Genomic DNA, 56,827 nt, shown 5'->3' with positions numbered 1-56,827 from the left:
GCGACGGCGCCGACGAGCGGCTGGGCGTAGTAGCTGTTGGCCACAACCAGGCCGGAGGCCAGGGCCATCGCGACGACGAGCCGGCGGGGCATGCGCGTGGTCGGGGTGTCGGCGGTCGGGGCGCCGGTGGACGGGGACTGCATGGCACCGATCCTGCGAGCCGCGGCATTGATGTGTCCAACGGGATGAATCGATGAATCCGAGCGATAGAGTCGATGAATGGAACTACGGCAGTTGCGGCACTTCGTGGCCGTCGCCGAGCACGGGCACTTCACCCGGGCCGCCGAGTCGGTGCACCTGTCGCAGTCGGCGCTCAGTGCGTCCGTGCGCGCGCTCGAGCACGAACTCGGAGCGTCGCTGTTCGAGCGCACCACCCGGTCGGTGCTCCCGACCGCGGCGGGCAGGACCCTCTATCCCTACGCGCAGCGGCTGCTACGTGAGGCCGCGGAGGCCCGCGCAGCCGTGGCGAGACTGGAAAGCGGTGCGACCGGCACCCTCGCGGTGGGTACCGTGCAGACATTCCGGGCCGCGGACCTGCCGTCGCTGCTCGCGCAATTGCACCGCGCCCACCCGGGTATCGAAGTGGCCCTGCGAGAGGCGACCACCACCGAACTGTTCGACGCCCTCGTCACGGCAGAACTGGACCTGGCGTTCGTGGCCCTCGACGCGCGTCCGCTGCCGCCCGGGCTCGTCGCGTTGCGCACCTACACCGAGGAACTGGTCGCCGTGGTCGCACCCGGCCACCGGCTGGCCGCCGTCGCGGAGACCGATCCGGCCGGGCTGCAGCCGTACCCGTTCATCGAATTCGAGGCCGGCACCGGACTGCAGACCACCGTGGATGCGCTGTTCGTCCGCGCGGGCGTGCACCGCGACGTGACGTTCCGCGTCGGGGACATGGATCGCCTGCTCGATCTCGTCCGCCACGGTCTCGGCGTCGCGGTCATCCCCGAACCGATCGCGCGACGCAGCGGCCTGCACCGCATCGGGCTGCGGCCCGGGCCGCCGCACCGCACACTGGCGCTGGTGTGCCGCGACCCGGCCCCGTCCTCCACCGCCGCGCGTCTGTTCCTCGACCTGCTCTGACCCGGCGATCCGACCGTCAGCGAGCGTCCCGCTCGGTCCCGCTCAGTGCCCCGGCGTCCGGTACGCGGCGTTGCGATGCACCGCGTCGTCCATCTCCTGAGGGGTGAGCAGCCGGATCGGCACGGAACGCGCGATACCCGACGCACGGGTGCGGAACTCGAGCGTGGCCGCGGCGAGATCGTCGGGCACGTCCCCGATGACGTAGAGGTCGTGCCCGCCGAGCGCGAAGTGCACGGACTCGACGCTGCCACCGACACTCTCGACCATCTCGGTGATGGCGGAACTACGGACGGAACCACCCTCGGAGAGCAGACCCTGCGCGCCCTCGGGGGTGTAGGTGACCTGCCACAGGTACTTCGGCATGTTCTCGACTCCTCGGCTGTCGGGCCATTCCACGGCCGGGCTCGGTGCCCCCTCCATGGTCGACCCGCTCGCGCCCTCGTGGGGCGGTTTCGCCCCGAACCGGCGTAGGTTCGTGACCGAACCGCCCGACCTTTCCGACGAGAGGACTACTGCCGTGCCCAGACCTCCGCTGCCGCAGGCCGTCGCCGAGATGCTCGCTCAGCCGAACTACGCCACCATCAGTACGGTGCGGGCCGACGGACATCCGGTGTCGGTGCCCACCTGGTACCTGTTCGAGAACGGCCGGATCCTGGTGAACATGGACGCCGAGCGCAAGCGGCTCGAGCACCTGCGCCGAGATCCCCGGGTCAGCCTGAGCGCGATGGACCCGGCGGACTGGGTGACGCACGTGAGCCTCCAGGGGCGGGTCGTCGAGTTCGTCGACGACCCCGAGCTGACCGACATCGACCGCGTCGCGCGGCACTACACCGGCACGCCCTACGGGGTGCGCAACCGGCCGCGGGTCAGTGCCTGGATCGAGATCGACCGCTGGCATGCGTGGGGCCGGCTGAAGGATGCGGCCTGACACAGTCCCGCCGCCGGCCCCGGGGCCGGGCTCACACGAGCCCGGCCTCCTTCGCCACCTTCCGGACCTGGAAGGCCACGACGATCAGCAGCACGCCGAAGAGGATGGCGTAGATACCCAACAGCCAGATGAGGCTGATGATCCCGCTGCCGGGGAAGATCAGCAGCACGACACCCAACAGAACCGCGAGGATGCCGGCGAAGAGCGACCACCCCCATCCCGAGTTCGGGACCTTCCGGAAGCTCAGCGCACCGATGATGCCGGTGACGCCGAACAGGATCGCGTAGAACGCGATGATGTACAGCACCACGAGTGCGGTGGCCGCGGGCCAGACGAGGGCGACGATGCCGGCGGCGATGGAGACCAGGCCCATCGCGAGCCACCAGCCCCAGCCGTCGAGGCGGGCCCGGTCGCGAATCGAGTGGTAGACGAGTACGACGCCGTCGACGATGGCGTAGATGCCGAATACCACCACGAGGGCCCAGACGGTGATCCCCGGCCACACCAGGGCGACGACACCGAACAACACGGCGAGGATGCCCCGGATCAGCACCAACCACCACATCTGTTTGAACAGGGGACTGAACTGATCGTTTGCGGTGAACGCTCTCTCGGACACGGCCACTCCTAGGATGCGGTCTCGTAGTTCGGGCACAGCGTAGGCCCGTACGGTTTCCCCCGCCTGCCGAATGACGATCCGATTCCCAGTCGTGACGAGCGTTACCGTGGAGCGATGGCTCAGGTGCGGATCGGGATCTCCGGCTGGCGGTACGCCGAATGGCGCGGTGACTTCTACCCGGCGGGGCTGGTGCAGCGCCGCGAACTCGAGTACGCCGCGGAGCGGTTCGGATCGATCGAGATCAACGGCACCTTCTATGCGCTGCAGCGGCCGTCGAGCTTCCTGCGGTGGCGGGACGAGACACCGGACGGGTTCGTCTTCGCCGTCAAGGGCGGCCGGTACGTCACCCACATGAAGCGCCTCGTCGACGTCGACGACGCCCTCGCCAACTTCTTCGCGTCCGGTGTGCTCGCGCTCGGCCCGAAGCTGGGGCCCGTGCTGTGGCAACTGCCGCCCTCCTTGGCATTCGAGCCGGAGCGGCTCGCCGCGTTCGTCGACCGGTTGCCTGCCTCGACGACCGAGGCCGCGGCGCTCGCCGTGCGCCACACCGAGAAGGTTCCCGACGATCGGGCGTGGACGGAAACCGAGGCGGATCGGCCCCTCCGGTACGCGCTCGAGGTGCGGCACCCGAGTTTCACGGACCCGGACGCGGCGGCACTGCTGGCCCGGCTCGGCGTCGCCCTCGTCGTCGCCGACACGGCCGGGCGGTTTCCGTTCCTGACCGAGGCCACCACCGATTTCGTCTACGTGCGACTGCACGGAGACACCGAGCTGTACGCGAGCGGGTACGCCCCCGACACCTTGGACGAGTGGGCGGCGCGGGTCCGTGGCTGGCGCTCCGAGGGGCGCGACGTGTACGTGTACTTCGACAACGACATCAAGGGCTACGCGCCCTGGGATGCGCTCGAACTGCAGCGCCGCGTCGGCTGACCGTGTCGGTGCGGCATGGCACGCTCGTCGTGACGCGCCGGCGCTCGCCGGGAGCATCGGCGACCCGAGGAGGACACCGTGTGGCCCACGCACTGGCCGCAGCTCGCGCGGGAAATCGCGGAGCACACCAGCGTGGCGCTCGCCGCCGCCCGGACGCGGTCGGTCCCGGCCTGGGAGGACGCGACGACCGAGCTGGTAGCGCTGCCGTACGAGCAGGTCGCCGGCGTGCACGCGACGATGATGCGCGAGCTGCTCGAGGAGCTGCACCCGGACGGCCTGGCCGGCGAGGACGTGCAGGCGGTGTTCGAGCGCAGCGCGCGCACGGGGGCGGCGTGGCTGCCGTCGCTGCACCCGGACACGGTGGTGGCCGTGCTCACCGGCACCCTCGGGGTGTCGGATCCCGACGCACCGAAGGCTCGTCCCGACGAGTACCTGCGGGCCGGCCTGGTCGTGCTGGCCGACCTGCTGGCGGCCCGCCGGGCGGACCCGGGCACGTACCTGCGTCGCGCGCTCGGGGAGATCGAGCGTGCCGAGACGGTCGAGATGCCCTGACGGCCCGCCTCAGTGCCGGGTGTGGTCCTCGACTGCGCGGGTGAGTCGTCGCAGCAGCGCGGTGAGGGTGTCGAGTTCGTCGTCGGTGAAGCCGTCGAGCATGCGGCGCTCACGTTCGACGCGTCGGGGGAACTCGGCGTCGACCACGGCGCGGCCCGCTTCGGTGAGGGAGAGCAGGACGACGCGGCCGTCGCGCTCGAAACGCCGGCGCTCGACCAGCCCGAGCCCCACGAGGCGGTCGGCGTGCTTGGTGGTGGAGGCGCCGCTCAACCCGGTGACCGACGTGACCTCGCTGGCACGCAGAGGCGTGTTGCTGCGCGCCAGCGCGCACAGCACTTCGAACTCGGGACGTGTGACACCGCTCGGCACGAGTTCCCGGTCGAGCTGGGAGAGGGCGAGGGAACTGATCCGGGTGATACGGCCGATGACGTCGATCGGGCGGGTGTCGAAGCCGGGGTGCGTCTCGGCCCAGCCGAGCCGAACGTGGTCCACGAAGTCCTCGGGCTGGGCGGTGTCCGACATGGGTCCATCCTAGCGAGGAGTCTCACACTCAATTCACATTTAATTTATCTCTGAAATATCTACACTGGAGAGGTGCGCCCCTCCCTCCCGATCCCAGACCACAACCGTCTCAGGCACTCGACGACCGCGCTCGCGCATTCGCTGTCGCCTGCCGCGTGGCGCGAGGCGCTCGACTTCCGCAGTGCCGACGCCACCGTGGCGCCTGCGCTGCGCGTGGGATCGGCGGTGCTCGTCGCGCTCGCCGGAGGCGGCCTCCTGCACCTGCCACACCTGGCCGGATTCGCCGCCCTCGGCGCGCTCGCCTCGGCCTTCGGACGCTACGAGCCCTATCCGCGACTGGCCGGAAAGATGGCGATGGTCGGACTCGGTGTGGTCGGCTACGTCGCACTCGGCGCCGGTGTCGGCGCGGCCACGGTGCCGATGGGGATGCAGATTGCGGCGCTCTCGGTAGCGGCCGGGTTCGCCTTCTGGGTTCTGGGGGCCTTCCGGCTGTCCGGGCCGGGACCGGTCATCCTGGTCTTCGCGGCCGCCGGCGCAGCCGGATTCGCGCGCACCGCCACGGACGTACGGGACGCGGTCGTTGCCGCGTCTGTGGGAGTGGTTGTGGGATGGGTGATCTCGATGGTCCCCGCCCTGTATCACCCGCACGGGCCCGCGCGAATCGCCGTCGCCCGCGCCCTGGCGGCGGTCTCGGCAATCGAGCGCGACGGCCACTGCGCGGTGCCGGGCGCCCGCGCCGCGATCGCCCGGGCTCACGACGTCGTCGCGCTCGGCTCCCGTCGGGCGGACGCGCACACCCACGAACTCCTCGCGCTGCTCGCCGCCGCCGGCACGGTCGTCGACGAGGCCGAGTCCGACGCCGTGCCCGATCGGGTGGCCGAATTCGCCCGATTCGAGGTCGAACTTCGGAAAGTCCGGCGCGACATCGCCATTCCCCGTGTCGACGGGACCGGAACACCCGTCCTCGCACGGCCCGTCGGATTCGTGCGTGAGGGCGTCCCACGGTTGCGGGACCGCGCGATCCTCGTCGGCGCCGCCCGGGTGCTCCTCGCCTCGCTCCTGGCGGGCTGGTTCGCCGCCGCGGCGGGTCTGCACCACCCGCTGTGGGCGACGATGGGGGCGATGGCCGCGTTGCAGGGCGTCAACTACCGGCAGACGGTGCAGCGGGCGATCCAGCGTCTGCTCGGCAACGTCGCGGGCGCCGTGCTGGCGGCGGCGTTGATCGCGCTGTCCCTGGATTACTGGCCGTACGCGCTGGCGATCGTGGTGCTGCAGGTCGTCGCCGAGCTGTACGTGATGAAGAACTATGCCGCGACGTCCGTTGCGGTGACCGCGATGGCACTGCTGCTCACCGGGCTCGGCGAGAACCTGGGCCCGGAGATCGCGATGAGCCGGATCGCCGACACGCTCGTCGGGGTCGTGGTCGGTGTGCTCGTCGCGGCGGTGACCATCGACCGCGCCGACCGGCACCACCTGCGACCCGCGCGGTAACGCACCTTGCGCGGCGGTCCGGGACCGGCGCCCGAGCTGCGACGTATCGACGGTCACGATCGCACTCGGTCTAGCATCGGCGCATGCGCGTGCGCCGGATCGTCGACCTGAGCCGAACCGTCTCCGGCGACACCCAGGTCTATCCCGGAGACCCCGTCCCGGTGCTGAGCCCGCACGCGACACTCGAGCGCGACGGCTACAACCTGCTGCGGATCGAGATGGGGTCGCAGACCGGAACCCACGTCGACGCGCCGCTGCACATGCGCGCCGGGGCCGCACCGATCGACGAGGTTCCCCTCGGCCGCTTCGTCGGCCGGGGAGTCGTCCTGGACGTGCGGGGCCTGCCGCCGCGTACCGCCGTGACGCCGCGGCACCTCGCCGGCGGGCCGGAACCGGGGCCCGGCGACATCGTCCTCGTGCATACCGGCTGGGCCGAGCACTACGGCACCGACACGTATTTCGAGCATCCCTACCTGTCGGAGGATGCGTGCCGGTGGGTGCTCGAACGCGGCGTGCACACCATCGCTCTCGATGCCCCGAGCATCGACTCCGCTCTGGGAGAAGACTTTTCCGCGCATCGGCTCGTCGCCGAGGCCGGCGGCATCGTGTGCGAGAACCTGTGCAACCTCGAACTCGTCGACTTTCCCGATCCGCTGATCAGTCTTCTCCCGCTGCGGCTGCAGGGCGCGGACGGTGCGCCGGTGCGGGCCGTGGCGCTCGAACTCGAACCGTGATCAGGGCACCTGCGCCGCGACGATCCGTGCGGTGCCGTATGCCGCGGTGCCGAGCGTGACGACCGCGAACGCCACGATCCACACGGCCGTCGGTACGCGGGTGAGCCATCGCAGCTGATCTGCGTCGGAACCCTGCCCGCGGCCGCGCCGATGGGTGCGTGCCAGTTCGAGCACCGGCCGGGTGGCACCGAACAGCAGTACCCAGGTCGTCAGGTACGCGACGGTGTAGCGCACCAGTTCGTCGCCGTAGTACGCGGCGATGCCGATCACCGCGCCGACCGCGAGAACCGAGACGAATCCGAAGAAGTTGCGGATCAACAGGATCAGCAGGGCGAGGGCCGCGAGCACCGACCACAGCACCGCCGCGGGCCGTCCGGTGGTGAGGAGGGTCGCGGCGACGAACCCGAGCGCGGCCGGGCCGGTGTACCCCGCGAACGCGGTCGCGATCATGCCCGGCCCGCGCGGATTGCCGGAGGACACGGTCACACCCGAGGTGTCGCTGTGCAGGCGGATGCCTGCCAGCCGCCGGCCGACGAGCCGGGCGACGAGCGCATGCGAGCCTTCGTGGGCCTGGGTGATCACGTGCCGGGTCACCAGCCACAGCGGGCGCACCGACACCAGCGCCAGCGCGACGGCCGCGGTGAGGACGACGAGCACGGCCGGCGCGGGTTCGCTCACCGAGCTGACGGCATGCCAGCCGGCGCGGACGGCGGAGGTGAAGGACTCGAGCGGTGTGGACGGGTCGGCCTCGGGGTCCACGGACGGCACCTTTCTGTCGGAGTCCGCCATCGTACGGTCCGGCAATTCGCTCCACGGGGGCCGGGAATGTGCCACTCTCTAGGTTAATCATTCATATCAATAGGGAGGCCGCGTGTCGGTCGGGATTCTGGAAAGGCGCCGGGTGGCCCGGCCGTCGTGGATCGCACTGTCGGTGTTCCTCGTGTTCGCCGCGAGCAACGCCCCGGCTCCGCTGTACGTGGTGTGGCAGCGAGAGATGGGGTTTCCGCCCAGCACGGTCAGCCTCATCTTCGTGAGCTACATCGTCGGATCGGTGGTGGCGCTGGTGTTCGGCGGCCGGGCGTCGGACCGGTTCGGGCGACGGGCCGTGCTGCTGCCGGCGCTCGGTCTCGCGATCGTGGCCTGCCTCGTGTTCGCGACGGCCCGCACGCCGCTCTGGCTCGAGACGGGCCGGTTCTTCATCGGCCTCGCCTCCGGGGCGTTCGGCGCGGCGGGATCGGCGGCGATCGCCGACGCGTTCGGCCCCGGCCGCGGAGGCCGCGCCGCGCTGTACGCCAGTGCGGCACCCGTCGCCGGGTCGGCCGTGGGACCGCTGCTCTCCGGGGTGCTGGCCGACGTGGCACCGGCACCCACCCGCCTGGTCTTCCTCGTATTGATCGTTCCGCTGGCGGCAGCAGTGATACCGCTGACCGCCGTCGGCGGTCGCCCGGCCGGGGTGGGCGGGCGCTGGGTGCAGCTGCCGAGTATCCCGCGGGAGATGGCGGGCACCGTCGTGCTGGCCATGGCCGTGGCCGGCAGCCCCTTCGCGCTGGCAGGGCTGTTCATCTCCCTCGGTCCGGCGCTGATCGCCGACCTGCTCGGCAACGACAGTCGCACCCTGGCCGGGGCGGTGTCGTTCGTCGTCTTCGGTGCCGGTGCCTCGGCCCAGTTCCTCGTCCGGCGGATGAGCATCTACCGGGTCGCGGTGGTGGGACTCTCGGTGTCCGCGCTGGCTGCGGTGCTGATCGCCGTCGCGGTCGGCGCCGCCTCGGTGCCCGTGATCGTCGTGGCGGCGATCGCGGCGGGTCTGGGCCAGAGCCTGGCGCAGCTCGCCGGACTCACCCTCGCGCGCGGGTACGCCCCGGCGGGACGGACCGCCGAGGTGGTGTCGATGGTGTGGCTCGCCGGATACGCCACCGTCGGGTCGGGAATCCTTGGTCTGGGGTTCCTGGCGGACGGAATCGGCTTGCGTCCCGCGACTTACGCCTTCTGTGGGTTCTTCCTGGCGTGCGTGTGCGGAGCGGGGGTCGCGGTGATGCGTCGCCGGCCGGTCGTCGAGGCACTCGAGGCCGACACCCATTGACACCGATCAATCAATGAATATGATTATGACTTAAATCACGCAGTCATCGAATCGGAGGAGTGCGCCGTGACCTACACCGTCACCGAGCCCTGTGTCGACGTCCTCGACAAGGCCTGCATCGAAGAGTGCCCGGTGGACTGCATCTACGAGGGCGGCCGGATGATGTACATCAACCCGGAGGAATGCGTCGACTGCGGCGCGTGCGAACCGGTCTGCCCCGTCGAGGCCATCTTCTTCGAGGACGACGTCCCCGAGGACCGCGCCGACTACACGCAGATCAATGCCGACTTCTTCGTCGAGATCGGCTCTCCGGGCGGCGCTTCCAAGATCGGAAAGACCGATTACGATCCCCCGCTGGTGAAGAGTCTGCCCGTACGGGCATGATCGCGGTCCGGGCGGATCGTCCCGGCCGGGGTTCGGTGCTCCTCGGTGCCGCAGTGGCGGCGGCCTTCACCTTCGCCGTCGTCGGATCCAACATTCCGGGTCCGATCCTCCCGTTGTACGAGGACCATCTGGGCCTGTCCCCGTTCGTGCTGGCCGCCCTGTTCGTGACGTACTTCGTCGCCCTGGTGTCGATGTTCCTGCTCGTGAGCCGGACCTCGCTCGGGCGGTTCGCGTGGGCCGTGCTGCCCGGAGCGCTCGTCGTCGGGCTGCTCGGCGACGTCGCCCTGTGGTCCGGAGCGGACACCGCCTGGCTGCTCTTCGTCGGCCGCGCGCTGACCGGAACGTGCGTCGGGCTCGCCACGGGATCCGCCGCGACGCTGGCCGTCGCGGCGCGTGGTGACGCGGGCCGCACCCTCGCGGCGACCGGCGCGATCGCCGGCTCGTTCCTCGGTCTGATCGCCGCGGCCACCGTCGCCCAGCTGCTTCCGGAACCCACCGTGCTCATCTACCGGCTGCATGCCGTCTCGCTCGTGCTCTCGGGACTGCTGCTCGCCGCCGCCCTGTGGCGCAGCAGGCGCCGGCTCTCCGCGCTCCGGCACGACGAACCCACCCGGCCCCCCGGGCCTCTCCCACCCCGGGCGGACCCCGGGTCGTCCCGGAACGCGCTACCCGCCTACGGATTGGGCGCGGCCGGCTGGACCGTCGGCGGTATCGCCGTCGGCGTGCTGCCGTCGGCGTTGCGGGACGGGATCGGCTCCGAGCTACTGGTGATCGGTGTCCTCGCCGCCATCATCCTGCTCGTCACTGCCTGGCTGGGGCCCTACGTCGCCCGTGCCGTGGGCCGCGCCCCGGGGCCCGGCCTGTGCCTGCTCCTGCTCGCCGGCGGCGGTGTGCTCGTCGCTGCCGGGCTCCTCACGCACACGTTGTGGCCGGTGCTGGCCGGCAGCTTCCTGTGGGGCATCGGACAGGGATTCGCCTATGCGCAGGGCCTGATCCTGCTCACCGCCGGGATGACGCCGGTGGAGCAGGGCAGGAGCACGTCGCTGTATGCATGCTCGTCGTACGGCTTCGCGGCGGTGATGATCCTGGTGGCCGGCGCCCTGTCGTCCGCGTGGGGCTACTCCTACGGATCCGCCGGTGCGGTAACGATCTTCGTCCTGTTCTGCGTGACCGTCGCGGCAGCAGGGCGGGGGCGGTGGGCACCGGCCGTCGCCGTGCCTCCCGTGGCCGTCCCCACCCGCCGATAATTCCTGCGCATGTTCGGATCGAACTCTGGACTTTTCCCGCACGTGGCTCTACTGTGACGGGCATCACGACTAATGATGCATATCATTCGACCGGAAGGTGCACACATGTCTCGAGTCGACCGGAAAGTCCGGCGCCGCCTGCTCGGCGCTGCGAGCGCGTTCGGCGTCCTCTTCGCGGCCGCCTGCAGTTCCGGGGGGAACAGCACCGTCGCCGACGGTGATCTACCGGCCGAGATCAAGGTCGTCTCCGTGACCGACCAGACCGGCACCACGGCCTACGTCGGGAACAGTCAGCTCAAGGGCATCGAACTCGCCATCGAGGAGATCAACGACCAGAACTACCTGGGGGATTCGAAGATCGTTCTGCAGAAGCGCGATTCGGCGAGCGACACGCAGACCGCCGTCAGCCAGGCCACGGAGGCGCTGACCGACAAGAGCGTCAGCGCCCTGCTCGGCCCGGTCCTCAGCGCCCACGCCGTCGCGATCGCCCCGCTCGTGGAACGCGCCGGGCTGCCGACGATCTTCACCCAGTCCGGCAGCGAGGGTGTCGTCATCGGCGACTACACCTACCGCGCGACGGCGCCGATGGAGACCTACTTCGTCAAGGCACTCGAGCGCCTGCAGCAGCAGGGCGCCGAGACCGTCAGCGTGCTCTACAACGCGGGCAACGTCACGCTCGCCGGACTCGGCGAGAAGACCATCCCCGAGGGCCAGGACAAGTACGGCTACCGGATCCTGTCGAGCACCTCCGTCCAGGCCACGACCCAGGACTTCGGTACCACCGCAACGAAGATCGCCGGTGAGAACCCCGACGCCGTGATCGTCCTGCTCGTCGGTGCCGGCAACTCCACCGCCATGTCGCAGCTGCGCCAGGCGGGCTACACCGGCCCCGTCGTCGGCAACCCGGCCGCCGGCGCGGGCAACCTCGCCCCGGCGGGTGCCGCGGGAGCGGGAATGTACTGGGCCACCGACTTCAGCTTCCACCAGAAGAACGAGACGTCCCAGCAGTTCGTCGAGGCGTACCGCGCCAAGTACAACGGGGAGAACCCGCTGAACTACGCGGCCGAGGGCTACGACGCGACCTGGATGCTCGCCCACGCGGCCAAGAACTCGGGCGGTGCGTCCCGCGACGACCTGCAGCGCGGTCTCGAGCAGGTCGTGGCCGAGGGCTTCGACGGCGCGCTCGGGCCGGTGCGCTTCGAAGGCAACGACATGCGCGTCGACGGCGTGCTCGTCGAATGGAACGGCACGGAAGAAGTGCTGCTCGACGGCCAGGAATCGACGGAATAGTGCGGACCTCACCGCACCCGTGCACCAAGGAGTTCGACGAATGACCGGAACATCGCACAGTCACCGGGGCAACCCGGCCGGAGGAAGGCAGGGGTCATGTCACAGCTGGTGATCGACGCACTCGTGCTCGGCTCCATCTACCTGCTCTTCTGCCTGGGAATGAGCATCTCCTGGGGAACGATCGACATCCTCAACTTCGCCCACGGCGGGATCTTCATGTTCTCCGCGTTCGTGGCCTCCCAGATCGTCTCCAACGTCGGGCTCGGGCTCGTCACCGTCTGCCTGATCTCCGTCGTGGTGGGCGCGGCGCTCTCGGCGGCCATCGACGTCTTCGCGTTCCAGCCCATCCTGCGCCGGGCCAAGAACCAGCGGACGGCCGAACTGCAGATCCTCATCGGCGGTATCGGTATCGGCACCATCCCGGTGGCGATCGTGCAGTTCCGCACGCTGAGCGAGCCGTTCGGTTTCGTCGGCAGCTCCTACGAGACGTCGGTCTACACGATCGGGGGGTTGCGACTGACGAGCACGGGGCTGATCGTGCTCGGTTGCGCCCTGATCCTCACGCTGGCGATCTCCTTCTGGCTCAAGAACACCAGCCACGGTCTCGCCCTGCGGGCCATCGGCGTGGACTCGGAGACCGCCGAACTGATGGGCGTCAAGCGGCGCCAGCTGTCGCTGCTGACCATGGCGGTGTCGGGCGGTCTCGCCGGTCTCGCCGGTGCCCTGCTCACCTACAACCTCGGCGCCATCACGGCCGAGAGCGGTGAAACCCTGCTCATCAAGGCATTCGCCATCATCATCCTCGGTGGTGTGGGCAGTACCGGCGGCGCCGCACTCGGTGCCATGGTGCTCGCGTTCTCCGAGGTCCTGGTGCTCCGCTACACCGGGGGCGGTTGGGTCGACGCCGTCGGCTTCGGCCTCATCCTCGCTGTTCTGCTGCTGCGGCCGCAGGGCATCTTCGGAAGGAAGGAGGTGCGACGGGTATGAGCGACTTCTACTTCTCCAACATCGTCCTCATCCAGAGCACGTTCACGGTCCTGCTGCTCGCCCTGAGCATCCAGATCCAGTTCCGGATGGGAGTGTTCTCCTTCGCCGGCGCCGCGTTCTACGGCATGGGTTCCTACGGCACCGCGATCTTCGTGCTGCACTACGGATTCGACGCGATCTCCGCGACCGCCGCCATCGTCGCGATCTGTGCGGTCACCGGATACCTGCTCTCGCTGATCCTGCAACGTCTCACCGGCCTGTACCTGGCGATGGCCACCGTCGCGTTCGTCATGATCGTCACCGTCGTCGCCCACAACGGCGGTGAACTCACCGGTGGCTCGGTCGGCCTGTTCGGTGTGCTCACCACCCCGGAGATCTCCGTCCCGCACCTGGCCGTCGTCTGCGCGGTCGTCGTCGCAGCGATGATCTTCAGCGAGCGCGGCAGCATGGGCCGGCGCATCGAGGCGGTCCGCGAAGACCCGGAACTCGCCTCGGCCATGGGTGTCAACGTCGCCCGCTACCGCCGGATGTCCTTCGTGATCAGTGGTGTGCTCGGCGCGCTCGGTGGCGCCCTGAACATCCTGATGATGACGGCCATCGCCCCGGAGAACATCGGCTTCCCGTTGATCGTGCTCGCCCTGACGATCATCATCGTCGGTGGCTCCCGGTCCTGGCTCGGCGTGCTCATCGGTGCCCTCATCTTCACCTGGCTGCCGGTGATGCTGGAGCAGGTGGGCACCTACCAGAGCATTGTCTACGGCATCATCGTCGCCATCGCCGCGATCTTCATGCCCGGCGGCATCACCGGCGTCGTCACCGACCTGTACCGTCGCCGCACTGCCCGCCGCGACAGCGCGGCGCTCGAGGACGAGGCGGAAGCGGAACGTCGCGCCGACGCCGCCGACGACGAGGCCGCCGCCGAACTCGGTGCCGAACTCGCGGGCACCGGCGCCCACTCCGCCCCGACAGGAGAATCGCGATGACCACCGAAGCCGTTCCCCACGAAGGTGTTCCCGGCCGGCGGATTCCGGATCAGGTGCTGCGTGTCGAGGACCTCGCGGTCCACTTCGGTGGCATCAAGGCGGTCGACGGCATCACCCTCGGTCTCGAGCGCGGTCTGATCTCCGGAATCCTCGGACCCAACGGCTCGGGTAAGAGCACACTGCTCGGCGCCGTCACCCGGCTCACGCCCCTGACCCGCGGATCGATGTACTTCGAGGACCGGGACTTCTCCGGTGTCCGGCCCGAGCAGGTGGCCCGGCTCGGCATCGGACGCACCTTCCAGACCGTCCGCCTCCTCGACGATCTCACCGTGCACGAGAACGTCCAGCTCGGGCACGACCTGATCGCAGGACCGCGACGGTGGTGGCGGCGGGTCGACAGCACCGAGCGCGACGCCGCCGAGGCGGCCGTGCACACCGCGCTCGACCGCACCGGGCTCGACGGCAAGGAGAAGCTGCGCCCGGGTCAGCTCTCGTACGGTCTGCAGCGCCGGGTCGAGATCGCCCGCGCGATCGTGATGTCGCCGAAGCTGCTGCTGCTCGACGAACCCACCGCCGGCATGAATCGCTTCGAACGTGAGGAGATCGGCCGGCTGATGTCCGACCTGCGTGCGGAAGGACTCACCCAGCTGATCGTCGAACACGACGTGCAGATGATGGTGGACGTCTGCGATCACCTGTTCGCCATGAACTCCGGACAGCTCATCGCCTCCGGTGCCCCCGCCGACGTGGTGCGCGATCCGGCGGTGCGCGAGGCCTATCTCGGAAAGCAGGACAACGATGATCGAGATTCGTGATCTGCACGTCGATTACGGCAAGGTCAGTGCGGTACGCGGGGTGTCCGTCACCGCGCGGCCGGGCCGGGTGACGCTCGTCCTCGGTGCCAACGGCGCCGGCAAGACCACCACCCTGCGCACCGTCGCAGGCCTGACCACGCCCACCTCCGGCGACGTCCTCGTCGACGGTGAGTCGATCAAGGGCTGGGCCGCCCACCGGATCCTCAAGCGCGGCATCTCGCTGGTGCCCGAGGGCCGCAAGGTGTTCGGCTCGCTCACCGTGCACGAGAACCTCAAGATCGGTGGCCTGGTGGCGTCGAAGAAGGCCCGCGAGGAATCGATGCGGACCGTGTTCGAGATGTTCCCCATCCTGGAGGAGCGGCAGTCCGGGCCCGCCGGTCTGCTCAGCGGCGGCGAGCAGCAGATGCTCGCCTTCGGCCGCAGCCTCATGTCGCAGCCCGAGTACATCCTCATGGACGAGCCGTCCATGGGGCTGGCCCCCGCCGTGGTCGACCGGGTCATGGCCAGCGTGCGCACCATCGCCGACCGGGGCATCGGCGTTCTCATGGTCGAGCAGAACGCCGAGGCCGGCATGCGGATCGCGGACGACGTCGTCGTTGTCAATCGCGGTGAATCGGTGTACTCCGGGCCGGTCGACGAGGCACGCAACCACTCGTCGGTGGTGCTGGCCTTCCTCGGTGAAGCCGCGCTGACCGGAACCGACAACTGAACCGAGAACGGAAGAGAATGAAGAACAAACGTATTGCCGTCGCTGCGTTCGCCGGTGTCGCCGGCCTCGCCCTGACCACCGCGTGCGGGTCGGGCGGCGGCGGGACCGTCGGGTCCGGCGAGATGCCCGCCGAGATCAAGATCGTCTCGGTGACCGACAAGACCGGTCTGACCGCCTTCGGTGGCCTGCCCCAGTTCCGGGGCATCGAACTCGCCGTCGAACAGGTCAACAGCAGTGGATTCCTCGGCGACTCCACCCTCGTGCTCGAGAGCCGGGACGCCGCCAGCGACACGCAGACCGCCGTGAGCCAGGCGACCGAGGCGACGGCGGACCGGTCGGTCAGCGCGCTGCTCGGTGGCATCTCCAGCGCTCAGGCCATCGCGATCTCCCCGATCGTGGACCGGGCGAAGCTGCCGACCGTCTACACCCAATCCGCCAGCGACGGTGTGCTCGGCGGCGATTACACCTTCCGCGCGACGCCGCCGCAGACCACACACATCGGCACTTCCCTGGCCCACCTCGAGGACCTCGGCGTCGAGCGGGTCAGCGTGCTGTTCAACGCCGCCAACCCGGCTCTGGCGGAGATGGCGGAGAAGAACCTGCCCGAGGGGCAGTCCGAGCACGGCTACGAGATCGTCTCGACCACGTCCGTGCAGAACACCACCCAGGACTTCGCGTCCTCGGCGACGAAGATCGCCGGGGAACGGCCCGACGCGGTGGCGATGTTGCTCACCGGCGCCCAGAACGCCACGGCCATGCGGCAGTTGCGTCAGGCCGGCTACACGGGACCGGTGCTGGGCCAGACCGGGGCCGGCGCGAAGAACCTCGTCCCGGCGGGCGCCGACGGAGCCGGCATGTTCTGGACCGCCAACTTCACCCTCGACCAGCCGGCACCGTCGTCCCAGGAGTTCGTCGCGGCGTACCGGGCGAAGTACAACGAGGACCCGCTGAACTACGCGGCCGAGGGGTACGACGCTGCCTGGCTGCTGGCACGGGCGATCAAGGCGTCCGGCGGCGCGTCCCGCGAGGACATCCAGCGCGGCCTCGAGCAGGTCACCGCGGAAGGGTTCGACGGCGCGCAGGGCGAGATCACGTTCGAGGGCCACGACATGCGTACCCCGGGTGTGCTCGTCGAATGGGACGGCAGCCGTGAGGTGGTCGTGTCGAAGCCGTCGGCCTGACTCTTGCTGTGGCCGAATGTCACATCGCGTCGATCAGATCGACGCGATGTGACATTCGGTCCAACTGCGGAGGGCACGAACACGAACGGGGCCCGGGGAGAAATCCCCGGGCCCCGCGTCGTTCGGTCAGCGTCCCTGCCAGACCGGTTCGCGCTTCTCCTTGAACGCCAGCGCGCCTTCCTTCGCGTCGGCGGAGGAACGCACCGGCTCGTAGATCTCGCGCATGCGCTCGAACTCCTCGTCGTTGGACCAGTCCCGGGCCTGCGCGATGATCTGCTTGGTGGCGCGCACCGCGAGCGGGCCGTTCTTCGCGATCGCCTTCGCCAGCGCGACGGCCTCGGTCAGCGCCTGCCCCTCCGGGACGAGCCGGTTGAGCAGCTTCGCCTCGTACGCGGTGTGCGCCGTGAAGTACTCGCCGGTGAGGCTCCATTCGACGGCGAGCTGATGGGGAACCTTGCGCGGCAACCGCAGCAGACCGCCACCCCCGGCGAGCAGGCCGCGCTTGACCTCCGGCAGGCCGAAGACGGCGGTCTCCGACGCGACGACGAGGTCGCACGCGAGTACGATCTCGAAACCGCCTGCGACGGCGTGCCCTTCGACCGCCGCGATGATCGGCTTGTCGGAGGACTTCTCGGTGATGCCCGCGAAGCCGCGACCCTCGACGGAGGGGCGTTCGCCGGCGAGGAAGGCCTTCAGGTCCATGCCGGTGCAGAAGGTCTTCCCGGCACCGGTGACGACGCCGGCGACGAGGTCGTCGCGGGCGTCGAGTTCCTCGAGGGCGGCAGCGATCGCGACGGCGGTCTCGGTGTCGATCGCATTGCGCACCTCGGGCCGGTTTATCGTGATGATCTGCACGCCGTCGGACTGTTCGACGTGTACGGGGGTGTCCATGTCTGTCTCCTATCGGGGCTGCATGCGGATCGCGCCGTCGATGCGGATCGTCTCGCCGTTGATCATCGCGTTGTCCACGATCGACAGGGCGAGCTTCGCGTACTCGTCGGGCTGCCCGAGACGGGCGGGGTGCGGGGTCTGGGCGGCGAGACCGTCACGGATCTCCTGCGAGAACCGGGACAGGATCGGCGTGTCGAAGGTGCCGGGGGCGATGCTGTTGACCCGCACCAGCTTCCGGGCGAGGTCACGGGCGGCGACGAGGGTCATGCCGACGACTCCGGCCTTGGCGGAGGCGTAGGGGATCTGGCCGATCTGGCCCTCCCACGCCGCGACCGACGCGGTGAGGACGACGACGCCGCGTTCGCCGTCGACGGGTTCGTTGTTCACCATCCGGGCGGCCGACAGGCGCAGCACGTTGAACGAGCCGATCAGGTTGATCCGGATCAGGTTCTCGTACATGTCGAGCGACCCGGGGGTGCCGTCCTTCTCGACGACGCGGACGGTGCCGCCGCGGCCGGCGCAGTGCACGACGGCGCGCAGGGGAGCACGCTCCTCGGCCGCGTCGAGCGCGCGGTTCACCGCGTCGGGATCGGTGACGTCGGCCGGGGCGAACACGGCGAGTTCACCGAGTTCCTTGGCGACGACCTCCCCGTCCGAGGTGGGCAGGTCGAGGATCACCGTCGGCACGCCGAGGCCGACGAAGCGCTTGACGGTGGCCAGGCCGAGGCCGGAGGCCCCGCCGGTGACGACCGCCGATCCGTTGGTCATGTCCATGACTTCTCCTGTCTTCGAGAGGAATTCAGAGCCGTTCCACGATCGTTGCGTTGGCCATGCCGCCGGCCTCGCACATGGTCTGCAGGCCGTAGCGGCCGCCGGTGCGTTCGAGGTGGCCGATCAGCGTGGTCGCCAGCCGGGCCCCGGACGCGCCCAGCGGATGTCCGAGGGCGACGGCGCCGCCCACCGGGTTCAGGACGTCGTCGGACGCGCCGATCTCGCGCTGCCAGGCGAGGGGGACGGACGCGAACGCCTCGTTGACCTCGAAGGCGGCGATGTCTGCGACCGACAGTCCGGCCCGGGCGAGGACCTTCTCGGTGGCGGGAATGGGGCCGGTGAGCATGAGGGTGGGATCGTCACCCACGACCGCGGAGGCCACGATCGCGGCCCGCGGGCGCAGACCGAGGGCGGCGGCTTTCGCCTCGGACATGATCAGCAGGGCGGACGCGCCGTCGGAGATCTGCGAGGAGTTGCCCGCGGTGACCTTCCAATCCAGGTCGGGGAAGCGCTCACGCCAGGTGTCGGTGCCGAAGGCCGCGGGCAGTCCGGCGAGCCGCTCGGCGGTGGTACCCTCGCGGATGGTCTCGTCGGCGGTGACCACTCCGGTGGGCGTCGTGACAGGGACGATCTCACCGTCGAACCATCCGGCGGCGCGCGCATGTGCGGCGCGCTCGTGCGAGCGGGCCGAGTACTCGTCCAGTTCGGCGCGGCTCAGGGCCCACTTCTGCGCGACGAGTTCCGCGGCGATGCCCTGCGGGACGAGATCGGGGAAGCGTTCGCGGACGGCGGGCCCGTGCGGGTCCTTGCCCATGGCCGCCGATCCCATCGGGACCCGGCTCATCGATTCGACGCCGCCGGCGACGACGATGTCGTACGCGCCGGCGACGATGCCCTGGACCGCGAAGTCGATCGCCTGCTGGCCGGAGCCGCACTTGCGTTCGACGGTCACCGACGGCACGTGGGTGGGGAATCCGGCCGCGAGCAGGGCCTGCCGGCCCGGTGTGGCGGACTGTTCGCCGGACTGGTTGACGCAGCCGATGACGACGTCGTCGATCAGGCCGGGGTCGAGGTCGTTGCGGGCGACCAGCCCGGCCAGGACCTGGCCGAGCAGATCGCTGGGGTGCACGCCGGCCAGCGCGCCCTGCGCTCTGCCCCGGCCGACGGGGGACCGGACGGCATCGACGATGACGGCGCGGGTCATGGGCTCTCCTCCACTCGCGGGACTAATTCATGATGATGGTTACTATAGACCACGGCCAGGCGCTCGATATGGCGTGCATCACACCGCGGCTCACCGGTAGGTGGACCAGGTGGGCAGGCTTTCGGGGAAGTCGGCGCGCTGGGGGTGGGTGCCGGGCCACTGGATGCGTTCGGTCGTGCACAATCCTGCATTCATCTTCTCGAACGGCACGGCGTACATGAACCGCAGGCTCCGTCGCCGGAACAGCCATCGGTCACGGTCGCGGACGTACTCGTCGGAGTACCGGTAGGCGGCCATCACGAGAGTGCCGTCGAGGGCGAGTTCAGCTCTGCCCGTGAGCAATCCGCGAGCAGTGTCGCCCTCGACGCAGATCTGGTCGCTGAGCGGGGAGTGCAGGGTCAGGCTGTACCTGTCCATGGCGGCGACGTAGAACTCGCGGATCTCCTCGTGCCCGTGGGCGACGGAGCCGGCCCGTTCGAACTCGCCGTCCTCGGTGAACAGCGACAACAGCGTCTCGATGTCGTGATCGTCCACCGCGATGGCGTAGGCGGCGACGAGGTCCTGGATGCGGGCCCGGTCCTCGAGGCGGGTGAGGCGGTGAGCCAGCGCCTCGAGAGTGCCGGGACGCGGATCGACGGTCGTCATGTGACCTCCCTGAATAATGATAACGATTGTGATGTATTACACATCATGACGTACCGGCAGGGAAGGGGGCGACGCCCCGCGACGTGAGAGAACTGTGCGACAACCCGTTGCCTCTTAATCATTATCATGGTTAGTATGTGAGTCATCGAACTGAGTGACCTTGACCACATCTGGCGGGCGCTTTAGGTTAATGATGAACACAGAAAGGTGGGGACATGGCGAAAGCGCACGTCGACGACGAGCTCCGGGACATCCGTGCGGCCGCGGCGACCGTAGCCCGGGAGCGCTACGCACCGAAGGCTGCGCAGTGGGATCTCGAACGCACCGCCTTCCCGCACGACGAGCGCCGCTTCCTCGGTGAGCTGGGGTACCTCGGCATCTCGTTGCCGGAGGAATACGGAGGATCCGGCGCTCCGCTGTCCCACGCCCTGGCGGTGATCGAGGAGTTCGCCAAGGTCTGCCGGCCGGCGGCCTTCCAGATCTTCGAATCCAACACCGGACCGGCTCAGGCCATCGCCCGACTGGGCACGGAACACCAGAAGAAGACGTTCCTGCCGCAGATCGTCGCGGGGGAGAAGACCATGGCGGTCGCCATCTCCGAGCCCGACGCCGGCTCCGCCGCCACCGACATGACGACCAAGGCCGTGCGCACCGACGAGGGTGTCGTGGTCAACGGCATGAAGCGGTGGATCTCCAACGGCAGCGAGGCCGACGTCTACCTCACCTACTGCCGCATGGGCGACGCCCCCGGCGCCAAGGGCATCGGAGCGGTCCTCGTCGAGGCCGACCGGCCCGGCATCAGTTTCGGCGCGCGCGAGAAGCTCATGGGCTTCCGGGGGATCCCCTCGGCCGACATCTTCTACGACGACGTGGTCGTCCCGGAGGAGAACATCGTCGCGGAGGCCGGTGGGTTCCGGAAGCTGTTCGGCGCGTTCACCATCGAGCGCCTGGGCAACACGACCATGAGCCTGGCCATCGGGCAGGAGGCGCTCGACCGGACCATCACCTACGTGCAGGAGCGCTACCAGTTCGGCAAGCCGCTCGTGGAGTTCCAGTCCGTCCAGATGACGCTGGCCGACATGGTCCTGCAGGTCGAGGCCGCTCGCCTGCTCCGCGACCGCGCGGTCGCCAACATCACCGACGGCCTGCCCGATCCGCTCGAGGTCTCCCTCGCCAAGTGCACCGCCAACGAAATGGCCAAGCGCGTCACCGACATGGCCATCCAGCTGCACGGCGGCAACGGGTACACCGAGGAGTTCGGAATCGAGCGGCTGCACCGCGATTCGCACGGATGGGCACTGGCCGGCGGCACACCGACCATGCAGCGCACCCGGATCGTCTCCGAACTGCTGGGCCGCACGTTCGATCAGCGCGCCTGACATTGCACATCAACGAAGAACTTATCGAGAACGAGGTGAACGAAATGCTGGGTCGTTACGAGGGACGTATCGCCGCGATCATCGGTGGCGGTTCGGGCATGGGCCGCGCGATCAGCCATCGCATCGCCCAGGAGGGCGGTCACGTGTACGTCGCCGACCTGTCCGAGGACGGGGCGGTCACCGTCGCCGAGGAGATCCGGGCCGAGGGCGGTCAGGCCACTCCGATGCGGGTGGACGCGACGAACAACGCCGATCTCCGCTCGCTGTTCGGCAAGATCGACGCCGACCACGGAGTCCTGCACGCACTGCACGCCCAGGTCGGCATGCCCGGCCCGGGCGGCCTCGACGTCGACGACGCGCAGTGGGAGAAGAACATCGCGGTCAACGTCAAGAGCGCGTACTACTCCACGACGCTCGGGTTCGAGCTGCTGAAGAAGGCCGAGGGCAAGGGGTCGGTGACGCTCACGTCGTCGACGTCGGCACTCATCGGTTCGCCCTTCAGCCCGATCTACTCGATGACGAAGGGTTCGCTCGTCCCGTTCGGCCGCTCCCTCGCCCTGCTCGGCGCGAAGGACGGCATCCGGGTCAACGTCATCTGCCCCGGGCAGGTCGTCACCCCGATGCTCTCGCAGTTCTTCGGCCGCGAGCCCGGCGCCGACGTCTCGGCTCTGACCAAGGACTTCGTCGCCACCATCCCGCTGGGCCGGGGCGCGCAGCCGGAGGAGATCGCCTCGGTGATCGCCTTCCTCAACAGTGACGATGCCAGCTACATCACCGGCGTGACCATTCCGGTCGACGGCGGACTCACCGCTCAGTAACGACCACTTCGACCGGGAGGACAGGACCATGGTTCAGGTCGGCTTGCTGCTCAGCGACGTTCCGAAGTCGGTGAGCCCCGCACAGCAGTTCAAGGATGTACTGCGCATCGTCGATGCGGCGCAGGAGAACGGCTTCACCTACATCGCGATCGGTCAGCACTTCCTCTACGGGGAACTGCGGTGGCTGCAGCCCGTCCCGCTGCTCGCCCGCCTCGCCGCGCACGTCGAGCCGAACGTCAAGCTCGTCACCCAGATCATGATCGCGCCGCTGTACCACCCGGTGATGCTGGCCGAGGAGATCGCCACGCTCGACGTGGTCACCGAGGGCCGGCTCATCTTCGGTGCCGGGCTCGGCTACCGGCCCGAGGAATTCGACTACCTCGGCATCCCGTTCAAGCAGCGCGCCGGGCGGTTCGACGAGTCGCTGCAGATCATGAAGAAGCTGTGGACGGAAGAAGAGGTCACCTTCCACGGCAAGTACTTCCAGCTCGAGGGCGTCAAACCACACCTGTTCCCCGTGCAGGATCCGCACCCGCCGATCTGGATCGGTGCGCACGCGATGGGCGGTGTCCGCCGCGCCGGCAAGTACGGTGACGCCTACGCGACGCCCCCGGAGACCCCGAAAGAGGAAGTGCTCGAACGCTTCCGGGTCGTCCGTGATCTCTTCGCCGAACGCGGCAAGGAATTCGGCCCCCAGCCGCTGCGGCGCAACGTGCTGGTCGCCGACACCCGCGAGCAGGCGATGCAGGAATACGCGCGGGTGGCGCAAGGCCGCTACCTCACCTACGCGAACAAGGGCCTCGACGTCATGAAGGGCACCGACCTCGAGAACGAGTTCGCCAAGGCGGTGTCGAGCCACGCCGTCGTCGGTGATCCCGAGCAGGTCGTCGCGCAGCTGACCGACCTGGTGACCACCATGCCCGTCGATCCGCTGCTGATGCGTCCGCAGTGGCCGACGATGGACGCGGACGAGACCATCGCGGCCATCGCCCGGCTCGGCAAGGAAATCGTTCCGTCGATCACAGCGATCCCCGCGAACCGGGAGTTGTCCTGATGCAGACCTACACCGATCTGAAACCGACCTTCACCGATCCGGAGGAGTGGACGCTCGACCACGTGCTGCGCACGTACGCTGCGTCCCAGCCGGATTCGGAGTTCCTCGTCACGCCGGAAGAGAACCGGCGCTTCACCTACGCCGAGATGCTCTCCTCCGCCGAGCGGATCGCGAGCACCTGGTACCGGGCCGGTGCGCAGCAGGGCGACCGCGTCGTCATCATGGCGCAGAATTCGTCCCAGCTCGTGCGCTCCTGGTTCGCCACGGCCGTCGGCGCGCTCGTCGAGGTGCCGATCAACACCAACTACGAGGGTGAGTTCCTCCGTCACCAGGTGGTGACCGTCGAGCCACGGTGGGCGGTCGTCGACGACACCTACGCCGAACGCTTCGTGACGATCGCCGAGCACGCGCGCGGCATCGAGAAGTTCTGGGTGATCGACTCGGGCACCGGAAGCCGGGACCGCGCCGTCGAACTGCTGCGCGCCCACGGATGGGACGCCGAAGCGTGGGAGACGCTGGAATCGGGTGCGGTGCAGGAGCTGCCGCAGGCCCGGCCCCAGGATCTCGGGGCGATCTTCTTCACCTCCGGAACCACCGGCCCGTCCAAGGGCGTGGCCATGCCGAACTCGCAGTTGTACTTCTTCGCGCAGGAGGTGGTGTGCTTCACCCGGCTGACCCGGGAGGACACCTACCTCACCACCACCCCGCTGTTCCACGGCAACGCCCAGTTCATGGCGGTCTATCCCGCACTGGTCGCCGGCGCGCGGGCCGTGGTGCGGCCGAAGTTCAGCGCGAGCCGCTGGATCGACCACGTGCGCGACGACGACGTCACCGTCACCAACTTCGTCGGCGTCATGATGGACTTCGCGTGGAAGCAGCCGCCGCGCGAGAACGACCTGGACAACCGCCTGCGCTGCGTCTACGCGGCGCCCACGGCGTCCTCGATCGTCGACGACTTCAAGAAGCGCTACGGCATCGAGGCGTTCGTCGACGCGTTCGGGCTCACGGAGACCTGCGCACCGATCGTCGCGCCCTACGGGGTGCCCCGGCCGGCCGGCGCGGCGGGACTCGCCGCCTCGGAGTGGTTCGACATCCGCCTGGTCGACCCGGAGACGGACCGCGAGGTCGAGGTCGGCCAGGTCGGTGAGCTGGTCGTGCGTCCGGTGCAGCCGTGGACGTGCAGCATGGGGTACTACAACATGCCCGAGAAGACGCTCGAGGCGTGGCGCAACCTGTGGTTCCACACCGGCGACGCCCTCAAGAAGGACGAGGACGGCTGGTTCTACTTCGTCGACCGCTACAAGGACGCGTTGCGCCGTCGCGGCGAGAACATCAGCTCCTACGAGATCGAGCAGGCGGTCCTCGGCCACCCGGCCGTCGTCGAGTGCGCGGTGATCGGTGTCCCCGCCGACGTCGAAGGCGGTGAGGACGAGGTCCTCGCGACGGTGGTGGGCACCGGTGACGTCGGCCCGGAGGAGATCCTGGCCTGGTGCGACGGCCGGATTCCGGCCTTCGCGATCCCGCGCTACCTTCGATTCGTCGGCGAACTGCCGAAGACGCCGTCGGAGAAGGTCCGCAAGGCGGTCCTGCGCGAGGAGGGCATCACCCCCGACACCTACGACCGCACCGCGGTCTCCGACAGCGACCGCACCGCGGTTCCTGCGGTCTGACGGCCGGGAAAGGCAACCGAGATGGACTACAGCAAGAACGAGACGCACGAGGAGATCCGGCGGGGGATCCGCGATCTGTGCAAGCGGTTCCCCGACGAGTACTGGGCCGAGCACGACGAGTCCCACGAGTTCCCGTGGGAGTTCTACAACGCCATGGCCGAGGGCGGCTGGATGGGCCTGACCGTCCCGGAGGAATACGGCGGCGGCGGCCTCGGCGTCACCGAGGCCGCGATCGTCGAGCGGGAGATCGCCGCGTCCGGCGCCGGCATGGGCGGGTGCAGCGCGGTGCACATCGGCATCTTCGGGTTCGAGCCGATCATCCACCACGGTTCCGAGGAGATGAAGCGCAAGTACCTGCCGCGCGTCGTCACCGGTGAGCTGCACACCTCGTTCGCCGTCACCGAGCCGGACGCCGGCACGGACACCACCAACATCCGCACCTTCGCCAAGAAGGTCGACGGCGGGTGGCTGGTGTCCGGCAAGAAGGTGTGGATCACCAAGGCGCAGGAGGCCGAGCGCATGCTCCTGCTGTGCCGCACCAGCCCCCGCGACGAGAACGCCAAGCGCACCGCCGGCATGACGCTGATGTTCGCGGAGATGGACCGCAGCAAGGTGCAGATCCGGCCGATCCCCAAGATGGGCCGCAACGCCGTCGACACCAACGAACTGTTCATCGACGAGCTGTTCGTCGCCGACGAGGACGTCGTCGGCGAGGTCGGGCACGGCTTCCGCACGATCCTCGGCGGCCTCAACGCCGAGCGGGTCATCTCCGCGAACGCTGCGCTCGGAATCGGTGAGGCGGCGTTGCGCCGCGGCGTCGACTACGCCAAGCAGCGCGAGGTCTTCGGCCGTCCCATCGGTCAGAACCAGGGCATCGCGTTCCAGCTCGCCGAGGCGCGCATCCGGCTCGACGCCGCCGAAGCGGTCCTGGACAAGGCGACGTGGATGGTCGACCAGGGACTGCCGTGCGGCCGCGAGGCGAACGCGGCGAAGTTCCTGTGCGCCGAGGCCGGCTTCTACGCCGCGGACGTGGCCCTGCAGACCCACGGTGGCTTCGGGTACGGCAAGGAGTTCCACGTCGAGCGGTACTTCCGGGAGGCCCGCCTCATGCGGATCGCGCCGATCAGCCAGGAGATGGTCCTCAACTACACGGCCGAGCACGTGCTGGGCCTGCCGCGAAGCTACTAGGAGGGCGACGTGCAGCCGTATCGTTCGATCCTGTTCGTCCCGGGGCACCGCCCGAAGTGGGTGGACAAGGCGATCGCCGCCGGCGCCGACTGCGTGGTGCTCGACCTCGAGGACTCGGTGCCCGCCGCGGAGAAGGCGGCGGCCCGCGCGACCGTCGCCGAATCCATAGCCCGCGTGCGTGAAACGAACCGGGAAGTCGGGTTGTTCGTGCGGGTCAACCCGCTCGCCACCCGGCTGACCGGCGCCGATCTCGAGGCGGTCGTGGTGCCCGGACTGACCGGAATCTTCGCCCCCAAGATCGAGCAGGCCACCGACGTCCTGCGCTACGACGCCCTGCTCGACCACTTCGAGCTGCGAAACGGCGTCGACGGGCTCGAGTACATCGTCCCGGTCGAGACGGTGCGCGCCATCCACAACTGCCTCGAGGTCGCCACCGCGTCGCCGCGCGTCGGGGCGATGATCGGACCGTCCGCCGAGCACGCCGACATCGCCCGCGAGGTCGGCTACGAGTGGACCCCGGAGGGGCAGGAGACGCTTTACCTGCGCAGCCGGGTGCTGCTGGCCTGCCGGGAGGCCGGCATCCACGCCCTGACCGGCCTGTGGGAGGATCTCGAGAACCTGGACGGGCTGCGCGAGTTCGCGGTGCGCGGCCGCCGGCTCGGGTTCCGCGGGATGATCGCCATCCACCCCTCCCACGTGGCCACCGTCAACGACGTGTTCAGCCCGTCGGAGCAGGATCTGGAGTTCTACCGCGGACTCGCCGAGGCCTACGAGAAGGCAGAGGCGGAGGGCGTCGGCGCGCTGCGGTACCGCGGCCTGCACATCGACAAGGCCCACTACGACAAGGCAATTCAATGGCTCGACCGAGCCGAGGCGATCCTACGGAGAGGTGAACGGTGATGCGCGGTCTGTACTTCGAGGAGTTCGAGGTCGGGAAGCACTACAAGCACTCGATGACCCGCACCGTCACCGAGATGGACAACGTGATGTTCACCTCGCTGACGATGAACATCCAGCCGCTGCACCTCGACGAGGAGTTCTGCAAGACGACGATCCACAAGCAGCGGGTGGTGAACAGCCTGTTCACCGTCGCGCTCATCGGCGCGTTCCACGTTCCCGAGCTGACCATGGGGACCACCCTCGGGAACCTCGGCTACGACAAGGTCAAGTTCCCGAATCCGGTCTTCCACGGCGACACCCTGCGCGCCGAGACCACCATCCTGAAGAAGCGTGAATCCGAGAGCCGCACCGACAGCGGCATCGTGTGGTTCGAACACCGCGGCTTCAACCAGCGCGACGAACTCGTCTGCCTGCTCGAGCGCGTCGGCCTGATGGCCAAGCGCCCCACCACCGAGGAAGGTGCCTGAGATGACTGCAGCGCCCGAAACCGAATTCCCCTTGAAGGACTGGGTTCCCGAGACCCGGACCCTGCTGATCGGCGACCGGGAGGTCGAGCCCGCCGGTGAGACGTGGGACGTCTACAACCCGGCCACCGAGGAGGTCATCGCCACCGTCGGCGGCGCCTCCACCGACCAGGTCGACGACGCCGTCGCCGCCGCCCGCGCCGCCTTCCCGGCGTGGTCGGCCCTGAGCGGCGAGGAGCGCTCCCGCCACATCCACCGCTTCGCCGACGTGCTCGAGAAGGCCGCCGACCGGCTGCTGCCCTCGATCGTCAACGAGGTCGGCACGCCGGTCTCGCTCGCCGAGTACCTGCAGGTCAAGATGGCCGTCGACGAGCACCTGCGGTGGGCGGCCGAGGCGGCGAAGACCGACCGCACCGTCCATCTCGGCGAGTACGACAAGCCGGTGCCGACGATGAGCGACGTCGTGTACGAGCCGGTGGGTGTCGTCGCCGCGATCACCGGCTACAACTACCCGCTGAACCTGGCCATCTTCAAGTTCGGCGCAGCGCTCGCCGCCGGCTGCACCGTGGTGCTGCTGCCGTCCCCGCGCACCCCGCTGACCACCCTGTTCCTGGGCGATCTCATCCGCGAGGCCGGCCTGCCGCCGGGCGTGATGAACGTCGTCATCGGCGGCGCCGACGTCGGACAGCGGCTGTCCTCGCATCCCGGCGTGGACCGGGTGTCCTTCACCGGTTCCGACGGGGTGGGCGCCAAGATCATGGAGCAGGCCGCGGCGAACCTGGCCGGGGTGACCCTCGAGCTCGGCGGCAAGTCGCCGAACATCGTGCTGCCCGGTGTCGACGTGCAGAAGATCGCCGTCGAGATGCACCTGCGCTGGTCCCGCAACGGCGGGCAGGGCTGCGCCGCCCTCGCCCGGCTGCTGGTGCACGACTCGGTCTACGACGAGTTCCTCGAGGCCGGTGCGTCGGCATTCGACCAGATGGTCGTCGGCGACCCCTGGGACCGTGCGACGAACATCGGCCCGATGATCCGGCCCGACCACCAGAACCGCGTGCAGGGCTTCATCGACGGCGCGGCGGCCGAGGGCGGCAAGAAGCTGCTCGAGGTGACCAAGCCGCTGCCGGAGAAGGGCTGGTTCGTCAATCCGGTTCTGCTCGGCAACCTTCCGCACAACGCGCGTGCGGTGCAGGAGGAGATCTTCGGCCCCGTCGCGGTGATCCTGCCGTTCAAGGACACCGAGGAGGCCATCCGCCTCGCCAACGACACCCCCTTCGGTCTCGCCGCGAACGTCTGGTGCGACGACCCGGTCGAGGCGCGCCGCGTGGCCGAGAAGATCCGGGCCGGAACGGTGTGGATCAACGGCGGTGGCGCCATGCGCCCGGACGCCCCGTTCGGCGGCTACGGACGCTCGGGCGTCGGCCGTGAACTCGGCGAGTGGGGGATGCGCGAGTACCTCGAGGTCAAGCACATCCAGTGGCGGATCTGATTCGCCGGCAGGGCATTCGGCAGTATCGCATTCGGCCGGGCCGAATCGGACGACAAGGCTAGGAGAGACGACGATGAACGCATCCGCTGCGGGCCCGCTCGCGGGCGTCAAGGTGCTCGAACTCGGCACCATGTATGCCGCCCCCACCGCGGGGCGCATGCTCCGCGACTTCGGTGCCGAGGTGGTCAAGGTCGAGGATCCGACGACCGGCGACTTCGCACGCCAGTGGGTTCCGCAGAAGGAGGGGCTGTCGCTGGGCTTCTCCCGGCTCAACGCCGGCAAGAAGTCCCTCGGCATCGACCTGCGTTCGCCGGAAGGCCGCGACCTGGTGCGCCGGCTCGCGGCCGAGGTCGACGTCGTCGTCGAGTCGTTCCGTCCCGGCCGGCTCGAGGAGTGGGGCCTGGGCTACGACGTGCTGAGCGCGGACAATCCGGGGCTGGTGCTGGCCCGGGTGTCCGGGTTCGGGCAGACCGGGCCCAACCGGAGCCTGCCGGGCTTCGGCACCGTCGCCGAGACGGCCAGCGGGTTCGCCCACGTCAACGGCTGGCCGGACTCGCCGCCGACCTCCCCGCCGTTCGGGTTCGCCGATTCCATCGCCGGCCTGTCCGCCGCGATGGGCGTGGCGATGTCGCTGTACAAGCGGGAACGCACCGGGCAGGGCGACGTCGTGGACGTCGCGCTGTACGAGCCGCTGATGTTCATCATCGGCGACATGTTCCTGCGCTACACCGCGCTCGGGGAGATCCAGCAGCGCATCGGCAACGCCACCGGTGCGGCGTCGCCACGCGGCATCTACGAGGCCCAGGACGGGCGCTTCCTGTCCATCGCGGCGTCCAACCAGGGCATCGCCAAGCGCCTGTTCGCCGCGATGGGACGGCCCGAGATCATCGAGGATCCCCGCTACGCCACCAACGCCGCACGTCTCGAGCACAACGACGAGGTGCAGGCGATGGTGAAGGAATGGGTCGGCTCGATGCCGCGGGCGAGCGTGCTCGAGACCCTGGAGAAGTTCGAGGTCGTCAGCGCGCCGGTGAACGATGCCGCGGACGTCGTCGCCGACCCGCACTTCCAGGAACGCACCCTCGTCGAGATCACGGGCAACGAGATCATGAAGGGCGTGCTGATGCCGGGACCGGTGCTGCACCTCGGCAGCTACGACGGCCCCGACTACGACGGGGTGCCCACCATCGGTGAGCACACCGCCGAGGTGCTCTCGGACCGGCTCGGGCTCACCGGGGACCAGCTCGCGGCGCTCGCCGAGGCGGGGGTGATCGGCCGGCCCTGAGAGCCGCCGTCCCGGTTCGACATCGATGCGGTGAACCGGAATCCGCTCACGACACGACGTGCGCGGATTCCGGTCACACGCGCGCTCCGGATTCGCCGACGCACGCAACGAGACGAGGTAGCAATGCATCTGAGTATCGGTTCGGGGTCGGCCTACGCCAACGACCGCCTCGAGACGGCGGCTGCCATGGCCGACAGCGGCCGGGTGCAGTACATGGGTTTCGACTGCCTGGCCGAACGCACGATGGCCCTGGCCCAGATCCGCCGCCTGCGCGATCCGTCGACCGGGCAGGACGAGCGCATCTCCGCCCTGGTGCCGATCCTGCGCCGCTTCCTCGAATCGGGAGGCCGCGTCGTCGGCAACTTCGGTGCCGCCAATCCCGACGCCGCCGCAGCCGAATTCGCGGCGAACCTCCGCGCCCTGGGGCTCGGAGGGACCCGGATCGGCATCATCCGCGGCGACGACGTGCGGGCGGCCGTCACGGAAGCCGACGTCGCGCTCCCCGAACTCGACACCACCACCCGGGCCGTCGCCGACCGGATCGTCTCCGCCAACGCCTACATCGGGGCCGACCCCGTCGTCGACTGCCTGCAGCAGGACGCCCAGATCGTGCTCGGCGGCCGGATCGCCGACCCCTCCCTGTTCGTGGGGCCGATCTGCCACGAGCTCGGATGGGCGCTCGACGACTGGGACCGCGTCGGCACCGCGACCCTCGCCGGGCACCTGCTCGAGTGCGGCGTCCACAGCACCGGCGGCAACTTCGAGGACCCGCCCTACCGGGTCGTCCCCGATCCCCACAACCTGAGCTTCCCCCTCGCCGAGATCGACGACGACGAGCTGATCGTCACCAAGCTCGACGGCACCGGCGGGGCCGTCGACCTGCGCACCACGCGCACCCAGCTCTACTACGAGATCCACGATCCCACGCGCTATCTCACGCCCGACGTGACCGCCGATTTCAGCGACGTCCGGATCGAACAGGCCGGACCCGACCGGGTGCGCCTGTCCGGCGCCCGCGGCTCCGCCCGCCCCGACACCCTCAAGGTGCTCGTCGGCGTCGACCTCGGCTACAAGGCCGTCGCCGAGATCTCCTACGGCGGCCCGGGCTGCGTCGACCGCGCCCGTCGCGCCGAGGAGATCGTGCGCCGGCGCCTCGAACCGATCCGGGCGCAGATCGACGAGCTGCGGATCGAACTGCACGGCGTGAACACCCTCTTCGGTGATCGCATCGCCGGCGGCGAGCCGGCCGAGGTCCGGCTGCGGCTCGCGGCACGTGCGCTCGATCCCGACGTCGCCAAGGCCGCCGCGTACGAGGTCGAATACCTGTACTTCGGTCCCGCGGGCGGAGGCGGGGTGGTGACCTCGGTCGTCCCGGCCATCGTCGTGACCCCCGCGCTGCTGCCCCGCAGCGATGTCCCCCTGTCCGTGGAGGTGACCACCGCATGAAACTTCGTGACGTCGCGTACAGCCGCTCCGGCGACAAGGGCGACACCAGCAACATCTGTGTGTTCCCGCACGACGACGCCGACTACGAGTGGCTCCGGTCGGTGCTCACCGAGGACGTCGTCGCGAAAGCCTTCGGTGATCTCGTCCAGGGTGAGGTGATCCGCTACGAGATTCCGGTGAACTGCTGCCTGAACTTCGTCCTCACCCGCGCGCTCGCGGGTGGTGTCTCCAGGTCCCTTCGGGTGGATCCGCACGGAAAGTCCTACCAGTCCCTGATTCTCGACATCGATGTACCCGGACGCGAGGAGAAGCGATGATCGACGATCTGTTCGCCCGCGCGTCCCAGGGTCCGTCCGTGCATGTCGGTGGCGGATGGGAGAGCGGGCGGGGTGCGGCGTTCGAATCGATCGATCCCGCCACCGAGGAGGCGCTGGCCCGGTGGCGGGGCGCCGACCGGGCACAGGCCGACAGCGCGATCACGGCCGCCCGGCGCAGCTTCGATGCCGGGGAATGGCGGGCCGCCTCCCCCGAGCAGCGCGCCGGTGTCCTGCGGCGGCTGGCGGATCTGATCGACGAGCACGCCGATCAGCTCACCGAGCTGGTCGTGCGGGAGGTCGGATCGCCCGTCGGTCTGGCCCGCACCCTGCAGGTGGCGCAGCCGGCGATCAACTTCCGGTGGTTCGCCGACGCGGCGCTGCGCGGTCCCCGCGGCGGTTACCAGGAGCGGCTGCCCGGCATCCGCGGTGCCGTCTCGTCCGAGAGCCTGCTGCTGCGCGAACCGATCGGGGTGGTGTCGGCGATCGTCCCGTACAACTACCCGCTGAACATGATCTCGTGGAAGGTGGCACCCGCGCTCGCCGCCGGCTGCAGCGTCGTGCTGCTGCCCTCGCCGCGGGGCACACTGTCCGCGCTGGCCTTCGTGCATCTCGCCGCCGAGGCCGGGCTGCCGCCGGGTGTGCTGAATCTGGTGCCGGGCGGAGCGGACGTGGGTGAAGTGCTCACCACGCACCCCGGCGTCGACATGGTGAGCTTCACCGGATCCTCCGCCGTCGGCGCGACCGTGATGGCGCAGGCCGCGGCCACCCACAAGAAGGTCGTCCTCGAGCTCGGTGGCAAGTCCCCCAACATCCTGCTCCCGTCGGCGGACCTGGCCACCGTCGTGGGGCCGTCGATCCTGCGGTTCTGCCGCAACGCGGGCCAGGGCTGCGGTGCCACCACGCGCATTCTCGTGCCACACGATCGGATCGACGAATTCCTGGATCAGGCCGCCGGATTCATCGAGGAACGGGTGCCGACCGGCGACCCGTCCGACGAGCGCACCGAGGTGGGTCCGCTGATCTCCGCCGAGCACCTCGCCCGCGTGCTGGGCTGCCTCGACCGCACCGTCGCCGCCGGGGGCCGCATCGCGGTCAGTGGCGAGCGGCCGGTGGGCAAGGGCTGGTTCCTGCCACCCACCCTGGTGACGGGCGTGGACAATTCGGCCGAGATCTCCCGGGAGGAACTGTTCGCCCCCGTCGCGGTGGTCCTGCCGTATCGGGATGTCGACGAGGCGGTGGCCATCGCCAACGACTCGCCGTACGGGCTCAACGCGAGCGTCTTCGGTGACCACGCGGAGGCGGTGGCCGTGGCTCGACGCCTCGACACCGGCACCGTCGCGATCAACGGCGGTGGCCCGATGCGGGCCGACGTGCCGTGGGGCGGATCGAAACGCAGTGGCACCGGCGTCGAGATGGGCGAGGACGGATTCCTCGAGTTCTTCCGCGTCAAGCACCTGAACTGGCAGGTGCCGGCATGACACCCGAAACACCGACGACCCCGCGGGCTCCCGCATACCCGATCCTCGACGGCCTGCCGACCGGCAGCGCAACGGGCGCGTACACCGGCGACCGCACGGTGCCGTGGTTGCTCGACCGGTGGCGCACCGACCGGCCGGACAAGACCTTCCTCGTCTGGGAGCCGCATACCGGCGCCGGGGCACAGCGCTGGACCTACGCGGAATTCGGCGCCGCGGTCGATCGGCTCGCGGCCGGACTGCAGGCGCGCGGCATCGCACCCGGCGACCGCGTGGTGTTGCTGATGGACAACTGCCCCGACTTCCTCGTCGGATGGGCAGCGATCGTGTCGGCCGGGGCGGTGGCGGTGTGCCTCAACACCCGCAGCAGCGTCGACGAACTCGCCTACTACGACCGGCACTGTGCCCCCCGCGCCGCGCTGGCCGGAACCGGTCTGGCGGAGACCGCTCGGGACGCCATGCCCGGGCTCGAGTGGATCGCCGCGTCCCGCGGCACCGACAGTCTCGCCGTCCCGTCCGCGGTGTGCCCGGCGCCGACCGGGACGACCTGTGCTCTGGGCGAGCTCTGCGGAGCCGGGGCGGCGCCGGCACCGGTGTCCATCGATCCGCTCGCACCCGCGAGCATCCAGTACACCTCCGGGACGACGGCGCGACCGAAGGCCGTGGTCTGGACGCACGCCAACTGCCTGTGGGCCGCACAGGTCAATTCCGCCCACGCCGGTCTGCGCGGGACCGACGTCGGGCTGATCACCCTGCCGCTGTTCCACACCAACGCCCTGGGGTACTCCTTCCTGGGACTGCTGTGGGCCGGCGCCACCGCGGTGCTGACGCCGAAGTTCTCCGCGTCCCGTTTCTGGGACGTCTCGCTCCGGCACGGGTGCACGTGGGTGTCGGTGGTGTCGTTCATGCTCCGCGCCCTGGCCGGCACACCGGTTCCGCCCGACCACACCTACCGGCACTGGTCGGGCAGCGCGGCCCAGCGGTCGGTGACCGGCGGAATCCGCACGACGGGCTGGTTCGGCATGACGGAAACCGTCTCGCACCCCGTCGTCAGCGAACTGGCCCATCCCGACCCCGACGGGACGATGGGACGTGCGGCGCCCGAATACGCCGTCGCCGTCGTCGGCGCCGACGGTCGTCCCGTGGAACCGGGCATGGTGGGGGAGCTGTGGGTGCGGGGTACACCGGGGGTGTCCCTGTTCGCGGGCTATCTCCACGACGACGACGCCACCCGCGCGGCCTTCACCGCCGACGGGTGGTTCCGCACCGGCGACCGGGTGCGCCAGGACCGGTCCGGACAGTACTGGTTCGTCGAGCGGTCCAAGGACATGCTCAAGGTCGGTGGGGAGAACGTCGCTGCCGCCGAGGTCGAACGCGTGGTCGCCACCGTGCCGGGGGTCCGGGAGGTCGCCGTCGTGGCGAAACCGGACCGCATGCTCGGCGACGTCCCGGTCGCGTTCGTGATCGCGGACGGTGCCGCGCCCGGCGACCTGCCCGCCGAGATCGACCGGGTGTGTGCCGAACTGCTGTCCGACTTCAAACGGCCCCGTCAGATCCATCTGGTGCCGGAGTTCCCGCGCGCCACCTTGAACAAGGTCGCCAAGGCGAAGCTGCGGAACTGGCTTCTCGAGCCGCCTGCGGAAGCGAGGAAGACATGGACCTGGGTGTGATCCTCGGCGACGTGCACACCACGCTGTCGCCGCGCGAACATCTCGACGGACTCCTGCGACAGGTCGAGGCGGCGCAACGCAACGGTGTGCGCTACATCGTGATGGGCCACCACTACATCTACGGCAACCTGCGCTGGCTGCAGCCGATCCCCACGCTCGCCCGGATCGCGGCCGAACTGGACCCCGGCGTGAAGATCGGCACGATGGTGGTGCAGGTGCCGCTGTTCCATCCGGTCGCACTCGCCGAGGAACTCGCCACCCTCGACATCCTCACCCGCGGCAATCTCATCGTCGGCGCCGGCGCGGGGTACCGCCGTGAGGAGTTCACCGCCTTCGGTGTCGACTTCGACCAGCGGTTCGCCATGATGGACGAGGCGCTGCAGATCGTGCGGATGATGTGGACGCAGGACGAGGTCGACTTCCACGGCAAGTTCTGGCGGCTCGACGGCGTGAAGACCCACATCCGCCCCTGGCAGGACCCGCATCCGCCGATCTGGATCGGCGCGTTGAGGGATTCGGGTGTCCGGCGGTCCGCACGGCTCGGGGACGCGTGGCCGGTGACACCGGAGACGCAGACCGAGGACATGCATCGCATGTTCGGCGTGTACGCGGCGGCCCGGCGCAGACACGGGCGGCCCCCGGTCGCGCGGCATCCGCTGCGCCGCGAGATCGTTCCCGGCGCCACCACCGAAGAAGCGTTCCGGCGCTTCGAATTCATGGCACGGGACCGTCTCCTGGCCTACGCCCAGCGAGAACTGGCCACGCGCGATGCCGGCGCTCTCACCGACAGGTTCCGGCAGGTCGCCGCGAAGGAGGCGATCATCGGCACCGCCGACGACTGTCTCGACCAGTTGCGCACGCTCGCGGCGCAGGTGCCCGTCGATCCGGTGATCGTCCGGGCCCAGTGGCCGGACATGACGGCCGACGACGTCGTCGCGTACCTCGACGATCTCGGCCGGGACATCGTTCCGGGTATGCGCGAGATCGTGCCGGTCGATGCCCGTGCCGTGATGGAACACTCGGCGGTCCCGCACCCCGGCCCGACAGGAGAAGCACGATGACGGACGACGATCGCGGCCTCGAACCACGTTGTCCGGTACTCGACTTCGACCACAACTCGGCGTCGCACGCCGAGGACACGGTCGCCTCCTACCGGCGGTTGCGGGAAGCGGGACCGGTGATCCGGTCCACCCGGCACGGGGGCTTCTGGGTACTCACCGACTACGAGGGCGTCTTCGAGGCCGCCCGCGAGGATCAGGTCTTCTCGTCCGCGCGGTGCCCCTACGGGGGCGAGGGCCTGGCCACCGTCATCCCCAAGACGCCGGTGAACCACCACATCCCGGTCGAACTCGACCCTCCGGAACATCGGAAGTACCGCAAGCTGATCAACCCTCTCACCGCCCCGGCGGCGGTCGAGCACCTGCGGCCGGTGATCGAGAAGTACACGACGCGGTTCCTCGACGAGGTGATCGAGGACGGCGAGTGCGACTTCGCAACCGTCATCGGTGTGCCTGCGGTGGTGACGATCGACTGGCTCGGTCTGCCTCCCGAGGACTGGGAACGGTACGCGCACGCGCATCACGCCGCGCTGTCGGACCGACCGGGAACACCGGAGTTCGAGCACGCGATCGCCGTCGAGTTTCCTTGGATGGAAGCACAATTGCGTGCCGCGATCGCCGAGCGGCGCACCTCTCCGCGGGAGGACGTGCTCAGTCGTCTCGTGGGCTCGGAGGTGGACGGCCGGCCGGTCACGGACGACGAGGTGTTCGCCATCGCCGAGCTGCTCGTCTCCGGCGGCGTGGGCACCACCGCTTCCCTCGTCAGCCAGACGCTCATGTACCTCGACCGCCACCACGACCTGCGCCGCACTCTGGCCGCGCATCCGGAGAAGCTACCGCGCGCGATCGAGGAGTTCCTTCGGGTCTTCTCGCCCACGCAGGCGCTGGCCCGCACCGTCACCCGGGACGTGGAGTTCCGCGGGCACGACTTCCGCACGGGCGACCGCGTGCTCCTCGGCTGGGCGTCGGCGAACCGCGACCCGAAGGCGTTCGAGGACCCGGACACCGTGGACATCGAGCGGTGGCCGAACCGGCACACGGCGTTCGGGATGGGTGTGCACCGATGCGCGGGGGCGCACATCGCCCGCGCCCTGTCGCTCGAGCTGCTCGGCCAGATCCTGGTCCGCATGCCGGATTACGAGATCCTGCACGACGAGGTGGTGCCGTTCCCGCATCAGGCGGTCAATCCGGGATGGAAGCGCATCCCCGCGCGTTTCACCCCGGGCCGGCGCCGCGAGGCCCGCGCTGCGGACGATCTGCGAAATCGCAACTGAGGGAACGCCGCTCGCCCGTCGGCCGGAGTGGCCGCTCCGGCCGGCAAACTTTCCGGGTTCTGCCGTTGACGCCCCGGGGTGCGGTGTGAGCATAATCATATTCACAGATTTCCAGATTTCTTCCGCTGCTGTCTTCGCGCAGTCCCGGCGCAGTGCGCCACCGGTGATCGCCGCCGGTAGGTCACGAGCAGGCCGTCCGGGATGCGAACCGAACACCGAGGGAAAGGCTTACACCGTGGGATTCGACGGCATGGTTGCATTCGTCACCGGTGCGGCGAGGGGGCAGGGACGCAACCACGCGGTGCGCCTCGCCCGGGAGGGCGCCGACATCATCGCACTCGACCTGTGCGCGCCGGTGCAAGGGGCCCCGTACGACATGGCCACCCGGGCGGACCTCGACGAGACGATCCGACTGGTGCAGGCCGAGGGGAGGCAGATCGTCGCCTCCGAAGCGGACGTGCGGGATTCGGCAGCGGTCGCAAAGGCCGTGGCGGCGGGCGTCGAGCGGTTCGGGCGCCTCGACGTCGTCGTCGCCAACGCGGGGATCGCCGGCAGCTATCCGGTCGAGGATCTCACCGACGAGATCTGGCGCGACATGATCGACATCAACCTCACCGGCGTGTGGAACACGGTGAAGGCCTCCGTCCCGCACCTGCGAGCAGGCGGCCGTGGCGGCAGCATCGTGCTGATCAGTTCCATCGCGGGACTCAAGGGGCTGCCGAACAACGTCCACTATGCGGCTGCCAAGCACGGCGTGCTGGGCGTGATGCGCAGCCTCGCCAACGAACTCGGCCCCGAGGGCATCCGCGTCAACGCGGTCCTGCCGACCAACGTCGAAACCCGGATGCTGCTCAACGATGCGATCTACAAGCTGTTCCTGCCGGACGAGGCGCAGCCCACCCGTGAGCAGGTCGAACCCCTGCTGCACGGCATGCACGCCCTCGACGTCCCGTTCGTGCAGCCGGACGACGTCAGCAACGCCGTCCTGTTCCTCGCCGGAACCCAGTCCCGCTACGTCACCGGCATCACGATGCCGATCGACGCCGGCGCACTGGTGAAGTAGGGGCAGGACCCGACATGCACTCCGCGACGGAAGGATCCGGCATGCACGACCCCCGGGACCGCCACCCGCGACGGACGGCGGACGTCCTCGAGATCCGTGAGCTGGCGGCGCGGTACGCGCTGGCCGTCGACGACCACGACATGGCGACGCTGGCCGCCCTGTACGCGCCCGACGCCGCATTCTGCGGTCTCACCGAGACGCTGCGCGGCCGGGACGCGATCGTCTCCTACGTGCGGGCCGCGCTCGACGGCTACGACGGCCTCAGCGTGCACACCCCGCACCCCGGCACGGTGGACTTCACCGGCGAGGACACAGCACGCGGCATCGTGCCCTGCCACGTCGAGTTCGCCCAGGCGGGCGTGCAGAGCATTCTCGCCCTCCGGTACCACGATCGCTACGTCCGACGGGACGACCGCTGGTACTTCGGTGAACGCCGGCTCGAGGTCCGGTACGCGACACCCACCACCGCCTACGGGACGGTTCTCACAGCTGCGACAGCACCCGAGGCCCCGCGTCCCGCCGAGCAGGACGGACGGCGCCGGCCGAGTCCGTCCGCCGTCGTCGACTGAACCACCCGAGAGAGGGATTGCGATGCAACACAACGAAGAAACAGACGGGTACGACGTCGTCGTGCTCGGCAGCGGTGCCGCCGGACTGTGCGCCGCGTTGTCGGCTGCCCGGAGCGGAGCCCGGGTGGGGGTGTTCGAGAAGGGCGAGCTGCTCGGCGGCACCACGTGCTTGTCGAGCGCCGTGGCGTGGTTGCCGAACAACCGGTACGCGCGGGAGGCGGGGATCGCCGACTCGCGCGAGGGGGCCCTCGCCTATCTCGAGTCGTTGTCGCACGGGATGATCCTGCCCGAACTCGCCGAGGCCTTCGTCGACACGGTTCCCGAACTGCTGGACTGGCTCGACACCACACCGCTGAAGATGCGCCTCGTCGCCGGGTATCCCGACTACCACCCCGAGCGGCCGGGCGGCATGCCGCAGGGCGGACGCTCGCTCGAACCCGAGCTGTTCAGCTTCATCGACCTCGGTCGATGGGAGGACAAGCTCGTCGGGGTCCCGCGCCGGATGACGGTTGCGGAGACCCCCATCGGCGGCGGCACCGGGCACCTTCCGTCCGATGTACGGGAGCAGCGTGAGCGCGACCGTGTCGAGGGTCTGGGGCGTGGCATGGTCGCGGCCCTGCTCCAGGGCTGTCTCGACGAGGGCGTCGCGGTGCACACCGGCGAGCGCGGCGTGCGGCTGATCCAGGACGAGTCCGGCCGCGTCACGGGTGTGCGGTTCGAGGGGCGGGGCGGTCTGCACGACGTGCGCGCCGAGCACGGCGTCGTCCTCGCCACCGGCGGCTTCGAATGGGACGAGCGTCTGCGGCGCGACTTCCTGCGTGGGCCGCTGGCGCACCCGGCCACGGTCCCCACGTGCACCGGGGACGGTCTGCGCATGGCGATGCGTGTGGGCGCGCAGCTCGGCAATATGCGCGAGGCTTGGTGGGCTCCGGTCGCGGTGCTGCCCGGGCAACGGGCGAACGGTGCGCAGGCGGTTCAGCTCGTGCACCGGGAGCGGACGGCGCCGCATTCGATCATGGTGAACCGGCACGGACGCCGGTTCACCAACGAGGCGACCAACTACAACGCCCTCGGCGGCGCGTTCCATCATCTCGACGCACACGACTTCGACTATCCGAACCAGCCCTGCTGGCTGATCTTCGACGCCGACCATGTCGAGAAGTACGGGGCGTTCGGGGCCGCGCCGGGTACGGAAGTGCCCGAGTGGGTGGTGCGTGCCGACACCCTCGCCGATCTCGCGCGGCGGATCGAGGTCCCCGCGGACGCGCTCGAGTCGACGGTGGCCCACTGGAACGAGCACGTGCGCCGGGGCCACGACAGCGAGTACCACCGCGGGGAGAGCGTGTACGACGGGTTCGTCGGTGACAAGAACAAGTACCCGGGCGTGGAATCCACCCTGGGGCCGGTCGCGCGGGGGCCCTTCCACGCGGTGCAGATCCACAGCAGCACGCTCGGCACGAAGGGCGGCCCGCGCACCGACGCCGACGGCGCGGTCCTCGACGTCGACGATCGCGTCATCCCCGGACTGTTCGCCGCGGGCAACGTCATGGCGGCCCCCACCGGGATGGTGTACGGCGGAGCCGGCGGAACGCTCGGTCCGGCCCTGGTGTTCGGCTACCGGGCGGGCCGGGCCGCGGTGCGGACGGCCGGATACCCGTCCGAACCCGACGGCATCCTGATGGAGCCGACGACGGTGTGACATTCGGCGGGCGGACCCGCCGAACACCCGCGCACTTTCCGGTCAGACGCGACAGCAATTGCTGTTGCGTCTGACCGTTGTGCGCGCGGGCCCGGAACCTGTTCCGGCGCGGGACGTAGGTGTCCGACGATCGGGGACCTTCGGACCTAGTGGGCGCGCTAGATAATAATGATGATAAGCATTAAGGTGCTCTTCGTCACAATCCGAGCAGAAGAGGAGATCGGAAATGGGTCGAGTAACCGGGAAGGTCGCGCTGGTCACGGGTGCCGCACGGGGGCAGGGGCGTTCGAATGCCGTCCGCCTCGCGGAGGAAGGCGCCGACGTCGTGATCCTCGACTCCTGCAAGGACATCGACACGGTCGCCTACCCGCTCGCCACCCCCGACGACCTCGCCGAGACCCGCCGTCTCGTCGAGGCCGCGGGCCGTCGCTGCCTGTCCCGCGTCGTCGACGTGCGCGACCAAGCGGCCCTCGACCTGCTCGTCTCCGACGCCGTCGACGAGTTCGGGCACATCGACATCGTCAGCGCCAACGCCGGCATCGTGAGCTTCACCCCCACCTGGCACCTCAGCGACGAGGAGTGGCAGAACGTCATCGACGTCAACCTCACCGGGGTCTTCCACACCGTGCGGGCCGTCGTCCCACGCATGATCGAGCAGGGCACCGGCGGCGCGATCGTACTCACCAGCTCCGTCGCGGCGATCCGGGCGAGCCGCAATCTGGGGCACTACGCCGCCAGCAAGGGTGGGGTGGTCAGCCTCATGCGCACCCTCTCCAACGAGCTGGGGGAGCACGGTATCCGGGTCAACACCCTCAACCCCGGCACCGTCCGCACGGATATGATCGAGAACGACGCCATGTACCGGATCTACCGCCCCGACCTCGAATCGCCGACGCAGGCGGACATCGTCGACCACTGCCGCCGGCGCAACGAGCTCGACGTCCCCTGGGTCGAGCCCGTCGACATCAGCAACGCCCTGGTCTGGCTGGCCTCGGACGAGGCCCGCTACGTGACTGGCGTGGTGCTGCCCATCGACGCCGGACTGCTCGCCAAGACCTAGGCCTCCGGCTCGCCGCCGAATCCCGACTCGGAAGGAACGCACGATGGAAAGCCCCGCCCGCTGCCCGGTCGTCCACTTCGACCACAACTCGCCCGAACACTCGGCCGATCCGGCCGAGTCGTACCGGAAGATCCGGGAAACCGTCAAGATCGGCTGGACTCCCGCCCACGGCGGCTACTGGGTGCTCTCCGACTACAGCTCGGTCTTCGACGCCGCCCGCGACGACGAGACGTTCTCCTCGGCGCGCAGCGGGTACGGCGGCGAGGGACTGTCCGTGGTGATCCCGAAAACCCCGCACCACGACCACATTCCGATCGAGCTCGATCCGCCCGAGTTCCGCAAGTACCGCAGGATCGTCAACCCGGTCAGTGCGCCGGCCGCCGTCGAGAAGATGAAGCCCACGATCGACCGGCACGTCGCGGGCTTCATCGACAGCGTGATCGAGAGCGGCGAGTGCGACCTGACATCGGTCATCGGGGTGCCCTCCATCGTCACGGTCGAGTGGCTCGGCCTCGACGTCTCGGAGTGGCGCCGCTATTCCAACGCCCACTTCCAGGTGCTCGCCGGGATCCCCGGTACCCCCGAGCACACCCACGCGGTCGAGGTCGACTTCCCGTACCTCGCCGGCCGCATCGAGCAGACCATCGCGGAACGGCGCGCGGCCCCGGAGGACGACATCATCAGCTACCTCGTCCAGCAGGAGGTCGACGGCAGCCCGATGAACGATCACGACGTCTTCGCGATCGTCGACCTGCTCATCTCCGGTGGCGTCGGCACCACCGCCTCCCTGGTGAGCAACTCGCTGGTCTGGCTCAGCCGCCACAAGGACGTGCGGCAGCGGCTGGCCGACCATCCCGATCTCCTCGATCACGCCATCGAGGAGTTCCTGCGGTACTTCTCGCCGACCCAGGCGCTCGCCCGCACCGTGACACACGACGTCGAGTTCCACGGCTGCCCCATGCGCAAGGGTGACCGGGTGCTGCTGTCCTGGGCTTCCGCCAATCGGGACTCGGAGCTGTTCGACAAGCCCGACGAGATCGACATCGAACGCTGGCCCAACCGGCACACCGCCTTCGGTATCGGTGTGCACCGTTGCGCCGGTTCGCATCTCGGCCGCTACATGTCGCACGCGCTGATCAGCCAGGTGCTCGAACGGATGCCGGACTACGAGGTCGACTACGACGCGCTGCAGCCCTACCCGCGACAGGGCGTGAACACCGGCTACCAGCGCATCCCGGCCACCTTCACGCCGGGCCGGCGGGTACTGACGGACTACACCCTGCAGTAAGGACTTCCGATCCGCGACGGTCCCGGTCGTCCGCGTAGGTATTCGCTTACGCGGACGACCGGCCGTTTCGCGGATCTCGCCGAGGGCTGTGCTCGGGATGTCCGGTCTCAGCCGAGGGTGCCCGTCGGTTCGAACTTCACGCGGAGTTCCGGGATGCTGCGCGTGTACAGGCCTTCCTCGCGCGGGACGAAGCCGTCCTGGTACTCGATCGAGTCCATCGTGTCGAGCACGAGGTTCAGCGCGATGGTCATCTCCGTCTTCGCGAGCATCGAACCCACGCAGAAGTGCCGGCCGAGGATGAACTGCACGTGGTTGGCCGCACCGCTGAAGGCCCGATCGACGTTGAGATCGGTTCGGAAGATGTCGAACTCGTCCGGGTTCGAGAAGTGGCGCTCGTCGCGGTTGGCGGCCGCGAGCATCATGATGCACGTCGCCCCCGCGGGGATGGTCGAGTCCTCGATCTGCACCTCGTCCTCGGTCTGGCGCATGATCATGTGGACAGGTCCGGAGTAACGCAGCGTCTCGGCGATGACGCGGTCGGCGAGACTGCGGTCCTCGCGGACGGCCCGCATCTGGTCGGGGTGATCGATGAGATTGCGGATCATGCTGGCGATGGCCTTGTCCGTGGTCTCGCCACCGGCGACGAGGAGCAGGCTGACGAAGGCCTTGATCTCCTCGTCGGACATCTGCTCGCCGTCGACCTCCGCACGGCACAGGCGCGAGAGCAGGTCGTCGCCGTCGCCGGAGCGTCGTTCGCGGATGATCGGCAGCATGTACTCGCGCAGCTCGACGTGGGTACGTTCGGCGGCGGCGTTGATCTCGGGGTCTCCGGCCAGGTTGTTGAGGTAGGCCATGATCGAGAAGTACCAGGTGCGGAACCGCTCGTGATCGCTCTTGGGCAGTCCCAGCATGTCGACCATGACGTTGATGGGGAATCGGCTGGTGAACTGGGAGACGAGTTCGGCCTCGCCCTGTCCGGCCACCTCGCCGAGCAGCTCGCCGGCGTTGCGGGCGACGATGCCGCCGATCAGGTCGGCCGCGTTGTGCGTGATGGCCGGCATGAACTTCTCGAGTCCGTTGCCGCGGAAGAACGGGTTGAGCAGCGCGCGATGCGTCGAGTGCTCGCGACCTTCCATCTGCAGGATGGTGCGCCCGTGGATGGGCTCGAGCTGCCATTCGTAGTTGCGGCTGGAGAACTTCGGGCTGCGGAAGGCTTCGGCGCAGTCGGCGTACCGGCTGATGAGGTAGCTCTCCGTGGCTTCGTGGCGCAGGGCGGGGTAGTGGTCGCGCAGTACGCGGTGGAACGGGTAGGGGTCGGCGAGGAACTCGGGGGAGAGGATGTCGGGGGCGGTGGGGCGGGGTTCGACTGCGGTCACTCTGGAATCTCCTGATCGTCGAATCGAGGGGTCGAGCAGGATCGGTGCCGGCAGGCACCGGTCGGGGTCGTGCCGCTCCGCCGAGGGTCTGGGGCCGGAGGGGGGAAGTGATCCGGATCACTAAGTGCTGATAACTATAAATACGATCTGAATGATGTCAATGGATTTGGTGAAACGGGTTCTCGACGGGAACGGGCGCCCACCCCTGAGGGGTGGACGCCCGTTCCCGGAAGCGACGGTGATCAAGCCGATTTCGGTGGCTCCAGCGTGTGGAGGGCGGCGAGCAGTCGTTCGGGAATCTGCGCCTTCTTCCCGTCCGCGCCTCGCACGGCGAACGTGATCTTGCCGTGCGCGACGAGTTCTTCGCCGCGCTGGAAGTCGAATCCGAGCGCATACGACGTGGTGCCGAGGTGGTCGAGGACGACCGTGCAGGTCAGTTCGTCGAACACCTCGCAGCTGGTGAGGTACTGGCACTCCGACTTCAGGCCCACGGTGTAGACGCCGACGGTGTCGAGCATCGTGTGGCTGTCGAGGCCGAACGAGTGCAGCCAGACGCTGTACGTCCGTTCCATCCACGGGTAGTTGATCGCGAAGTACGAGATGCCGACGGCGTCGCAGTCGCCGTAGGCGAGCTGGAAGCGCTGCTGGGTGACGGCGGTGGTGGCGGTGGTCATGTCTTGTCCTTCCGGGCGGATCAGGGGTGGCCGCCGTCGACGGTGACGATGGAACCGGTGGTGAAACTCGAGGCGTCGCTCGCGAGGTACAGGGCCGCGCCCACGATCTCGTCGGGCTGGCCGCCGCGCTTGGCGGCGAAGCTCTGCGCCCGCCGCGAGAATGCCTCCATGTCCCAGGAGTTGCTCACGTCGGTGAGGAAGGTACCGGCCATGATCGCGTTGCTGCGCACCGTGGGACCGAACGCGTGCGCCATGCCGATGGTAACGGCGTTGAGTCCGGCCTTGGCGGCGGCGTAGGGCAGGATGTCGGGCCTGGGGTGGACGGACCCGGCACTGGAAATGTTGATAATGGATCCGCCGTCACCCTGCGCCATGCGGGTTCCCACGAGTGCCGCGAGCCGGAACGGGCCCTTGAGGTTCACTCCGACCACCTTGTCGAACAGCGTTTCGCTGACGGTATCGAGGCTGTCGTACAGCGGGGACATGCCCGCATTGTTGATCAGGACGTCGATCTTCCCGAAGTGGTCGTAGGCCGCGTCGACGAGTTCCTCGATCGACTCCCACCTGCCGACGTGGAACGAGTGCGCGAGCGTCTTGCGGCCCGTCTCCTCGGTGATCTCGTCGGCGGTGGCCTGGCACGAGGCCAGGTCACGGCTGGCGATGACGACGTCGCAGCCGGCTCGGGCCAGCCCGAACACCATGGCGCGGCCGAGGCCCCGGCTGCCGCCGGTGACGATCGCGGTGCGGTCGGTGAGATCGAACGCGCGCGTGGGGTCGAACCCCGGGCGGGTCCGGCCGGTCGTTGAATCGGTCATCGAATTCCTCCGCTGGTCCTGGTTGACGGTACCCAATTCCTTGCTATTGTGATCATAGATTAGCGGATAGTGATCCAGTTCACGACAATGGCCGAGACCGCACCGAGTCACAGCACCGTGGCGCCTCCGGTGAGCGGACGCATCGCCAGAACGGAGTACAAGGTGAGTGACGACCAGCAGGACCTGTTCGCCCTGCCGCAGCGATACCTCCACCTCCAGCGGGAAGCTCGCGCCCTCGCGGCCGAGTGTGCCGACATCGCCGCGCGTGCCGACGAGGCGGACAGCTTCGACCCGGACGTCCGCAAGCGGCTGACCGCGTCCCGTCTCACCGAGGTCGTCGTGCCGGCCGCCTCCGGCGGCCGCTTCGAGAAGGTCGACTCGCTCGCGGTGACCATTGTGCGCGAGGCCCTCGCCGCCGAGTCCGCCCACCTCGACTCCATGTTCGGTATGCAGGGCATCGGCAGCTACTGCATCAGCGTCGGCGGGTCCGAGGAACTCAAGGCGGAGTGGCTGCCCAAGGTGGCCCGGCTCGAGGCGGTGGCCGCGCTCGGCCTGACCGAGCCGCACGTCGGATCCGATCTCAAGGCCCTCAGCACCACCGTCGTCGAACGCGACGGCAAGCTCGTCGTCGACGGCCACAAGTCCTTCATCACCAACGGCGGCGACGCGGACTTCTACAGCATCCTCGCCCGCGAGGGCGACGGATACTCCCTCGTGCTGGTCCCGGCCGGCGCGCCCGGCCTGCGCATCGAGCACCCGCACCAGATCATCGCGCCCCACGTGCTCAGCGACGTCATCCTCGAGAACGTCGAGGTCCCGGTCGGCAACCGCATCGGGGAACCGGGCAAGGGCTTCGCGCTCGTCCTCGCCACCCTCGCCACGTTCCGCGTGTCCGTGGCCGGCGCCGCCGTCGGCGTGGCCCAGGCCGCGCTGGACGAGGCCGTCGCCCATGCCAAGTCCCGGGAGGGCTTCGGTGTCAGCCTCGCGCGCCTGGGGTCGGTGCCCGAGCACCTCGCCTCCTGCTGGACCGACATCGAGATGGCGCGCTCGCTGACCTACCGCGCGGCCGCCGCCTCGGCCCGCGATGCCCGCGCCAATCTGCACCTGTCGTCGATGGCGAAGGTCGGGGCAACCGAAGCGGCAGCTCGCGTCGTCGACCGATCGGTGCAGATCATGGGCCGTTTCGGACTCGTGCGCGGCGGCAAGCTCGAACGCCTCTACCGAGAGGCGCGTCCCATGCGGATCTACGAGGGCTCGACCGAGGTGATCTTCGATTCGCTGGCCAAGCAACTCGTGAAGGAAGCCCCGTAGGGGCAGAATGCGGACCAGAGGCAGGAATCCATGACAACGGACGCGAACACCACCAAGCTGGAGCGAGTCGTCATCCGCTTCGCGGGCGACTCGGGTGACGGCATGCAGCTGACCGGTGACCGCTTCACCTCCGAGGCGGCCGCGTTCGGCAACGACCTCGCGACGCAGCCCAACTTCCCCGCCGAGATCCGGGCGCCCCAGGGCACCCTGCCGGGGGTGTCGTCGTTCCAGATCCAGATCGCGGACCACGACATCCTCACCGCGGGTGATCGACCGGACGTCCTCGTCGCGATGAACCCGGCGGCACTGAAGGCGAACATCGACGATCTGCCGCGGGGCGGCACCGTCATCGTCAACACCGACGAGTTCACCAAGCGCAACCTGTCCAAGGTCGGCTACGCCGCCGACCCGCTCGACGACGGAAGCCTCGACGAGTTCGTGGTCCACCAGGTCCCGATGTCGAGCCTGTCGGTGGGTGCGGTGGAGCCGGCCGGCCTGAGCCGCAAGGACGGGGAGCGCGCGAAGAACATGTTCGCGCTCGGGCTGCTGTCGTGGATGTACAACCGGCCGGTGGAGCGGATCGAGGAGTTCCTGCGCACCAAGTTCGCCAAGAAGCCGCAGGTCGCCCAGGGAAATCTGCTCGCCTTCCAGGCCGGGTGGAACTACGGCGAGACCACCGAGACGTTCGCGACGACGTTCGAGGTGGCCAAGGCGGACCTGCCGGTCGGCACGTACCGGCAGATCACCGGTAACACCGCGCTGGCCTACGGTCTGGTGACCGCCGGTGAGCTGTCCGGGCTCGAGGTGTTCCTCGGGACGTACCCGATCACCCCCGCCTCCGACATCCTGCACGAGCTGACCAAGCACCGTGGTCTCGGCGTGACCACATTCCAGGCGGAGGACGAGATCGCCGCCATCGGCGCAGCGGTCGGCGCCTCCCTCGGGGGCGCACTCGGTGTCACCAGCACCTCCGGCCCGGGCCTGGCCCTCAAGAGCGAGGCCATCGGCCTGGCCGTCATGACCGAGCTGCCGCTCGTCGTGATCGACGTGCAGCGCGGCGGACCGTCGACGGGCCTGCCCACCAAGACCGAGCAGTCCGATCTGCTGCAGGCACTGTACGGACGCAACGGCGAGTCGCCCGTCGCCGTGCTCGCGCCGCGCTCCCCGGCCGACTGCTTCGCCACCGCCGTCGAGGCGGCCCGCATCGCCCTGACGTACCGGACGCCGGTCCTGCTGCTGTCCGACGGCGCCATCGCCAACGGCTCGGAGCCCTGGCAGATCCCGCAGGTCGACGAGCTCGCCCCGATCGATCCGAACTACGAGACGGGCCCGGACGCCGCCGGCACGCCGCTGCGTCCCTACGCGCGGGACCGCGAGACCCTCGCCCGTGCCGTGGCGATACCCGGGACTCCCGGCCTCGAGCACCGGCTCGGTGGCCTCGAGAAGGCGAACGGCAGCGGCAACATCTCCTACGATCCCGCCAACCACGATCTGATGGTGCGCCTGCGGCAGGCGAAGATCGACGGCATTTCCGTTCCGGACGCCGAGGTCGACGATCCGTCGGGGCAGGCCGAACTGCTGATCGTGGGCTGGGGCAGTTCCTACGGGCCGATCGGCGAGGCCTGCCGCCGCGCCCGGCGTCGCGGTACCGCGGTCGCCCACCTGCACCTGCGGCACCTGAACCCGTTGCCGCGCAACCTCGGTGAGGTGCTCGGCCGGTACCGCACGGTGATCGCGCCGGAGATGAATCTGGGGCAGCTGACGAGCGTGCTGCGGGCGCGCTACCTGGTCGACGTCCAGCCGGTGACGAAGGTCGAGGGTCTGGCTTTCCTCGCCGACGAGATCGTCGACGCGATCGATGCCGCGCTCGCCGGCACCCTGCGCGAGTTCGAAGACGCCAAGACCACCGCGGCGCTGGCTGCGGCCGAGTACCGGCCGGCGCCTGACCGCGAGGAGGAATCGGCATGACCGAATTGATCAGCCGGGTCGGCACCGATCTCGGGCTCAGCGCTACCGCGCTCGTCCCGACGACCGACGCCCCGCAGAAGGCCAAGGACTTCACGAGCGACCAGGAGGTGCGCTGGTGCCCGGGTTGCGGTGACTACGTCATCCTGGCCGCGATCCGCAACTTCCTGCCCGAACTCGGGCTGCGCCGCGAGAACTTGATGTTCGTCTCGGGCATCGGCTGTTCGAGCCGGTTCCCGTACTACCTCGACACCTACGGGCTGCACTCCATCCACGGCCGCGCGCCGGCGATCGCGACCGGCCTGGCCGTCACGCGGCCCGACCTGTCGGTGTGGGTCGTCACCGGTGACGGCGATGCCCTCTCGATCGGGGGAAACCACCTGATCCACGCGCTGCGCCGCAACGTGAACCTCACGATCCTGTTGTTCAACAACCGGATCTACGGGCTGACGAAGGGGCAGTACTCGCCCACGTCCGAGGTCGGAAAGGTGACCAAGTCCACCCCGATGGGTTCGGTGGACCACCCCTTCAACACCCTCTCCCTCGCGCTCGGTGCCGAGGCCACCTTCGCGGCCCGCGCGCTCGACTCCGACCGCAAGGGGCTGACCGACGTGCTGCGCCGCGCGGCCGAGCACCGGGGCACCGCGTTCGTCGAGATCTACCAGGACTGCCCGATCTTCAACGACGGGTCGTTCGACGTGCTGCGCAAGGAGGACGCGGAGCAGCGGGTGATCCCGCTGCGCCACGGTGAGCCGATCGTCTTCGGCGCGGAGGGGCAGAAGTGCGTCGTCCGTGACGGATTCGGTCTGCGCGTGGTGGACACGGCATCGGCGGATCCGGGATCGATCGTGGTGCACGATGCGCACGCCGACGACCCGGAGTACGCCTTCGCGTTGTCGCGACTGTCCGACCAGGACCTCGCCCACACCGTGTTCGGCGTGTTCCGCAGCGTCGCCCGCCCGACCTACGACGATCTCGTGCGCGAGCAGAACGAGAGCGCCCGAGCCGGCGAGCCCCGTCGACGAGAATCCTTGCAGTCCTTGCTGACCGGGCACGACACCTGGACCGTGTCCGAATCACGCTGAGTGCCGTCTCCCGGCACGGAAATCGGGGTCTTCGTACCCCTAGACAATGCGCATGATTAGTATAAAGTGACTGTCATCACATCTCTTCCCTCCCTTCGGCAGGAGTAGTCGTAATGTCGCTCAGGAACGAAATCGAAAACGCCCTCGCCCGATACGCTCTCGCCTACGACGACGGCGACATGGACGGTGTCGAGCGCGTCTTCGGTGAAACCGCCGTGTTCACCATGAAGATCGGGGACGGCGACCTCATCGGGCCGCTCAACGGCCGTGAGGAGATCATGGGCCTGTTCCGCGGAGCCCACGAGTCCCAGACCGACCAGCGGCGGCACATCACCACCAATCTGCTGATCGACGAGATCGACGAGAAGAACGTCCGCGCCGTGTCGTACCTGCTCATCACCTCTGCGGAGAACGGTGCCCTGCGGGCGCTGTCCACCGGCAAGTACGAGGACGAGTGGACCAGGAGCGGAGGCGACTGGGTGCTCACCAAGCGGCACATCGCCCTCGACCTCCCGTACTGAGCCTCCGGAGCCACCATGACGATGAACCAGGGCCTCATCCCCGCCAAGTGGGCCGCCCTCACCCCGAACCGCATGGCGTTGTACGACGTCCCCAACGACCGGCGCATCACCTTCGCCGACCTCGACGAGCGCGTCCGGCGCCTGGCGAACGGACTGCGCGGACTCGGCCTCGAGAAGGGCGACCGAGTCGCCGTGCTGACCAAGAACAGCATCGAGTTCCAGGAGCTGTTCTTCGCCGTCGGTCGCGCGGGCCTGATCCTGCAGCCGCTGAACTGGCGACTCGCGACCCCCTCCCTGCTCGGGCTCGTCGCCGACGCCACCCCGAAGGTGCTCATCACCGCGTCCGAGTTCCGTTCCGTAGGAGAGGAACTCAGCCGAGCCGCCACGGTCGAACACTGGCTCGAGTTCGGTCCGGGAGGTAACGGGACGTACGAGGAGCTGCTCGCGAGCTCCAGCCCGGCCGAACCGATCTGGACGCCGAGCATCGGGGGAGACGACCCGTTCTTCATCCTCTACACCGGCGGCACCACCGGCGAATCCAAGGGTGCGCTGCACTCGCACACCAGCGCGGCCGCAGGCATGCTCAACCAGACCGTCGCCGAGCGGGTCGTGCCGACCGACGTCTACATGCTCACCGGCCAGATGTACCACATCCCGGTGGTGCTCTCCATGAACTACATGAAGCACGGATGTCCGGTGGTGCTGGTCAATTTCGAGGCCAAACAGGCGCTCGAGATCATCGAGTCGGAGCGGGTCTCGGCGTTCCTGGGCATCACCACGATGCTGAACTGGATGATGGCCGTGGAGAACTTCGACTCCTACGACCTGTCGAGCCTGCGCAACATCCAGTACGGCGGCGGCCCCATGCCGTCCGCGATCGTCCGCAGCGCGCTCGAGGCGTTCCCCTGCACCCTCATCCAGGGGTACGGCCAGACCGAGGGCACGACCATGTCGTTCCTGTCCCAGGAGGACCACCTCGACGCGGTCAACGGAATCAACGAGCACCGGCTCAAGTCCTGCGGCCGGGAAGGCTTCGGCACCACCATCCGGGTCGTCGACTTCGACGGCAACGAGGTCCCCAAGGACGGCAAGACCCCCGGCGAGATCGTGGTCCGCTCCGAAGCCAACATGCTCGGCTACTGGAACAAGCCGGAACTGACCGCACAGACCCTGCGGGACGGCTGGATGTGGACCGGCGACGTCGCGGTCTGGGACGAGGACCACTACGTCTACATCGTCGACCGGGCCAAGGACATGATCATCTCCGGCGGCGAGAACATCTACAGCATCCAGGTCGAGGAGGCCATCGGCGCCCACCCCGCCGTCCTCGAATGCGCCGTCATCGGCATCCCCGACGACGAGTGGGGTGAGGTCGTCAAGGCCGTCGTGGTTCTCAAGCCCGGGCAGACCGCCACCGAACAGGAGATCATCGACACCGCCAAGCGGAACCTGGCCTCCTACCAGAAGCCCCGTTCGGTGGACTTCGTCGACGCCCTGCCGAAGGCGCCCACCGGGAAGATCATGAAGCGGGACCTGCGGGCCCCGTATCTCGAGACGACGGCGGCCCGATGACCGTGGACACCGGGCGCCGGGTGCCGACCGAAGCCGAGCTCGCCGACCTCGTCGGTACCCGCTTCCCGGGCGGGCAGGCCACGCTCGAGCCGTGGTGGGTGCACCTCGTCCTCGACAGCATGCTCGCCGACCCCGCCGACGGCGGCGCGCACCCGGTGCTGGTGTTCCTCGTCGCCACCGGCGCGATGGGCTGGAGCTGGGACGAGTTGTTCGCCGTGTTCGGGGCCACCGAGGCCGACGGGCCGATGGCCGGCGAGACCGAGACGGTCGTGCACCGGCCGCTGCGCGTCGGCGGCACCTACCGCGTCTCGGGCGAGATCGTCTCCGCCACGCGCAAGGTGGGCCGGCGCACCGGCGTCTTCGACATCGTCGGCTACCGCCTCGACCTGCACGGAGAGGACGGCGCGCTGTGCGCCTCCACCACCAACTCGATCGTGTTCCCCCGCCGAGGAGAAACATCATGAAACCGGCTGTCGGGCAACAGATTCCCGAACGCACCGTCGATGCGGTGGATCCGGCCCGGATGAAGACCCTCTCGGCCCTCATGCGTGACCCGAACCCGATCCACTTCGACCGGAACGCCGCGGCTGCGCTGGGCCTCGGGGAGCGCACGGTCAATCAGGGGCCGAGCAACATCGCCTACGTCGTGTCCATGCTCGGATCCTGGGCCGGCGGGGTGGACCGGGTCACCGGATACCGGTTCCGATTTCTCGGCAACGTGTTCGAGGGGGACCGGCTGCGTGCCGCAGGGGTGGTGACCGACGTCGAGGACACCGCCGACGGTCTCCTGGTGCGCTGCGATCTCACGCTCGACGTCCTGGGCGGCGCGCGCGTTCTCGAAGGCACCGGGACCGTCCTGGTCCCCGCCGAGCACTAGACATCGTTTTCCACGAGAGGAGCGTCAACCATGGCAGGACGAGTAGAAGGCAAGGTCGCGTTCATCACCGGGGCCGCCCGCGGCCAGGGCCGCAGCCACGCGCTGCGGCTCGCCGAGGAGGGCGCCGACATCATCGCGGTCGACATCTGCGAGAACATCGACACGGTGACCCCGTACTACCCGCTGGCCACCGAGGACGAGCTGAAGGAGACCGTGCGGCTCGTCGAGGCCCTCGACCGCCGGATCGTGGCCCACCGCGCCGACGTCCGGGATCGCGCAGCGCTGCAGCGCGCCTTCGACGACGGCGTGGCGCAGCTCGGCGGTGTCGACATCGTGGTCGCCAACGCCGGCATCGCCACCTACGGCCGCTCGTGGGAACTCACCGCCGAGCAGTGGCGGGACATGATCGACGTCAACCTCACCGGCGTCTACAACACCGCCGTCGTCGCGATCCCCACGATGATCGAGCAGGGCCGCGGGGGTTCGATCATGTTCACCAGTTCCATCGGCGGACTCAAGGGTATCCAGCAGGTCGCCCACTACGTCTCGGCCAAGCACGGCATCGTCGGCCTCATGCGCACCATGGCGAACGAGCTGGGCCCCTACAGCATTCGTGTCAACACCATCCACCCGACGAACGTCGACACCATCATGATCCAGAACCCGGGGACGTACGGGATGTTCTCCCCCGGGGATCCGGAGCCGTCGCAGGAGAAGGCGATGCCGGGGTTCATGTCGCTGAACACGCTGCCGGTGCCGTGGGTCGAACCGATCGACATCAGCAACGCGGTGCTGTTCCTCGGCAGCGACGAGGCGCGGTACGTCACCGGAGTCACCTTCCCGGTCGACGCCGGCGCATACGTGAAGTGATGTGAGATGGCCGTCGGCATCGACGACAACGAGGATCTGCGCACGCTACGGGTCGACGAGGACGGTATCGCCGAACTCGTAGCGGCGCAGCGCGAATGCACCTTCGCCTTCACCACCGCGGCCGGTTGGCCGGCCGGGGTGGTGATGAGCTACTTGCACCACGACGACCGGTTCTGGCTCACCGCCGCGAAGGAGCGCGCCCACGTCCGGGCAGCGATGCGCGAACCCCGTGTGACGCTGGTGGTCTCGAATGCAGGTACCGGACTGCCCGGCAGGAGGATGCTCGCCGTCCGCGGCCGCGTCACCGTCCACGCCGATGCGGAAACCAAACGCTGGTTCTACCCGGCGTTCGCGGCGCACCATGCTCCGAACGATCCCGAAGCCTTCCAGCGCCTGCTGGACAGCCCGAACCGAGTTGTCCTGGAAGTCCGTCCCGTCCGAATCGCGGTCAGTCACGACTCGACCAGGATGCCGGGGGACGGACGCGGTGGCTCGCTCGGGCCCCGACCGAACAAGGGGTGAACGAAATGACCGCGGATCCGGACTCCGCTTACGCCCATCTGCTCTCGCCGTTCCAGATCGGCCCGATGAAACTGCGCAACCGCGTGGTGCTGCCGCCGCACGCCTCGGCGATCGGCAACATCTTCGGGTCCGAGGCCGACGCCGAACGCAACCTCGCCTACTACGTGTCCCGGGCCCGGGGCGGAGCCGCATGGTTCGACAGCCTCAGCGCCTGGGTGCCGAACACCGGGGTGATCCCGGGGTTCGAACCCACCGGCGTGGGCGCCACGGTCGAAGGTCATTACAGCCTGCCGTTCTTCGTCGAGCGGGTGCAGGCCTATTCCGACGCCCTACACGCCGAGGGGGCGGTGGCGACGGGACAGATGGTGCACCAGGGCGGCATGCCGCACGGCGCGTCGTCGGTCCTGAGCGCTCCGGTGATCAACAACGTTCCGCACAAGCTGAACCGGGACGAGATCGCCTACTTCGTCGGTCAGTACAAGTTCTGTGCGGAGCAGGCCCAGAAGGCACGCCTCGACGGTGTAGAGCTCCACATGAACCACGACGATCTGCTCGAGTACTTCCTCTCGCCGCTGACCAACAAGCGCGACGACGAGTACGGCGGCTCGATCGAGAACCGCTGCCGGTTCCCGGTCGAGGTGCTGCGGGCCATCCGTGACGTGATCGGATCGTCCATGGTCATCGGCATCCGCCTGAACCTGCGCGAGGAGGTGCCGGGCGGGTACGACATCCACGGCGCCATCGAGATCGCGCAGTACCTCGAGAGCACCGGACTCGTCGACTACTTCCACGGCGTGGTGGGCAGCCCGTGGGGCAACCCGTCCTACATCCAGCCGCACTTCTACGAGGCCGGTCAGTGGAGCGATCTCGCCGGGCAGCTCAAGCGGGCGGTGTCGCTGCCCGTCGTGCACACGGGCCGGATCAACCATCCCGATGTCGCGGAGCGGATCCTCGCGGCCGGCGACGCCGACGTCGTCGGCATGGCTCGTGCGCACATCGCCGAGCCGTCGATCGTGGAGAAGGTCCGTACCGGCCGCGTGGACGAGATCCGGCCCTGCGTCGGCGGCAACGAGTGCATCAGCCGCCGCTACGTCGAGGGGCTGCCGTTCGGCTGCGCGGTCAACCCCGTCACCAGCAACGAGGTCGACGGGCCGTGGCCCACCGTGACCGACCCCAAGCGCGTGCTCGTCGTCGGCGGTGGCCCGGCCGGCATGGAGTTCGCGGCCCTGGCCCGGGAGAAGGGCCACGACGTGGAGCTGTGGGAGGCGTCCGACGTGCTCGGCGGCCAACTGCGCACCGCGATCAACGCTCCCACGTACGACATGTTCGAGAAGTACCTGGACTGGCAGCAGCGCCGGCTCGAGCGGGCGGGTGTGAAGATCGACTACCGGCACGCGGCGACGAAGGCGGAGATCGAGTCCGCGGGATTCGACGTGGTGGCGGTCGCCACCGGCTCCACCCGCCGGATCCCGGACATCCCGGGTGTCTACGGCGACAACGTCGCCGACATTCGCGACGTCCTCAACGGCGACGCCGCCGTCGGCAAGCGGGTCCTGATCGTCGCGCAGGACGATCACATGCCGCCGCTGTCGCTCGCCGACTTCCTCACCGATCGCGGGCACGACGTCACCATCGTCTACGCGACCCAGGTCGCGGGACAGCTGCTCGGCCGCTACATCGTCGGCGCGATCCTCGGGCGTCTCGACGAGAAGGGCGTGCAGTACCGGTTCATGGAGGACGTCGTCGAGATCACCCCGACCGGAGTGGTCACCCGCAACGTCTATTCGGGGCGCACCTACCAGGTGGACGGCTTCGACTCGGTGGTGCTCGCCTGCGGTGGCATCGGCGATGCCGACCTGTACGAGAGTCTCGAGGAGGGCCCGGCGGCCGAAGGCGAGCGGGAGGTGCACATTCTCGGTGACGCCTACGCGCCGCGGCGACTGGTGTTCGCCACCCGTCAGGCATATGCGCTGGCCAAGCTGATCTGACGGACACGCGAACGGGGGTGCGGGCTTCGGCCCGCACCCCCG

57 protein-coding genes (1 of these 57 cut by a window edge) are annotated in these 56,827 nt (G+C 69.0%); 45 read left to right on the top strand and 12 right to left on the bottom strand.

Annotated features, from left to right (window positions below; genetic code table 11):
* On the bottom strand, positions 1-143 hold the 5' end (the start) of the coding sequence (locus tag QYS60_RS05765) for an MFS transporter (protein ID WP_371382639.1). 859 nt of this gene lie to the left of the window's left edge; the window shows 143 of its 1,002 coding nt (coding positions 1-143); the start codon lies at positions 141-143; its stop codon lies beyond the left edge, outside the window.
* 76 nt (positions 144-219) lie between these two features.
* Between QYS60_RS05765 and QYS60_RS05760 the strand changes: the two genes are divergently transcribed.
* Positions 220-1,083 carry a LysR family transcriptional regulator gene (locus QYS60_RS05760; protein ID WP_003938749.1) on the top strand — a complete coding sequence of 288 codons (864 nt, stop codon included), beginning with the start codon at positions 220-222 and terminating at the stop codon, positions 1,081-1,083.
* Between the two features lie 42 nt (positions 1,084-1,125).
* On the opposite strand, the gene QYS60_RS05755 is transcribed toward QYS60_RS05760, so the two are convergent.
* On the bottom strand, positions 1,126-1,446 hold the full coding sequence (locus tag QYS60_RS05755) for a GYD domain-containing protein (protein ID WP_003938748.1): 321 nt from the start codon (positions 1,444-1,446) through the stop codon (positions 1,126-1,128).
* A gap of 154 nt (positions 1,447-1,600) precedes the next feature.
* On the opposite strand from QYS60_RS05755, the gene QYS60_RS05750 reads away from it, so the two are divergent.
* A complete protein-coding gene (locus QYS60_RS05750; protein ID WP_003938747.1) occupies positions 1,601-2,011 on the top strand; it encodes a TIGR03618 family F420-dependent PPOX class oxidoreductase in 411 nt (136 codons plus the stop codon).
* 31 nt (positions 2,012-2,042) lie between these two features.
* Here QYS60_RS05750 and QYS60_RS05745 read toward each other — a convergent pair whose 3' ends face one another.
* A complete protein-coding gene (locus QYS60_RS05745) occupies positions 2,043-2,636 on the bottom strand; it encodes an HdeD family acid-resistance protein (RefSeq protein ID WP_059174542.1) in 594 nt (197 codons plus the stop codon).
* A 108-nt stretch (positions 2,637-2,744) separates the two neighbouring features.
* Between QYS60_RS05745 and QYS60_RS05740 the strand changes: the two genes are divergently transcribed.
* A complete protein-coding gene (locus QYS60_RS05740) occupies positions 2,745-3,560 on the top strand; it encodes a DUF72 domain-containing protein (protein WP_371382638.1) in 816 nt (271 codons plus the stop codon).
* A 78-nt stretch (positions 3,561-3,638) separates the two neighbouring features.
* A complete protein-coding gene (locus tag QYS60_RS05735) occupies positions 3,639-4,112 on the top strand; it encodes a hypothetical protein (protein WP_371382637.1) in 474 nt (157 codons plus the stop codon).
* A gap of 9 nt (positions 4,113-4,121) precedes the next feature.
* On the opposite strand, the gene QYS60_RS05730 is transcribed toward QYS60_RS05735, so the two are convergent.
* Positions 4,122-4,634 carry a MarR family winged helix-turn-helix transcriptional regulator gene (locus QYS60_RS05730; protein ID WP_003938489.1) on the bottom strand — a complete coding sequence of 171 codons (513 nt, stop codon included), beginning with the start codon at positions 4,632-4,634 and terminating at the stop codon, positions 4,122-4,124.
* Positions 4,635-4,706: 72 nt separating this feature from the next.
* On the opposite strand from QYS60_RS05730, the gene QYS60_RS05725 reads away from it, so the two are divergent.
* Positions 4,707-6,125: an FUSC family protein gene (locus QYS60_RS05725; protein ID WP_371382636.1), complete on the top strand. Its 1,419-nt coding sequence runs from the start codon at positions 4,707-4,709 to the stop codon at positions 6,123-6,125.
* An 83-nt stretch (positions 6,126-6,208) separates the two neighbouring features.
* Positions 6,209-6,859, top strand: a complete 651-nt coding sequence (locus tag QYS60_RS05720) for a cyclase family protein (protein ID WP_371382635.1) — start codon at positions 6,209-6,211, stop codon at positions 6,857-6,859.
* Here QYS60_RS05720 and QYS60_RS05715 read toward each other — a convergent pair whose 3' ends face one another.
* Complete coding sequence (locus QYS60_RS05715) at positions 6,860-7,618, bottom strand: M50 family metallopeptidase (RefSeq protein ID WP_040783722.1); 759 nt, start codon at positions 7,616-7,618, stop codon at positions 6,860-6,862. It lies immediately after the preceding gene.
* Between the two features lie 112 nt (positions 7,619-7,730).
* Here QYS60_RS05715 and QYS60_RS05710 point away from each other — a divergent pair, with 112 nt between their 5' ends.
* The 9 genes from QYS60_RS05710 to QYS60_RS05670 all read left to right on the top strand — a co-directional run bounded on the left by QYS60_RS05710 (position 7,731) and on the right by QYS60_RS05670 (position 16,535).
* Entirely contained in the window at positions 7,731-8,939 is a 1,209-nt protein-coding gene (locus tag QYS60_RS05710; RefSeq protein ID WP_371382634.1) for an MFS transporter, read from the top strand.
* 66 nt (positions 8,940-9,005) lie between these two features.
* Entirely contained in the window at positions 9,006-9,323 is a 318-nt protein-coding gene (gene fdxA, locus QYS60_RS05705) for a ferredoxin (protein WP_289382593.1), read from the top strand.
* Positions 9,320-10,570, top strand: coding sequence for a quinolone resistance protein norA (locus QYS60_RS05700; RefSeq protein ID WP_371382633.1), 1,251 nt, complete (start codon positions 9,320-9,322; stop codon positions 10,568-10,570). The genes fdxA and QYS60_RS05700 overlap by 4 nt, the downstream gene beginning before the upstream one ends.
* Before the next feature lie 105 nt (positions 10,571-10,675).
* Positions 10,676-11,860, top strand: coding sequence for an ABC transporter substrate-binding protein (locus QYS60_RS05695; RefSeq protein ID WP_003938482.1), 1,185 nt, complete (start codon positions 10,676-10,678; stop codon positions 11,858-11,860).
* Positions 11,861-11,956: 96 nt separating this feature from the next.
* Positions 11,957-12,847: a branched-chain amino acid ABC transporter permease gene (locus tag QYS60_RS05690; RefSeq protein WP_003938481.1), complete on the top strand. Its 891-nt coding sequence runs from the start codon at positions 11,957-11,959 to the stop codon at positions 12,845-12,847.
* Positions 12,844-13,830, top strand: a complete 987-nt coding sequence (locus QYS60_RS05685) for a branched-chain amino acid ABC transporter permease (protein ID WP_003938480.1) — start codon at positions 12,844-12,846, stop codon at positions 13,828-13,830. Before QYS60_RS05690 ends, QYS60_RS05685 begins: the two co-directional genes overlap by 4 nt.
* Positions 13,827-14,645 (top strand): ABC transporter ATP-binding protein, encoded by an 819-nt coding sequence (locus QYS60_RS05680; protein ID WP_371382632.1) that lies wholly within the window; start codon positions 13,827-13,829, stop codon positions 14,643-14,645. Before QYS60_RS05685 ends, QYS60_RS05680 begins: the two co-directional genes overlap by 4 nt.
* On the top strand, positions 14,629-15,354 hold the full coding sequence (locus tag QYS60_RS05675; RefSeq protein WP_371382631.1) for an ABC transporter ATP-binding protein: 726 nt from the start codon (positions 14,629-14,631) through the stop codon (positions 15,352-15,354). The genes QYS60_RS05680 and QYS60_RS05675 overlap by 17 nt, the downstream gene beginning before the upstream one ends.
* A gap of 17 nt (positions 15,355-15,371) precedes the next feature.
* A complete protein-coding gene (locus QYS60_RS05670) occupies positions 15,372-16,535 on the top strand; it encodes an ABC transporter substrate-binding protein (RefSeq protein ID WP_371382630.1) in 1,164 nt (387 codons plus the stop codon).
* Positions 16,536-16,661: 126 nt separating this feature from the next.
* Here the strand turns inward: QYS60_RS05670 and QYS60_RS05665 are convergent, their stop codons facing one another.
* From QYS60_RS05665 to QYS60_RS05650, 4 genes are all read right to left on the bottom strand, one after another.
* The gene (locus tag QYS60_RS05665) at positions 16,662-17,426 is read right to left on the bottom strand and encodes a crotonase/enoyl-CoA hydratase family protein (protein WP_003938476.1); all 765 of its coding nucleotides are present in this window, start codon (positions 17,424-17,426) and stop codon (positions 16,662-16,664) included.
* Between the two features lie 9 nt (positions 17,427-17,435).
* Positions 17,436-18,200: an SDR family NAD(P)-dependent oxidoreductase gene (locus QYS60_RS05660; protein WP_003938475.1), complete on the bottom strand. Its 765-nt coding sequence runs from the start codon at positions 18,198-18,200 to the stop codon at positions 17,436-17,438.
* A 25-nt stretch (positions 18,201-18,225) separates the two neighbouring features.
* On the bottom strand, positions 18,226-19,401 hold the full coding sequence (locus QYS60_RS05655) for a thiolase family protein (RefSeq protein WP_289379522.1): 1,176 nt from the start codon (positions 19,399-19,401) through the stop codon (positions 18,226-18,228).
* Positions 19,402-19,491: 90 nt separating this feature from the next.
* Positions 19,492-20,046: a nuclear transport factor 2 family protein gene (locus QYS60_RS05650; protein WP_289379523.1), complete on the bottom strand. Its 555-nt coding sequence runs from the start codon at positions 20,044-20,046 to the stop codon at positions 19,492-19,494.
* Positions 20,047-20,261: 215 nt separating this feature from the next.
* Between QYS60_RS05650 and QYS60_RS05645 the strand changes: the two genes are divergently transcribed.
* The 20 genes from QYS60_RS05645 (at position 20,262) to QYS60_RS05550 (ending at position 43,209) form a co-directional block, all read left to right on the top strand.
* Positions 20,262-21,425 (top strand): acyl-CoA dehydrogenase family protein, encoded by a 1,164-nt coding sequence (locus tag QYS60_RS05645; RefSeq protein ID WP_003938472.1) that lies wholly within the window; start codon positions 20,262-20,264, stop codon positions 21,423-21,425.
* 44 nt (positions 21,426-21,469) lie between these two features.
* The gene (locus QYS60_RS05640; RefSeq protein WP_235157548.1) at positions 21,470-22,243 is read left to right on the top strand and encodes an SDR family NAD(P)-dependent oxidoreductase; all 774 of its coding nucleotides are present in this window, start codon (positions 21,470-21,472) and stop codon (positions 22,241-22,243) included.
* A 28-nt stretch (positions 22,244-22,271) separates the two neighbouring features.
* Entirely contained in the window at positions 22,272-23,297 is a 1,026-nt protein-coding gene (locus QYS60_RS05635) for an LLM class flavin-dependent oxidoreductase (RefSeq protein WP_003938470.1), read from the top strand.
* Positions 23,297-24,967, top strand: a complete 1,671-nt coding sequence (locus QYS60_RS05630; RefSeq protein ID WP_289379524.1) for an AMP-binding protein — start codon at positions 23,297-23,299, stop codon at positions 24,965-24,967. Before QYS60_RS05635 ends, QYS60_RS05630 begins: the two co-directional genes overlap by 1 nt.
* A 21-nt stretch (positions 24,968-24,988) precedes the next feature.
* The gene (locus tag QYS60_RS05625) at positions 24,989-26,155 is read left to right on the top strand and encodes an acyl-CoA dehydrogenase family protein (RefSeq protein ID WP_003938468.1); all 1,167 of its coding nucleotides are present in this window, start codon (positions 24,989-24,991) and stop codon (positions 26,153-26,155) included.
* Between the two features lie 9 nt (positions 26,156-26,164).
* Positions 26,165-27,055 carry a CoA ester lyase gene (locus QYS60_RS05620; RefSeq protein ID WP_289379525.1) on the top strand — a complete coding sequence of 297 codons (891 nt, stop codon included), beginning with the start codon at positions 26,165-26,167 and terminating at the stop codon, positions 27,053-27,055.
* Complete coding sequence (locus QYS60_RS05615) at positions 27,055-27,522, top strand: MaoC family dehydratase (RefSeq protein WP_003938466.1); 468 nt, start codon at positions 27,055-27,057, stop codon at positions 27,520-27,522. Before QYS60_RS05620 ends, QYS60_RS05615 begins: the two co-directional genes overlap by 1 nt.
* Before the next feature lies 1 nt (position 27,523).
* Positions 27,524-29,005 (top strand): aldehyde dehydrogenase family protein, encoded by a 1,482-nt coding sequence (locus QYS60_RS05610; protein WP_054374249.1) that lies wholly within the window; start codon positions 27,524-27,526, stop codon positions 29,003-29,005.
* A 73-nt stretch (positions 29,006-29,078) separates the two neighbouring features.
* Positions 29,079-30,290: a CaiB/BaiF CoA-transferase family protein gene (locus QYS60_RS05605; RefSeq protein WP_054374250.1), complete on the top strand. Its 1,212-nt coding sequence runs from the start codon at positions 29,079-29,081 to the stop codon at positions 30,288-30,290.
* A gap of 123 nt (positions 30,291-30,413) precedes the next feature.
* Complete coding sequence (locus tag QYS60_RS05600) at positions 30,414-31,736, top strand: acyclic terpene utilization AtuA family protein (RefSeq protein WP_040271084.1); 1,323 nt, start codon at positions 30,414-30,416, stop codon at positions 31,734-31,736.
* Positions 31,733-32,053: a hypothetical protein gene (locus tag QYS60_RS05595; protein ID WP_289379526.1), complete on the top strand. Its 321-nt coding sequence runs from the start codon at positions 31,733-31,735 to the stop codon at positions 32,051-32,053. The genes QYS60_RS05600 and QYS60_RS05595 overlap by 4 nt, the downstream gene beginning before the upstream one ends.
* Complete coding sequence (locus QYS60_RS05590) at positions 32,050-33,531, top strand: aldehyde dehydrogenase family protein (protein ID WP_371382629.1); 1,482 nt, start codon at positions 32,050-32,052, stop codon at positions 33,529-33,531. The genes QYS60_RS05595 and QYS60_RS05590 overlap by 4 nt, the downstream gene beginning before the upstream one ends.
* Entirely contained in the window at positions 33,528-35,198 is a 1,671-nt protein-coding gene (locus tag QYS60_RS05585) for an AMP-binding protein (RefSeq protein WP_371382628.1), read from the top strand. The genes QYS60_RS05590 and QYS60_RS05585 overlap by 4 nt, the downstream gene beginning before the upstream one ends.
* A complete protein-coding gene (locus QYS60_RS05580) occupies positions 35,183-36,259 on the top strand; it encodes an LLM class flavin-dependent oxidoreductase (RefSeq protein WP_371382627.1) in 1,077 nt (358 codons plus the stop codon). Before QYS60_RS05585 ends, QYS60_RS05580 begins: the two co-directional genes overlap by 16 nt.
* A complete protein-coding gene (locus QYS60_RS05575; RefSeq protein WP_371382626.1) occupies positions 36,256-37,530 on the top strand; it encodes a cytochrome P450 in 1,275 nt (424 codons plus the stop codon). The genes QYS60_RS05580 and QYS60_RS05575 overlap by 4 nt, the downstream gene beginning before the upstream one ends.
* Before the next feature lie 235 nt (positions 37,531-37,765).
* The gene (locus QYS60_RS05570) at positions 37,766-38,593 is read left to right on the top strand and encodes a mycofactocin-coupled SDR family oxidoreductase (RefSeq protein WP_289379531.1); all 828 of its coding nucleotides are present in this window, start codon (positions 37,766-37,768) and stop codon (positions 38,591-38,593) included.
* A 41-nt stretch (positions 38,594-38,634) separates the two neighbouring features.
* Positions 38,635-39,162 (top strand): nuclear transport factor 2 family protein, encoded by a 528-nt coding sequence (locus QYS60_RS05565; RefSeq protein WP_371382625.1) that lies wholly within the window; start codon positions 38,635-38,637, stop codon positions 39,160-39,162.
* 22 nt (positions 39,163-39,184) lie between these two features.
* Entirely contained in the window at positions 39,185-40,861 is a 1,677-nt protein-coding gene (locus QYS60_RS05560; RefSeq protein ID WP_371382624.1) for an FAD-dependent oxidoreductase, read from the top strand.
* A 226-nt stretch (positions 40,862-41,087) separates the two neighbouring features.
* A complete protein-coding gene (locus QYS60_RS05555; protein ID WP_054374256.1) occupies positions 41,088-41,921 on the top strand; it encodes a mycofactocin-coupled SDR family oxidoreductase in 834 nt (277 codons plus the stop codon).
* A gap of 43 nt (positions 41,922-41,964) precedes the next feature.
* The gene (locus QYS60_RS05550) at positions 41,965-43,209 is read left to right on the top strand and encodes a cytochrome P450 (protein WP_371382623.1); all 1,245 of its coding nucleotides are present in this window, start codon (positions 41,965-41,967) and stop codon (positions 43,207-43,209) included.
* Positions 43,210-43,316: 107 nt separating this feature from the next.
* Here the strand turns inward: QYS60_RS05550 and QYS60_RS05545 are convergent, their stop codons facing one another.
* The 3 genes from QYS60_RS05545 to QYS60_RS05535 all read right to left on the bottom strand — a co-directional run bounded on the left by QYS60_RS05545 (position 43,317) and on the right by QYS60_RS05535 (position 46,074).
* Complete coding sequence (locus tag QYS60_RS05545; RefSeq protein WP_371382622.1) at positions 43,317-44,585, bottom strand: cytochrome P450; 1,269 nt, start codon at positions 44,583-44,585, stop codon at positions 43,317-43,319.
* A gap of 242 nt (positions 44,586-44,827) precedes the next feature.
* Positions 44,828-45,259 (bottom strand): acyl-CoA thioesterase, encoded by a 432-nt coding sequence (locus QYS60_RS05540; protein WP_371382621.1) that lies wholly within the window; start codon positions 45,257-45,259, stop codon positions 44,828-44,830.
* Between the two features lie 20 nt (positions 45,260-45,279).
* A complete protein-coding gene (locus QYS60_RS05535) occupies positions 45,280-46,074 on the bottom strand; it encodes an SDR family NAD(P)-dependent oxidoreductase (RefSeq protein ID WP_371382620.1) in 795 nt (264 codons plus the stop codon).
* Between the two features lie 162 nt (positions 46,075-46,236).
* Between QYS60_RS05535 and QYS60_RS05530 the strand changes: the two genes are divergently transcribed.
* From QYS60_RS05530 to QYS60_RS05485, 10 genes are all read left to right on the top strand, one after another.
* On the top strand, positions 46,237-47,385 hold the full coding sequence (locus QYS60_RS05530; RefSeq protein ID WP_371382619.1) for an acyl-CoA dehydrogenase family protein: 1,149 nt from the start codon (positions 46,237-46,239) through the stop codon (positions 47,383-47,385).
* Positions 47,386-47,415: 30 nt separating this feature from the next.
* Complete coding sequence (locus QYS60_RS05525; protein WP_289379830.1) at positions 47,416-49,353, top strand: 2-oxoacid:acceptor oxidoreductase subunit alpha; 1,938 nt, start codon at positions 47,416-47,418, stop codon at positions 49,351-49,353.
* On the top strand, positions 49,350-50,435 hold the full coding sequence (locus QYS60_RS05520) for a 2-oxoacid:ferredoxin oxidoreductase subunit beta (protein ID WP_371382618.1): 1,086 nt from the start codon (positions 49,350-49,352) through the stop codon (positions 50,433-50,435). Before QYS60_RS05525 ends, QYS60_RS05520 begins: the two co-directional genes overlap by 4 nt.
* A gap of 113 nt (positions 50,436-50,548) precedes the next feature.
* Entirely contained in the window at positions 50,549-50,956 is a 408-nt protein-coding gene (locus QYS60_RS05515) for a nuclear transport factor 2 family protein (RefSeq protein WP_371382617.1), read from the top strand.
* A gap of 15 nt (positions 50,957-50,971) precedes the next feature.
* Complete coding sequence (locus tag QYS60_RS05510; protein ID WP_371382616.1) at positions 50,972-52,528, top strand: AMP-binding protein; 1,557 nt, start codon at positions 50,972-50,974, stop codon at positions 52,526-52,528.
* Entirely contained in the window at positions 52,525-52,992 is a 468-nt protein-coding gene (locus QYS60_RS05505; protein ID WP_289379824.1) for a hypothetical protein, read from the top strand. Before QYS60_RS05510 ends, QYS60_RS05505 begins: the two co-directional genes overlap by 4 nt.
* The gene (locus QYS60_RS05500) at positions 52,989-53,405 is read left to right on the top strand and encodes a MaoC family dehydratase (RefSeq protein ID WP_054374588.1); all 417 of its coding nucleotides are present in this window, start codon (positions 52,989-52,991) and stop codon (positions 53,403-53,405) included. Before QYS60_RS05505 ends, QYS60_RS05500 begins: the two co-directional genes overlap by 4 nt.
* A 30-nt stretch (positions 53,406-53,435) precedes the next feature.
* Positions 53,436-54,275, top strand: a complete 840-nt coding sequence (locus QYS60_RS05495; protein WP_003938435.1) for a mycofactocin-coupled SDR family oxidoreductase — start codon at positions 53,436-53,438, stop codon at positions 54,273-54,275.
* Positions 54,276-54,281: 6 nt separating this feature from the next.
* Positions 54,282-54,797 carry a pyridoxamine 5'-phosphate oxidase family protein gene (locus QYS60_RS05490; RefSeq protein WP_003938434.1) on the top strand — a complete coding sequence of 172 codons (516 nt, stop codon included), beginning with the start codon at positions 54,282-54,284 and terminating at the stop codon, positions 54,795-54,797.
* A 5-nt stretch (positions 54,798-54,802) separates the two neighbouring features.
* On the top strand, positions 54,803-56,785 hold the full coding sequence (locus QYS60_RS05485; protein ID WP_289379822.1) for an FAD-dependent oxidoreductase: 1,983 nt from the start codon (positions 54,803-54,805) through the stop codon (positions 56,783-56,785).
* Positions 56,786-56,827: the final 42 nt, after the last annotated feature.

The organism is Rhodococcus sp. GXMU-t2271 (genome assembly GCF_041414735.1).
GTDB classification, from domain to species: domain Bacteria; phylum Actinomycetota; class Actinomycetes; order Mycobacteriales; family Mycobacteriaceae; genus Rhodococcus; species Rhodococcus indonesiensis.
Note: the sequence above shows the minus strand (reverse complement) of the source record. Positions and strands in the feature narration are given on the sequence as shown.

Coding starts and splice junctions, on each gene's coding strand:
- QYS60_RS05675 (WP_371382631.1), top strand. CDS start 14,629: ATGATCGAGATTCGTGATCTGCACGTCGATTACGGCAAGGTCAGTGCG.
- QYS60_RS05670 (WP_371382630.1), top strand. CDS start 15,372: ATGAAGAACAAACGTATTGCCGTCGCTGCGTTCGCCGGTGTCGCCGGC.
- QYS60_RS05695 (WP_003938482.1), top strand. CDS start 10,676: ATGTCTCGAGTCGACCGGAAAGTCCGGCGCCGCCTGCTCGGCGCTGCG.
- QYS60_RS05690 (WP_003938481.1), top strand. CDS start 11,957: ATGTCACAGCTGGTGATCGACGCACTCGTGCTCGGCTCCATCTACCTG.
- QYS60_RS05650 (WP_289379523.1), bottom strand. CDS start 20,046: ATGACGACCGTCGATCCGCGTCCCGGCACTCTCGAGGCGCTGGCTCAC.
- QYS60_RS05615 (WP_003938466.1), top strand. CDS start 27,055: ATGCGCGGTCTGTACTTCGAGGAGTTCGAGGTCGGGAAGCACTACAAG.
- QYS60_RS05700 (WP_371382633.1), top strand. CDS start 9,320: ATGATCGCGGTCCGGGCGGATCGTCCCGGCCGGGGTTCGGTGCTCCTC.
- QYS60_RS05485 (WP_289379822.1), top strand. CDS start 54,803: ATGACCGCGGATCCGGACTCCGCTTACGCCCATCTGCTCTCGCCGTTC.
- QYS60_RS05730 (WP_003938489.1), bottom strand. CDS start 4,634: ATGTCGGACACCGCCCAGCCCGAGGACTTCGTGGACCACGTTCGGCTC.
- QYS60_RS05495 (WP_003938435.1), top strand. CDS start 53,436: ATGGCAGGACGAGTAGAAGGCAAGGTCGCGTTCATCACCGGGGCCGCC.
- QYS60_RS05660 (WP_003938475.1), bottom strand. CDS start 18,200: ATGGACATGACCAACGGATCGGCGGTCGTCACCGGCGGGGCCTCCGGC.
- QYS60_RS05510 (WP_371382616.1), top strand. CDS start 50,972: ATGACGATGAACCAGGGCCTCATCCCCGCCAAGTGGGCCGCCCTCACC.
- QYS60_RS05625 (WP_003938468.1), top strand. CDS start 24,989: ATGGACTACAGCAAGAACGAGACGCACGAGGAGATCCGGCGGGGGATC.
- QYS60_RS05540 (WP_371382621.1), bottom strand. CDS start 45,259: ATGACCACCGCCACCACCGCCGTCACCCAGCAGCGCTTCCAGCTCGCC.
- QYS60_RS05525 (WP_289379830.1), top strand. CDS start 47,416: ATGACAACGGACGCGAACACCACCAAGCTGGAGCGAGTCGTCATCCGC.
- QYS60_RS05565 (WP_371382625.1), top strand. CDS start 38,635: ATGCACGACCCCCGGGACCGCCACCCGCGACGGACGGCGGACGTCCTC.
- QYS60_RS05600 (WP_040271084.1), top strand. CDS start 30,414: ATGCATCTGAGTATCGGTTCGGGGTCGGCCTACGCCAACGACCGCCTC.
- QYS60_RS05550 (WP_371382623.1), top strand. CDS start 41,965: ATGGAAAGCCCCGCCCGCTGCCCGGTCGTCCACTTCGACCACAACTCG.
- QYS60_RS05515 (WP_371382617.1), top strand. CDS start 50,549: ATGTCGCTCAGGAACGAAATCGAAAACGCCCTCGCCCGATACGCTCTC.
- QYS60_RS05680 (WP_371382632.1), top strand. CDS start 13,827: ATGACCACCGAAGCCGTTCCCCACGAAGGTGTTCCCGGCCGGCGGATT.
- QYS60_RS05605 (WP_054374250.1), top strand. CDS start 29,079: ATGAACGCATCCGCTGCGGGCCCGCTCGCGGGCGTCAAGGTGCTCGAA.
- QYS60_RS05655 (WP_289379522.1), bottom strand. CDS start 19,401: ATGACCCGCGCCGTCATCGTCGATGCCGTCCGGTCCCCCGTCGGCCGG.
- QYS60_RS05555 (WP_054374256.1), top strand. CDS start 41,088: ATGGGTCGAGTAACCGGGAAGGTCGCGCTGGTCACGGGTGCCGCACGG.
- QYS60_RS05490 (WP_003938434.1), top strand. CDS start 54,282: ATGGCCGTCGGCATCGACGACAACGAGGATCTGCGCACGCTACGGGTC.
- QYS60_RS05685 (WP_003938480.1), top strand. CDS start 12,844: ATGAGCGACTTCTACTTCTCCAACATCGTCCTCATCCAGAGCACGTTC.
- QYS60_RS05740 (WP_371382638.1), top strand. CDS start 2,745: ATGGCTCAGGTGCGGATCGGGATCTCCGGCTGGCGGTACGCCGAATGG.
- QYS60_RS05665 (WP_003938476.1), bottom strand. CDS start 17,426: ATGGACACCCCCGTACACGTCGAACAGTCCGACGGCGTGCAGATCATC.
- QYS60_RS05760 (WP_003938749.1), top strand. CDS start 220: ATGGAACTACGGCAGTTGCGGCACTTCGTGGCCGTCGCCGAGCACGGG.
- QYS60_RS05720 (WP_371382635.1), top strand. CDS start 6,209: ATGCGCGTGCGCCGGATCGTCGACCTGAGCCGAACCGTCTCCGGCGAC.
- QYS60_RS05520 (WP_371382618.1), top strand. CDS start 49,350: ATGACCGAATTGATCAGCCGGGTCGGCACCGATCTCGGGCTCAGCGCT.
- QYS60_RS05500 (WP_054374588.1), top strand. CDS start 52,989: ATGAAACCGGCTGTCGGGCAACAGATTCCCGAACGCACCGTCGATGCG.
- QYS60_RS05590 (WP_371382629.1), top strand. CDS start 32,050: ATGATCGACGATCTGTTCGCCCGCGCGTCCCAGGGTCCGTCCGTGCAT.
- QYS60_RS05755 (WP_003938748.1), bottom strand. CDS start 1,446: ATGCCGAAGTACCTGTGGCAGGTCACCTACACCCCCGAGGGCGCGCAG.
- QYS60_RS05575 (WP_371382626.1), top strand. CDS start 36,256: ATGACGGACGACGATCGCGGCCTCGAACCACGTTGTCCGGTACTCGAC.
- QYS60_RS05630 (WP_289379524.1), top strand. CDS start 23,297: ATGCAGACCTACACCGATCTGAAACCGACCTTCACCGATCCGGAGGAG.
- QYS60_RS05595 (WP_289379526.1), top strand. CDS start 31,733: ATGAAACTTCGTGACGTCGCGTACAGCCGCTCCGGCGACAAGGGCGAC.
- QYS60_RS05560 (WP_371382624.1), top strand. CDS start 39,185: ATGCAACACAACGAAGAAACAGACGGGTACGACGTCGTCGTGCTCGGC.
- QYS60_RS05505 (WP_289379824.1), top strand. CDS start 52,525: ATGACCGTGGACACCGGGCGCCGGGTGCCGACCGAAGCCGAGCTCGCC.
- QYS60_RS05610 (WP_054374249.1), top strand. CDS start 27,524: ATGACTGCAGCGCCCGAAACCGAATTCCCCTTGAAGGACTGGGTTCCC.
- QYS60_RS05580 (WP_371382627.1), top strand. CDS start 35,183: ATGGACCTGGGTGTGATCCTCGGCGACGTGCACACCACGCTGTCGCCG.
- QYS60_RS05635 (WP_003938470.1), top strand. CDS start 22,272: ATGGTTCAGGTCGGCTTGCTGCTCAGCGACGTTCCGAAGTCGGTGAGC.
- QYS60_RS05645 (WP_003938472.1), top strand. CDS start 20,262: ATGGCGAAAGCGCACGTCGACGACGAGCTCCGGGACATCCGTGCGGCC.
- QYS60_RS05640 (WP_235157548.1), top strand. CDS start 21,470: ATGCTGGGTCGTTACGAGGGACGTATCGCCGCGATCATCGGTGGCGGT.
- QYS60_RS05585 (WP_371382628.1), top strand. CDS start 33,528: ATGACACCCGAAACACCGACGACCCCGCGGGCTCCCGCATACCCGATC.
- QYS60_RS05535 (WP_371382620.1), bottom strand. CDS start 46,074: ATGACCGATTCAACGACCGGCCGGACCCGCCCGGGGTTCGACCCCACG.